The following is a 57671-nucleotide window of genomic DNA, read 5'->3' as shown; positions in this document are numbered from 1 at the left end:
TACCGGTATTCGTACACAAGGGTTTGAAGGCCAAGTGTTTTACGATGCCTACCCTTATTGGTTAAGTGCCGGCTACAGTTATATTGATGCACGTTACGACAATTCTGCAAGCAGTCAAGATTCAGCACAAGTAGCAGATGCATTTGACAACTCTCGTCCAGATATTATCGCAGGCACCGGTGTTGGTGCCCCAAGCTTTACACCATTTGCACGCTCTAATCGCCAAGTTCAAGGAATTCCTGAGCAATCGTTCAGTTTTAACGGAAATTATTCAATTAATTCGAAATGGCAAACGGGTTTTTCAGGTCTATATACAAAGAGTTACCCATTGGACTTTTTAGCGACGGTAAAAATTCGTGATCAGTACACATTAAACGTAAATACTAGCTATGCTTTTACGCCTAGTACTAAATTACGTTTAGATGTAAATAACGTCACAAATCAAAAAAACTGGCGCCCCGTATTTGAAGGCGGTTACTTTGGTGCAACTTTAGCTTTTCCTGAGTTGCCAATAAACGCCAAGTTAACCCTTACGCATAGTTTTTAAGAGAGAGAACATGATTAAAAAAATATTTCTATTATTGATTGCAGCGGCCGCCGTCGGCCTGTTCTTTCATTTTGACTTACACCAATTACTTACGCTTGATGGCTTAAAAGGATCGATGGATCAGTTTAGCGATTACAAAGAGCAGTCACCGTTACTCGTTATTGGTGGGTTCTTTTTACTGTACGTAGTAGTAACTGCTCTCTCGTTACCGGGCGCCGCTATTTTAACACTTGCCGCAGGTGCATTGTTTGGCTTGGTAGAGGGTTTATTAGTTGCATCTTTTGCCTCAACTATTGGCGCAACACTTGCTTTTTTAGTATCGCGTTACTTACTACGCGACACTATTAAACAACGTTTTCCTGAGCGCTTAGCCGCAATTGATGCTGGCGTTGAAAAAGAAGGTGGATTTTACTTATTTACTCTTCGTTTAGTGCCGGTGTTTCCGTTCTTTTTAATAAACCTACTAATGGGTGTTACTTCAATAAAGTCATGGACTTATTACTGGGTAAGCCAAGCAGGTATGCTAGCCGGTACGTTTGTATTTGTTAATGCAGGTACGCAACTGGCGCAAATAGAGAGCTTATCTGGAATTTTATCATTCAACTTAATCTTATCATTCGCTTTATTGGGTATTTTTCCATTCATTGCTAAAGGAATTTTAAACGTGTTTAAAAAACGTCGCGTATACAAAAACTACACTAAACCTAAAAAATTCGACCGTAACATGATTGTTATTGGCGCAGGCGCAGGTGGTTTAGTAACAGGTTATATTGCTGCCGCTGTTAAAGCAAAAGTAACCCTTATTGAAGCGGGCGAAATGGGCGGCGACTGTTTAAACTACGGTTGCGTTCCAAGTAAAGCCGTTATTAAAAGCGCTAAAATTGCAGAGCAAATTCGCCACGGTGAAAACTATGGCTTAGAAAACACAACTCCACAGTTTTCGTTCAAAAAAGTAATGGCACGTGTACATAAAGTAATTGCAGATGTAGCACCACACGACAGTGTTGAGCGTTACACCAATCTAGGCGTAGATGTAGTAAAAGGTTACGGTAAATTAATCGACCCATGGACTGTAGAAATTAAACTTAACGATGGCGGCACGCAAACATTAACTGCACGCACCATTGTTATTGCAACTGGCGCACGCCCATTTGTACCGCCACTACCTGGTATTGAAGAAACAGGCTATGTAACAAGCGATACATTGTGGAATAAATTTGCAGAGCTAGATGAAGCCCCTAAAAAACTTGTAGTACTTGGTGGTGGCCCAATTGGTAGCGAATTAGCACAAAGCTTTGCACGTTTAGGTTCAAGTGTTACGCAAATTGAAATGGCGGAGCGCATCATGATCAAAGAAGATCTTGAAGTGTCTACTTTTGCTCACGAAGCGTTAACCGAAAGCGGCGTTAATATTTTAACATCGCATCAGGCATTACGTTGTGAAGCTCGCGATGGTAAAAAATTCATTATTGTTAAACATAATGACCAAGAAATCGAGATTGAATACGACGAGCTATTATGTGCTGTTGGCCGAAGTGCACGCCTTAAAGGTTATGGCCTTGAAGAGCTTGGCATTGAAACAAACCGCACAGTAGTAACTAACGAATATCTAGAAACACTGTATCCAAATATTTTTGCAGCGGGTGATATTGTAGGTCCATACCAATTTACACATGTGGCAGCCCATCAGGGTTGGTACGCTGCGGTAAATGGCTTATTTGGTCACCTTAAAAAGTTTAAAGTAGATTACCGTGTTATTCCGTGGACTACGTTTATTGACCCAGAAGTAGCACGTGTTGGTTTAAACGAACAAGACGCAAAAGACAAAGGCATAGATTACGAAATTACTCGCTTTGAATTTGAAGAGCTAGACCGTGCAATTACCGACAGCGCTACAAAAGGCTTTATTAAAGTGATTACACCAAAAGGCAAAGACAAAATATTGGGCGTTACTGTTGTATCTGAACACGCTGGCGATTTAATTGCTGAGTTTGTACTGGCAATGAAACACGGTTTAGGCCTTAACAAAATACTCGGTACTATCCACAGCTACCCTACTTGGGCTGAAGGTAATAAATACGCAGCAGGTGAGTGGAAACGCGCTCATGCACCTGAAAAAGTGCTTAACTTGCTTGAAAAATACCACACTTGGCGTCGAGGTTAATTATGTTTAAAACACCTTTAAAAGTATTACTACTTGGTTCGGCTTTAGTTGTAACATCGTTTGCAGGGTCATTTTCGGCCCAAGCCCAGAGCATGCACGATAGCTGGAATGCATTGTTAAATAAGCATGTTGTCGCTATTAACCATAATCACAGTACTGAGGTTGATTACGCTGCCATAAAACGTGAGCATGCACAGCTAAAAACGTATTTAGATTCGTTAACGGCTGTAACGCAAAGCGAATTCGACGCATGGGAAAAACCTAAGCAGCTCGCTTTTTTAATCAATGCATATAACGCATGGACTGTTGAACTTATATTGACTAAGTATCCAGATCTTAAATCAATCAAAGAGTTAGGGAGTTTTTTTAGCTCACCGTGGAGTAAAGAGTTTATTCCTTTACTTGGCAAAACTCGCAGCCTTGATGATATAGAGCATGGTTTAATACGTGGCAGCGGGAAATACAACGACCCACGCATTCACTTTGCAGTAAATTGCGCGAGTATTGGTTGCCCTGCACTTCGAGAAGAAGCGTATACAGCCACTGATTTAGAGGGCCAATTGCAAGAGCAAACGGTGCGTTTTTTATCAGATATGACACGTAATATGGCCCAAGAAAATACGCTAAGCCTCTCTTCAATATTTAAGTGGTACGGCGATGACTTTGAAAAAGGCTTTCGAGGTGCAAACACGCTACAGCAGTTTTTCTTGCAATACAGCGATGCACTTAAACTGATACCAGCTCAGCAAAAAGCACTTAAAAATGATGACATGGAAGTTAAATTTTTAGACTACAACTGGGATTTAAATGTTCGCCATTAAGTTTTGGCAAACACAGGCGCGATACAGCTTTTGCTGTGTCGCGTTTTACGTTTGTACAATCGCAAATTCAGCTGCTTTTTCGAGCACTGTGTTTGCTAATACCGTTATTACTGCAAATAATAAAAGTGATTTGGTAATACACACACAGCAGCAATCTCGATGGCAACAAGTTCAAGCACTTGGTAGTAATCAAGATGTATACTTTTATGCATGGGGCGGCGACGCACAAATAAATGCGTATATTCAATGGGCTGCGCAGCAAGTTAAAACTAAGTACAACATTAACTTAGTGCATGTAAAACTAAGCGACACCAGCGAAGCGGTAAGCCGTGTACTCGCCGAAAAATCAGCAAACAACAACAGCCAAGGCAGCGTAGATTTAATGTGGATCAACGGGGCTAACTTTGCCACCATGAGTGAGCATTCTCTTCTTTTAAAAAAATGGGCGAGTAAACTCCCCTACTTTGCATTAACCGATGCTGCTAATAACCCTGCTGTAACCTTTGATTTTGGTTTACCTACCAATGGGATGGAAGCGCCATGGGGGCAAGCGTCACTTACGTTTTATTACGACAGCATTGCAATAAATGGTAAGGCAAACAATAAATTGCCGACGACATTAAACGAATTATTAAACTGGAGCGCGCAAAACCTTGGTCGCTTTAGCTACCCAAAGCCGCCTGACTTTTTAGGTATGAGCTTTTTAAAATACGCCTTAGTTGTACTGCATCAGCAAAGCAGCGAAAATATTAAAGCGCAGCTAAACCAACCAGCTACAACTAAAAACACAGCGCAAGTGTTAAACCCACTGTGGGACTTTTTAGATAAACTACACCCAACGCTTTGGCGTGGTGGCACTCATTTTATGCAAAGTGGTGCTCAAATGCGCCGCCTTGTGGACGATACAGAATTAAGTCTCGCATTTACTTTTTCAGCACCTGAAGTACCAGCAGCTGTAAAACGCTATGATTTACCAAACAGCATTCGCAGTTACGCAATGAGTGATGGCAGTTTAAGTAATACCCATTTCGTGGCAATTCCTTACAATGCAAGCCACCAGCAAAGTGCGCAATTAGTGGCTAATTTTTTACTCAGCCCTGAGGCGCAAGCCCAAAAACAAAAAGCGCATATATGGGGCGATAAAAGCGTACTTATTCAATCAACGTTAACGCCCAATCAGCAGGCCTTATTTAAAACGGCTAAACCGCATCCAAGTGCACTGCCTTTAAACAGTATTAAACGCACATTGAGCGAACCTCATCCAAGCTGGGTAAACGCCATTATGCAAGGTTGGCAAACCCGTTATGGAGTAAGCCAATGAGCGTTATTTCAAAAAGTGTACCAGTAAATACCAAAGCAACAACGCAGTGCAGCACCGATATGTTTACGCGCATTGTAAAATTTAGCCCGCGATTCTTACTCGCTTTACTTATACTACCCGTACTTGGTGGCTTAATTAGCGTATTGCTGCCTGCCTTTGGTTATGCGCCCGTACTTGAGCAAACAACGTTTAGCTTGCAAGGTTTTAATGCCCTTTGGCAAACATCTGGCCTTACCCAAATGGTTACCTTAAGCGTTGCAACGGGCTTAATAAGTACTCTGCTTGCATTTATCATTACCTTAATGATTTTAGCTGCGTTTTTTAATAGCCCGTGGCTTAACCGAATTCAGCGTTTATTGAGCCCTATATTAGTGATACCTCATGCCGCCGCGGCTATTGCAGTAGGGTTTTTAATTGCCCCTTCAGGTATGATTTCACGCTTAGCGTCGCCTTGGTTAAGCGGTTGGGAACTTGCGCCAAACGGCATGTTTCCTTATGATTCGTTCGGTATTAGTATTATTTTAGGCTTAACACTAAAAGAGCTTCCCTTTTTATTATTAATGGCACTGGGCGTACTTGCTCAACCTGAGCTTGGCAAAAAATTACGCCAGCAACATAAGGTTGCGCTTAACTTGGGTTATTGCCCAATGACCGCCTTTTTTAAAGTAATACTGCCAAGTCTTTATCCGCTGCTGCGCTTACCCCTTTTAGCAGTGCTTGCCTATGCAAGCGCAAGTGTAGAAATGCCACTCATTTTAGGCCCAAATACACCACCCACGTTAGCCGTTGCAATAATGCATTGGTTTAACGATGTTGATTTAAACCTGCGCATTAAAGCCTCAGCGGGCGCTTTATTACAACTGGCTGTTACAGGTGGGTTATTAGCCCTTTGGCTTGGCGCAGAAAAGGCCGTAAAAGTGCTATTTAGCGACTCCCTCACTAATGGAGTGCGCGAATACGGCGGATTTTATTGGCAAAAAATAACGGTCGTACTCACCATATTAGTAATTAGCTTTATAATGTTGTCACTTATTGGTTTAGTTATGTGGTCGGTTGCAGGCTTTTGGCGCTTTCCAGATGCAATGCCTGAGCAATTTACACTACTGCATTTTAAAAGTGCGCTAATGCAAATGAGCAGCCCGCTTTTTAATACCCTAGCAATCGGTTTAGTAACCACATTATTTGCCATTATTCTTACTCTATTGTGTTTAGAATCAGAGCAGTTGAGTGACAAACCTATTTCTCGTTTTACCAGTTTAATTATTTACTTACCGTTATTAGTACCCAGTATTGCCTTTTTGTTTGGGCTAGTATGGATACAACAATTGGTAAATAACCAAGCCGCATTTTTTAATGTGGTACTTACGCATTTACTGTTTGTGTTGCCTTATGTGTTTTTGTCACTTGCGAGCAGTTATAGGCGCTTAGATCCTCGTTTTGCTCATGTTGCAGCAAGCCTAGGCGCAGCGCCATGCAAGGTGTTTTTTAAAGTAAAACTACCTCAGTTGTTTGCCCCTATTTTAATTGCAGCCGCACTGGGCTTAGCAATTAGTTTTGGACAATACCTCCCCACGCTTTTAGCTGGCGGCGGGCGCATAGCCACAATAACAACCGAAGCTGTTACGCTTGCCAATGGCGCAAGCAGACGCACCAGTGCCGTGTACGCTATTATGCAAATGGCGTTGCCACTTATTGGATTTATACTGGCATGGGGTTTACCTAAATATTTTTTCAAAAGTGCACGTGTTTAAAGTACGCAAGTTTAAAAGTGCACATATTTAAAGCACCCATGTTTAACACTATCAGGGTTAAGGTTTTTTAATGCAGTCATCGTTACAGATTAAAAATTGTCAGCTTTATCGCCAAAATGAGCTGCTACTTAGCTTAAACGAGCAAGTTAATGGCGGTGAAATTCTGACTATTATGGGCCCATCGGGCAGTGGTAAATCAAGCTTATTAAATTGGCTTACGGGTACTTTACCAAGTAGCTTTAAGGCCAATGGAGAGGTGTGGCTTAATGGTCAAAATATCGATAATACCCCTCCACACTTGCGCCATATTGGAGTGCTTTATCAAGACGCTTTATTATTTTCTCATTTAACTGTTGCTGGTAACATTGCCTTTGCAATGCCCAAAGGTAATAAAAAACAACGCCTTGAAAAAATAGCACACGCACTTGAGCAAGTCGGTCTTAAAGACATGGGTAATCGTCACCCCGATAACTTATCGGGCGGGCAACAAGCCCGTGTTGCACTATTACGTATGCTGCTGAGCGAACCTAAAGCCATTTTACTCGACGAACCCTTTAGCAAACTCGACACCCAACTGCGTGTTGATACACGCGAACTCGTGTTTAGCCAAATACGCGATCATAAGCTACCTGCAATTATGGTAACTCATGACCATAGCGACGCCGACGCTGCAAATGGCAAACTCATAACTTTAAATAGCACACTTTAATTCGTGGCTTTAATACGCATAAGGCAATAAACATGCTAGACAAATTTATCACCCCTGTAATTAAGCCACTTTTAACACCTGTGGTTATGCTTATGCATAAACGCGGCATAACCGCCGATCAGCTAACCGTGGTAGGCTTTTTAGTTGGCTTATTAGCCGTGCCATTACTGGCGTTTGAAATGTGGTACGGGGCATTAGTTGCCATTGCTTTAAATCGAATTTTAGATGGACTTGATGGCGCATTAGCACGCTATGCAAACCAAAGTTCAAGCGCGGGTGGCTTTTTAGATATCACACTCGACTTTTTATTTTACGCGGCTATTCCGCTTGGCTTTATTTTGGCAAACCCTGAGCAAAACGCAATAGCGGGATCGTTATTACTTGCCACTTTTATTGGTACGGGCTCAAGCTTTTTAGCTTTTGCGATTGCCGCCGAAAAATTTAAACTCGAAAAACCGCAATTTAAATACAAAAGCTTTTACTACTTAAACGGCTTAACCGAAGGCACTGAAACAATAGCGCTATTTATTGCATTTTGTATTTGGCCGCAGCACTTTGCAGTTATGGCGAGCATTTTTGCTATTGCGTGTGGCATAACTATTTTTACCCGTATACATGGCGGTTATCACACGCTTAAGCAACAAGAAGCCGATGCTAACAAAGCAGCTGAAAACGTGCCTAGCAGTGCAAATTCTGAGGTAATAAATGACTAATGAAGTATGGTGGCGACTCGGCTGTTTTTTTAGCATTTTAATTATAATGATGCTGCTTGAATGGCAAAAGCCTGCTCGCCAAGCACCTATTAAAAGCAGTACACGTTGGTTTGCTAATTTTGGGTTAGTGTTTGCTTCATCAGTTATTGCGCGCTTAGTAGTCCCTATTGGGTTAACCGCCGTGGCACTTTACAATCAAGAGCACGGCATTGGCTTATTTAATCAAATAGCCCTACCAAGCAGTTTAATTATTATATTGAGCATACTTTTACTCGATATATTAATTTATTGGCAGCATAGATTATTTCATCAAGTGCCTATTTTATGGCGCTTACATCGCGTACATCATGCCGATGCACATGTTGATACAAGTACGGGCTTGCGCTTTCACCCTATCGAAATTGTACTGAGCATACTTATAAAACTCATTGCAGTAACAGCTCTTGGCGTACCTGCTATTGCGGTACTTATTTTTGAAATAGCACTTAATGGTTTAGCACTATTTAATCATGCAAATATACGCCTACCTAATGCCATTGAAAAACCACTGCGTTTAATATTAATGACGCAAATTTTGCATCGAATTCACCATAGCCAAGTGGTTAGTGAAACCAACTCAAACTATGGTTTTAGTGTAATTTGGTGGGATAAATTATTTGGTAGCTACAAAGATAAAGCAAAAAAAGCCGACGCAGATATAAATATTGGCTTAAAAGAATACCCAAGCCAAAAGCAAAATGCCTCGCTTTGGGGTTTATTGATCATGCCATTTAAAAATAAGTGAGCTCTACTTAATAATCAACACATAAACGATCGCACCCTACAATCGAATTAAAATGACTTTACTAAACGTATTATTGAATAAAAAGGCAAATAATGGCAACACACATATTTTATTAGGGCTATAAAATATTAAAATTTAACCTTCTAAAACGAGCGTAATAAAGTGTAATAATTATTATTGCTAAATATAACTACTCTTATCGAACCTGATGTATTGAGCAACGATTGCTCACTTTGGTACTTAGAACTTTAATTTATTATATTGGAGATAAGAGCTATGAGTACAATTACTTGGAATGACGGACGTTCTATTCAACTTACAGGTGGCGATACAGCGCAGTGCGAAAACCTAAAGGCAGGACAGCTTTACGCTGTATTTTTATATAATGCTTCAGGGGAAGACCAAAATATCCCAGTGTCCGTAAATATAGGTAACGGCCACCCCCCTAAGACTGTCAATGTCCCAGGAACAACAGGAAATAATGGTCTAGCGGCTTTAGCCCTTATTTCAGGAAACGATACACAAACCGCTAATGTGTCGATTGTGAGCCATCAAAGTGGCGCAAAAATTGATGCATGGATCGGTAGTGTTGGTATGCCAACCAATACATCAGGCATCGAAAACATGCAATTACCATTCAATGGTGAGCTGCAACAATTTAATAAACGCGCTAGATACTACGCAGTACCGGAGTCACGTTGGTATCAGTTGACGCTCAATAGTCCACAAACTCAATTTATCTCTGTTCAGTTTTCAGAGAACCATGCAAAAGTATTTATAAATAACCCTGTGGGCGACCCAAGTAATATAATCGTACCTACAGGTACTGTAGCTGAAGGTTCAAGCTATGAAGTTGTTAAACCACAAGGGCAACCACAAACGATCACTTACCAAGGCCAAGGTAATGGTCAGCAAAAAGTATGGATGAATGCTGATAGTCAGCAAAATTCGTCTGACTCAACCATAGTTGCTCAGTACATTTAAGTTAGCTTTAATGTAACAGGAGTCGATGAATAATATGAAATTTAAAACATCTTCTCCTGAACCATTACAAAGTAATCAAAAACTTAAAGCGCGAAGAAAGTTTATTAAACTTTCCTTAAGCTTATTTACATCTACCCTCATTCCCTCTTTTTATAGCAAGGCAATAAGTAACCCAGAAAATTCAAATAGCTGGAGTATAGGAGAGAGAGTAGAGCTCTGTGAAGGACAAACTATAACCTGTACTTCTTTATTTCCTAAACGTATTTACTGTGTACTTATATACAATACGTCCAAAAATGACAGAAACGTTTTCCTAGATGTAAATTGGAGTAATCAGCAAGCGCCAAAAAAAATGACAATTCCAGGCTCAGAAAACAAACAAGGCGATGCATCACTAATTTTAGTTTCAGGTAACGATACATCGACAATTTCGCTGTCGATTACCAGTGGTAACGGTGGACAAATAGAGTGTTTTTTACTCAGCACGGCAATAGAATCTCCTAGCCCGAATCTACCTATTCGACATATTGTTACAGGCGGAAAACGATATATAGTTGAAAAATACCAACACTATCTTGGCCTTATTAATAGAGGTTGGTATCACCTAACATTAGAAAATAAAATTTCCCAGTCAGTTGTTTTACAAATTCAGCACCATCAGGTCATAATTTACATACTAAACCCTACTCAAACTCCACTATTTAATATCACCAGTGTAGGAAGTATTACTAAAAACAAAGACTACCTTATTCAACGCGCCGATTTTGAGGGCCAACCACAACGTATTGAAGTGCTTATTCAAGGGAATGAGGAAACAATAATGTGGGTTGGCGCTTCTAGCAAACAAGCTCTGAACAATACAACTTTAGCTCTGCAAGCGCTGTCTATAACAAGAGTATTGTCTAGGGAAGAGCCCAGTACAGTAAAAAGAAAAGCTTTGCAGTGTTATAGCGATAAAAACAAGGTTTATAGTGGGCCTTGGGTTAACCAACAATGATATTCATTAATCTCAGTTCAAGTTAATTAGATTTTTTGCATAGGCCTTACCGTAAACTAATTGTAAATAAATTAGACAAATAAGTTGACCAATTCGTCACTCCACAATATCATTTGTAAGCGCTTACAAAACACAATCTAAAATGTAAGCGCTTACAGCATGAAAAACAAAGCTCAAAAAACAATTAATCTGACAATAATCTGTTGAAACCGGGGTTCAGTTATGAACATTGAAACAACGCACATTACACGTTTACTTGCCGCTATCTCTTTAGTTACGTTAGCTGGCTGTGGTGGTGACTCTGCCACTAAATCAAATTTTGAAAATGTAGATGCCTCTGAGCCAGTATCAGATTGGCAAATGGTTTGGAGCGACGAGTTTGAAGGCTCAGCCATTGATACAAACAAATGGAACTATGAATTAAACTGCAATGGCGGTGGTAACAACGAGAAACAGTGTTACACCGACAGCGAGCAAAATGCATTTATTGCAGACGGTGTGTTAAACATTGTTGCCCTACCCGCTGAAGAAGGTGCAGAAAAACCTTACACTTCAGCGCGCTTAAATACGCGTTACAACGCTGACTTTACGTATGGTCGCTTTGAAGTGCGCGCCAAACTTCCATCAGGACAAGGTAGCTGGCCAGCATTTTGGATGCTGCCAACTGATGAAGTTTACGGCACTTGGCCTCGTTCTGGTGAAATAGATGTTTTAGAATCAGTAAACCTTAAAACACCAGATGAAGACGGCGGAATAGAATCTAGTATTCACGGCACACTTCATTACGGACGCGCGTGGCCAGATAACAGCTCTACGGGCAAAGAATTTAAATTCCCTGAAGATACTAATCCGGCAGATGATTTCCATACGTATGCTGTTGAATGGCAAGAAGGTGAAATTCGTTGGTACGTAGACGGTTACCTTTATGCAACTCAGCGTCAATCAGAAGTTCGTACTAATGCAAGTGGTGAGGCTGTAGGTCTAAAACACCGTGGCTGGTTTGCTGAATATTTTGAGCAAGGTTCTGGCGAGCTTGAAACTCACTGGGATAGCGCACCATTTGATAAAGACTTTCACTTATTGCTAAACCTAGCAGTAGGCGGCGACTGGCCTGAAAACGTTAATGATCTAGGTATAGATGCTAGCGCATTTGAAAACGGCCAAACCTTTGCTATTGATTACGTACGTGTTTATCAATGTGCATCAAACCCTGAAACAGGTAAAGGCTGTGAAACTATTCGCCCAGGTTACAATAGCTTAGACGATGCTTTGCTTGAAGGCGATGCACCGATTCCTAGCCCACCTTCGACAGGCATTGCAACACCACTGACTATTTTTGGTGAGTCATTTAATCCAAATTGGCCTGCATGGGATTGTTGTGGTGGTTCTACTCCCGCTATTGTTGCAGATGAAACCCAAGGTGATGTAGTTGAATTTGTAGTAGGTGCAGAACCCACTGTAATGGGCTTTATTAGCCGTGAGATTTTCATTACTAACGAAGCAGGAAAAGCCAGCCCGTTTGATGCATCTCCAATGTTGGATGAAGGTTACGTTCGTTTTAAAATGAAAGTAACAAATGCACCAGGCACTCCTGATGCAGCTTGGCTTGTAAAACTTGAAAGTAATGAAGGTTCTAGCGCAGTAGAAATGCCGATTACAGACAGTGTTGAAGGCGTAAGCCCTGTTGTTGGCCAATGGCAAACTTATACATTTTTACTAAAAGATTTAGAAGCTGCAGATTTAGATATCAGTGCAATTGATGTGATCATGGTGTTTCCAGCATGGGGCGCAGGTGAAGGCGCAGTTTATTTAATTGACGATGTTGAGATTACTCAAGATAACTTAGGCGTATCACCTGAACTTACTATTTTTACTGATGAGCAAAATCTAGCATGGCCAATGTGGGATTGTTGTGGTGGCTCAACCCCTGTTGAAGCTATGGATGATGAAGAACATGGTCTAACTGCAGAGTTTAGCATTGGTGCAGAGCCTACTGTGATGGGCTTTAATAGCCGCACATCGTCAGGTGGCGCAGGCGAATCGTTTGACGCTAGTAGCATTTTAGATGAAGGCGTTATTCAATTTGATTTAAAAGTAACCTCTACTCCTAGCGATCCAGCTACACCGTGGTTATTTAAAGTTGAGTCGAATGGCGGCGATTCTGCAGTAGAGCTTGAATTAACGGCAAGTGTTGAAGGCGTAGCACCAGTTACTGGCGAGTGGCAAACATATACATTTAAACTTTCTGATCTTGCAGCTGCTGGCTTAGATGTAAGTACTATAGATGTATTAATGATTTTCCCAGCGTGGGGTGCAGGTGAAGGCTCTGTTTACCGTGTAGATAACGTTAAAATTTATAATCCAAATGCAGCGCCAGCTGCAACGGGTGAGCTTACTTTATTTAAAGATGCAGCGGCCGAGCAGTGGAGTATTTGGGATTGTTGTGGTGGCTCTACACCAACAACAGAAACCGATGATGACGCGCATGGCGCAGTAGCGCAATTTAGCATTGGTTCTACTGCTACAGTAATGGGCTTTATTGCTGATGAAGACGTATCGTTTGATGCCTCTGCAATACTTGAAAATGGTGTAGTTCGATTTGATATGAAAGTTGTATCAGCCCCTTCAGATATTGACGCACAATGGCTATTTAAAATTGAATCAATTGGTACATCGAGTGCCGTAGAGCTTGCTTTATCAAGCAGTGTTGAAGGCCAGGCACCTGTAACGGGCGAATGGCAAACATACACCTTCCCTCTTCAGCAATTGTTTGATGCAGGCTTAGACATTAGCGCATTAAACGTAATTATGGTTTTTCCTAGCTGGGACATGGGCGATGGCGCGCTTTACCGTATAGACAACGTGATTATTGCAAATCCATAAAACACACACCAATAGGCGCTTAGCGCCTATTGCTACACAACAACATTTTATAAAGCAGAGCTATTATGAACACATTTAATTTTAAAAAGAGCCAACTTGCGGCTTCTGTGTCTCTCATCATTGCTGCAAGCACATTAAACACAGCTATTGCGGCAGAAGCAGAAACAAGCGTTTCATCTGATGTAGAAGTTATTGAAGTAAAAGGTATTCGTGGTTCACTTATTCGTTCTATGGATATGAAACGCGACTCTTCTGGCATTGTAGATGCCATTTCATCTGAAGAAATGGGTAAATTCCCAGATACCAATTTAGCAGAATCATTACAACGTATTACCGGTGTATCGGTAAGTCGTGCAAACGGTGAAGGTAGTCAAATTACAGTACGTGGTTTTGGTCCTGAGTTTAACTTAATTACCTTAAATGGTCGCCAAATGCCGGGCACAGGTTATACACGTTCGTATAACCTTGAAAACATCGCCTCTGAAGGCGTAAGTGCGCTTGAAGTATTTAAAACAGCACGTGCAGACGTGCCAAGCGGTGGTTTAGGTGCAACGGTAAATATTTCTACTGCACGCCCTTTTCAAAAGCCGGGTCAAAACTTTTCAGCAACCGTTAAAGCAAACCACGACTCGTCAAACGAAGCTGGTGATAACGTAACACCAGAGTTTTCTACGGTTTATAGCAATACTTTTGTAGATGACACTTTTGGTTTTGGTTTTTCATTTTCGCACCAAGAGCGTGACTTTCAAAAACAAAGTGCCAATATTCAAGGCTGGCAGGCAAACGTAGACTTACCTGAATTAGATAGCAGCAACGTCGTTGATAACCGCACAGACCCTGCTGGTAACTACTACTTCCCTAAAGACATGAACTACTCTATTGAAGATGTAGAACGTGAACGTACAAATGGGCAAGTTACTTTTCAATACGCACCGGTAGATGGCTTTGTAGCAACACTTGATTACACCGCAAGTAAAGCTGTAACAGGTTCTCAGAGTATTGGTTGGGGTATTTGGAACGACTTTGGTAGCAATATTAATGGCTACGAACTAGATGAAAATGGTACAGCTGTTTATGCTGATATTAGCGGTAACGATGCGTCATTCACAGCCAATAAAGGTACTACAGAAGTAAAAGCACGCTCACTTGGTTTAAATCTTGATTGGGAAATTAACGACACATGGCACGTAGAGCTTGATTACCACGACTCTAAAAATGAGACTGACAACGGCGCCGATGACGGGCTAGGCAGTACCGGCCAAGTGATTTTGGGCTCAGATCAGCTTGCTAATAAAATTTACGATTACCGCACAGGCGATATTCCAAGTGCTCAAGTTAACTGGTTAAACGGCACAAGCGAACTAACACCAGGCGAAATTGACTCAAACTTTAGTCAGTTTACTCACTCACCGGGTGAGTCAAACATTGAACAGTTACAACTACATACTACGTGGTATAACGAAAGCTACGACATTGGTTTAGTTAAAGTTAAATTTGGCGCATCACGTACTGAGCAAAACACCGGTGGTTACACCGCGTGGAGTGGTTTAGTAGGTGGCCCTGGTTTTAACCCGTCGTATACAGAAATATTCCCAGATAGCATGTTTACCCGTCACGATACATCGGGTCTTTTAGATCAATTTGCTGGCGGCGGTAGCGACTTACAACCTAATTACTACTACACGTATGACTTTGATGAAGCTGTTGCACGCCAAATTGCTTATTTAACAGCAGATGTAACAGGCTCAGATGCATACGCAGCTAATGCCTATCTGGATGGTATTGACAGCGAAAGCTACGTAGAAGAAATCACTAATAGCTTTTATGTTCAATCAAGCTGGGAATTTGACGTAAGTAACTACTACGTAAAAGTCAATGCAGGCCTACGTTATGAGCAAACAGACGTAACCAGTACTGTACGTCAACGCGTTGAAGATCAAGTTAATTGGATCAGCGCTTCTGAGTGGATCATGCAATACGCTGCTGGCGGCGATGATAACTTCTTAGAGCAACAAGGTGATTACGATGTTTTACTGCCTTCAATCGACGTAAGTGTTGATTTAACTGAAGACGTAGTAGCCCGCGTATCTTGGGGTAAAACAATGTCGCGTGCACCACTAGGTAATTTAGCCGGTGGCCGCAGCTTAACAGGCAGCCCAAAACCAGGTTCTCGCACAGGTAGTCAAGGTAATACAAACTTATTGCCGTTTGAATCAACAAACCTTGATTTATCACTTGAGTATTACTACGCAGAAGGCAGCTACGCGTCTGTTGGTTACTTTAAAAAAGATGTTGATAACTTTATTCAAACCACCATTACGCAAACCACTATTGATGGCTTGTACGATGTTTTAAACGGCCCTCGTTACTTACAAGCCGTAAGCGATATTGAATCACGTGGAGAGCAAGCAACAACCGACGCTATTTTTGCACAAATGATTGCCAGCGGTTACGGCAATGCAAATGGCGTTATTGAGCCAAACAGCGACGATCCGCTAATTACATGGAATATTAGCCAACCACAAAACACCGACAGTAAATCGGTAGATGGTTTTGAAGTAGCTGTTCAGCACTTAATTGGCGAAACTGGTTTTGGTGTAGGTGTTAACGCAACATTTGTAGATGGCGACGTTGAATTTGATAGCGAAAGCCTTGATCAACAAGCACCACTTACAGGCTTAAGTGACTCAGCTAACTTTCAAGGTTTTTACGAAAAAGACGGCCTATCAGTGAAAATTACTTACGCATGGCGCGACTCATACCTAATTGGTGTAGGCCAAGCGCAAGGTTCAGCTGATGCGCCTCCGCAATATGCTAAAGCGTATGGCCAATGGGATATGAGCGTTAACTACGATGTAAACGAAAACGTAACGGTATTTTTTGATGGCATAAACTTAAACAATGCAACCGAAGAAGGCTACGGACGTTACGAAGAGCAGTTCTTATTTGCTAATCAATACGGTCCTCGTTACTCAATTGGTGCACGTTACACGTTCTAACTAAATTTCCTTTAGTAAAAAATGCAAAAAAACCGCTCACTGAGCGGTTTTTTATTGTCTAAAGTTATAATTTTTTAATAAGTGATACCAATCTGTTTATATATGGGGACTATTTAACGTTAAGAAAATTACGCTATAACTAGGCAAAAATTTTTGTACCTAGTTGTTCTAAATAAAAATTTAGACGACGTTATAGTGAAGTTTAATTCACTAAATTACTCAAAGATTCATGCCGCTTGGTATGATTACATATACATACCGCCCGATACCTCAAGTCGTTGGCCTGTCATCCAACGGTTTTCTTCCGCTAATAAGTTAGCAATCATAGGTCCTATATCGTCTGTTACACCAACTCTGCCCATTGCCGTTTGTGATGTAATAAACGCATTTACTTCATCGTTATCACGAACGACACCATTACCAAAGTCGGTTTCAATTGCACCAGGGGCTACAACATTTACCGTAATATTTTTAGGTGCAAGTTCTTGAGCTAAATACCTTGTCATTACTTCTATTGCACCTTTGGTCATTGCATAAGTAATATGACCGGGTAATGAAAAACGCGTTAAACCACTTGATAAATTAATAATACGACCACCGTTTTTTATAAAGGGTAACAATGTTTGGGTAACAAAAAATACTCCCCTTAAGTTAATATTTATTAACGTATCAAAAGTTGATTCACTTGTGTCTGCAAAACTGCTAGTAAGCCCCACCCCTGCATTATTAATTAAGTAATCAAACTCACTTTGTTGCCAATGAGTCTGCAGGACATTTTGTAGTTGTTGTGCAAAATCCTCAAAGCCGAGCATATCACTTACATCTAATTGCAATGCAACCGCTTTAGAGCCTAGCTCCTGTACTTGCTTTACAACCTCTTTTGCTTCTTTTTCATGACGACGGTAAGTAAAAATGCAATCGATATTTTGCTTTGCAAGGCAAAGCACCGTGCTTTTACCAAGCCCACGATTACCACCGGTGATCACTGCAATTCGTTTGTTCATTGTTATATCCTGTTGAAAATAAAAGCGGGGAGTTAAATAACTTCCAAGCCAGTATATTTTTTCAAGCAACAAAGATAAACAGGCTGAAAAGAGTTACACTGTTCAAAATAAACGAACAATAAACAGTGTTATGAAAGACCTAAACGCAATACGTATTTTTATTAAAGTAGCGCAACTCAGTAGTTTTTCTAAAGCAGCAACAAGCTTAAATCTTCCTAAGTCAAGTGTATCGCAAGCAGTAACCATGCTTGAAAGTACATTAAATACGCGTTTATTACACCGTACTACACGCACTGTAAATATGACTTCAGACGGTGAGCTATTTTATCAACGTGCACTAGGAATTATCAGCGACGCTGACGATTTAAAAAATTTATTTGTAAGTGAGGATAAAGGTTTAACAGGCCGAATACGTGTAGATATGCCACAAGCTGTTAGTCGAGATACCATCATTCCAAACTTAAGTTCGTTTTTAAAAATGCACCCAAATCTTGAAATAGAACTTGGCAGCTCCGATAGACGAGTAGATGTCATTAAAGAAGGATTTGATTGCGTAGTAAGAGTGGGCGAACTTACCGACTCATCGTTAATTGCACGACGTTTGGGCAGCTTTAAAGTTTTAAATTGCGTAAGCCGTTATTATGTAAAAAATCATGGTTTACCTAAAACTCTTAACGATTTAAAAAATCATTACATTGTTCGCTACAGTCAAACACTTGGTATCCCTGATCCGGGTTTCGAATATTTAGATAGCAATAATCAATTGCAATCAATAACGATGAAAAGCCAGCTTACTGTTAACTCCTCAGAGGCATATTTAAGCGCAGTACTGAGTGGTTTCGGGCTTATTCAATCACCTATTCACGGTATAAGTAAATACCTTGAATCTGGCGAACTTATACAAGTTTTGCCTCAATACGCGATGCCCGACCTACCAATCAATATTTTGTACCCAAATAGGCACCACCTACCCAAGCGCGTAAGTGCATTTATGCTTTGGCTTGAAGAACAATTGAGCGTCTTTACAAAGTAATAATCTGTGCGTTATTCATTTTGCGCTAAAGCATCGTTACTTAGCCACGATAGTTGGCAGCAAGAAGTAAAGGAAAACCCCATAATAGCATCATCAGAACATTAGCATTTAAGTGGATACGAATACTGTTTAGGTGTTTAAAAACACATACGCCCTACGATAAATCAACTTACTTAACTGTATTGAAAAGCAAGGGTTCACCACTATTAAAATTTGCGGTGGAAAGTGAGTTTTAGTGCTTGCTGTCCACCTCAAGGCATGTCCTTATATGAACCTTAAACTAAGCTTTTTCCCAGTACATTGTCCTTAAACATGCTAACAACTATTTTGACTGTCCTTTTACGTGAAAATAATCGAGGTATTAAAGAGACTACGTAATTAATCTTACCCGATACTGTATACATTCTATTTTTTTCGTAAGCCGCGAGCGCAGATTTAACTACCTTGCTTGCAGGAGCCAAGTTCATATTGGATGTATCAGCATTAGCATTTTCCATAAAACGAGACTCTGTAGTACCGGGGCACAAGGCCATGACGCGAATATTCTTATCTAATAATTCTCCGGTAAGAGCCTCTGAAAAACTTAATACAAAAGCTTTAGATGCACCATAAACAGTCTGGTATGGTAAAGGTTGAAAAGAACCAATAGATGCTACATTAATAATTCCGCCGCTATTTTTATTTACCATTGCAGGCAAACATAAATGAGTAAGTTCAACTAATGCATTAACATTTAACATCAACATTTTATGATAAGTTTCAAAACTCTCACCAGAAAACTCACAAAATTTTCCAAAACCAGCATTATTAATCAAATAATCAACTGACAAGCCTAAATCATTTATTTGTTCAAATAATTTTTTAGGGCCATTTAGTTCACTTAAATCGGCGGGAATAGTTTTAATCCAAATGTTCCTATGTTCACGCTCTAACTCTTGCGCTAAACTTATTAGATCGCTATGCGTTCTGGCTGTTAGGATTAAATTAGCTCCTTTGCTAGCGAGTTGTTTAGCAAACTCTTTCCCGATGCCTGAAGATGCGCCCGTAATTAATATATTTGTGTTTTCTAAATTCAGCTTTTTCACTATAAATCATCCTATGAGTTAATTATCAGTTAACTGTAAGCCTTTCCCTTGAGGGGAAGGTCAAGTGAATTCTTTAACTAAATCTATTTTAAATTGCTTCAAATTCTCATTTTTCAGCAAAATCTCGTCAATCTCTCGTTTTAAAAGTGATATTTTTTTATCTATAAGTAGGTGAATCAAATCAATAGGAAGTTTCTTTTCCTCCGTTTTTTTAGACACTATATCCTTGATTTCACCGAGGCTAAACCCAAGGGTTTTAGCACGACAAATCATACTTATAACCATAACATCATGATTACTATAAATACGGTAGCTACCTTTTCTATTTGGAAGCGTTATCAAACCAATTGACTCATAGTACCGAATAGCTTTTCGAGTTGCTCCAGTCAATTCAGAAACACGACCTATTAACATAGTAATCCTTATGAGTGATGGAATAGATAATCGTCTAATGCTTACATTAAACGGCTAAAGAACGTTGGCTGAAATGTGTGAAGCACGAACAATAGCCAGCTGTTATTAGCCCGTTTGAGAGTAAACTTGGTGAGCAGGCTTCAATGAGTTTTTCCATTGACCTAATCCTCTAAACACGGCCACCCCACTAAAAAGGGTTATAACGCCCACATAAACAGCGGAGCAGGTTGGACGCTTTTTTGCGCCGTGTTTTGCAAAAAACCGGCCTGCTTGCGGAATCAGGTTTGATGCGTTTGGTATATTTTTTTGTAAACGTAAAAACGAAATATTAAGGCTTGAAATAGTGCTGCGAGACCAAACAACAATGAACCTTTACAAAACAAGGACGGTAGAACAAACGCCATTGGTATAGCAGCATAATATAAATAGGAACGATTTGTGTATTTGCTTATTAAAAAATGAAGTGGAAACCCAATTACTAACCAACCTACGATAGAAATAAACAGATAAACACCCACATATAGTAAAAATGTAACAACCAACCCTAAAAGGTCGTTTACTGATGATAGTGCTAAACCAGTAAATAAAGCCCAGATAGCAATACCTATTCCCACAAATAAGAGGCTTTTGAGTATTGCGTCATCCCACCTTCCAAGACTCAATTTTTTATCCTTAAAATATACCGAGCCTGTAGATGGGCAGGATTATCTGTGCGCTATTCATTTTGGGCAAAAGCATATTATCGGCAGCAAGAAGCCAAAGGAAAACCCCATAATACCATCATCAGATCATTGGCATTTAAGTGGATACGAATCCTATTTAGGTGCTGGAAGACACATACGCCCTACGATGAATCAACTTACTTAACGGCATTGAAAAGTAAGGGATCACCGCTGTTAAAATTTGCGGTGGAAAGTGAGCTTTAGCGCTTGCTGTCCACCTCAGGGCGTGTTGTTATGTAGCTACTTTCGGGGTGTAGAACCCCCACACCATATTACTTAATTCTGAGGCAGCAAAAACTGCTTTTTTGCTACCTACCTCGATACACCATATTTTATATTTATGCATCTGGCTTGGGTGAGCAGGATGTGGAGCTTTGAAAGGCTTTAAATCAAGGTACTTCCAATCGTGAGCCCAAATATTAATACCATTAAGCATTAACTTTTGCCCCTCGATTGATATTTTATAAACTTCCCAGTCTTCCACTAAACGTCCTTTTATGCGTGCTACATAACGCCTAAAGCAGCGGAAAACAAAAGCGCAGTGAAACGTAGCTTTTGGTTTTCCGACTGCCTTTACTTGTTAGCTGCATACGCATCAAGCCTAGTTATGGTAAAAGCGATACCCTCACCTGTGATTGTAGTTTCAAATGGTGCAGCCAATTCACATAAACCAACATCTATTAATGTTTCATTTTCTATGCTGGTTACAACCCCAAATGCTCGATATGACCAACCTCGTTGATGCTCTAATCTTTTTGTGCCATCTATATTGCTGTTTAGCATAGAGTTTTGCTCTTCATCTTCGTACGCGAGCCCTACAGATAGTTCAATATCAACAGTATCCCCAGATTTAAGTTCGCTACCACCAAATTCGTCCATAGCTATAATTTCTTGGCCATCTATTATTAATGTGGCTTCGAGATAATCACCTTCAGTTTTCTTGAATATTGCTTCCATAGTTTCCTAGACAGCTAACAATTTTGTCTACGACATTTGTCGCTTTATAAACCGACAAATGTCCATATATTACAATGCGTTTATCTTAGCCAGCAAATAACCATCTGTAAACAATTAGTTAACTATAAGTAGATTTCTATTAATGCTGTAATACACCAAAATGGTGCAGATCAGTAATATCAGACAAAACATAAATTGTTGTCGATACATACAGCAGCAATTTATAAAAAGTACATATTATTAAATCACTTTTTTAACGCAGTTAATGAATTATTTAAAGCCCTGAAGTTTCAACATTTTAATTCAATTAGTATCCTATTTATGTATTACAACAAGCAGTAAGTGGTGCAATGGACCCCTTAAAATGAAAAAGCGCTACAAATATGCAGCGCCCTCATTATTTAATGGTTGTTGTGTACAAGTTTGAACTGTTTTATTAAAAGAAGCCGAGCGGATCTTCGCTGTAGCTCACTAATAAATTTTTCGTTTGTTGGTAGTGATCAAGTGCCAGTTTGTGCGTTTCGCGCCCTATTCCTGATTTTTTATAACCACCAAACGCAGCATGTGCTGGGTACATGTGATAGCAGTTGGTCCACACTCGCCCTGCTTCTATTTTACGACCCATACGATAAGCACGGTTCATGTTTCTGCTCCATACACCGGCGCCTAAACCAAACTCAGAGCTGTTGGCAAGCTCGAGTGCTTCGGCTTCATCTTTAAAGGTCGACATAGAAATAACAGGGCCAAAAATTTCTTCTTGGAACACACGCATGTCATTTGTGCCTTTAAGTAGCGTAGGTTGTATGTAGTAACCACCGTTTAAATCGCCACTTAGTTGCTCTACATTACCGCCAGTGAGTACTTCGGCGCCTTCTTTTTTACCTATTTCAATGTAGCTCAGTATTTTATCAAATTGCGCTTTTGAAGCTTGTGCGCCAACCATGGTTTCGCTATCAAGTGGGTTTCCGCGTTTAATTTTTAAGGTACGTTCGAGTATTCGTTCAATAAACTGCTCGTAAATATCTTCTTGAATAAAAAGCCTTGATGGGCACGTACACACCTCGCCTTGGTTAAAGTAAGCAAGTACGGCGCCTTCTATTGCTTTGGATAAAAACGCGTCGTCTTTTTCCATTACATCATTAAAAAATATATTAGGCGATTTACCGCCAAGCTCGACCGTAGAGGGAATAATATTTTCAGCAGCGCATTTCAAAATATGTGAGCCCACAGGCGTTGAACCTGTAAATGCAATTTTAGCGATACGCTTGCTTGTGGCCAGTGCTTCGCCTGCTTCTTTACCAAAGCCGTTTACTATATTTAATACGCCTGCAGGGAGTAAATCGCCAATAATTTCCATTAATACTAAAATAGAAGCTGGGGTTTGCTCAGCCGGTTTTAAAATTACGCAGTTACCTGCAGCAAGTGCTGGCGCGAGTTTCCAGGCAGCCATTAAAATAGGGAAGTTCCACGGAATAATTTGCCCAACAACACCGAGTGGTTCGTGAAAATGATATGCAACGGTGGTTTCGTCTATTTCGCCTATTGTGCCGTCTTGCGATCGCAGGCACCCTGCAAAGTAGCGAAAGTGATCAGCCGCTAGCGGAATGTCAGCAGCGAGTGTTTCACGAATTGCTTTACCGTTATCCCATGTTTCGGCTACGGCAAGTAACTCTAGGTTTTGCTCAATTCGATCGGCTATTTTTAGCAGTATGTTACTTCGGTCGGTCACCGACGTTGTGCCCCACTGCGCTCGCACTGCATGTGCTTTGTCGAGTGCCAGCTCTATGTCGTCTTTATCTGAGCGCGGTATTTGGCAAAACACTTTACCGTTTACTGGGCTTATATTATCAAAGTATTGGCCATTCACTGGCTTTACCCACTCTCCGCCAATGTAATTACCGTATTGTTGTTTAAAGTTTAAAAGTGCGCCGTCGCTGCCTGGATTTGCATATATCATGTGTGTGCTCTCTTTATTGTTGTTAGCTAAAGGTCGAACATTTATATAAATCAAAATGCTTTATATTTAATCGACATTAAACTAACAAGCGCCTAAAAACTTGATTAGCTGTCCACAAAAATTGTCTGTGAGTCCACATTAATAAAAACCTAAAGGATTGATATGCACACATCTCAGTTAAACAAAAAACGCCAACAGCTTGATGTATTAATTGAAAATAAAGTCACGTTTGCGGCCGATAACAGTGAGCTGAGTATTTACGACACGTATCAAAGTGCGCAAAAGGTGGCACTGCACTCAAACGAGTTACTGTTTTGTGCAATGCTTAGCGGCAAAAAGGTAATGCACGTAGAAAGCAGCAAATACCATAAAGCATTTTTACCACACGAGTCGTTTGTATTAGCGCCAGAGCAAGGCGTATTAATTGATTTTCCACAAGCATCAATGAGCACTCCAACTACCTGTTTAGCCATTGAAATTAGCACCGACAAAATAACGAGCGTGGCTAATGCACTAAACATGCAGCAAAACTTTGCACACGATAGCTTGTTTGAATATGTACCGCAGTTAGTGCACACCCAACACAATATTCAAACGCAGCAATTATTAGAGCGTATGGTGCATTTATTTAGCGAACAAGGTGCCCAACGCCATTACTTGATTGACTTGTCGTTAAATGAATTGATCACCCGTTTATTACAACAACAAAGCCGTGAGTTATTACTGGCTAACTGCGATAAACCACACCTTAAAACAAACGTTAGTGATGCTCTGCTTTATATTGAAGAACATTTAAATGAAACGCTCGACATAAATACCTTATGCAAAATAGCCTGCATGAGCCGCAGTAAGTTTTATCAGCAATTTAAACTCACATTTGGTACTAGCCCAGCCCTTTGGCAACAACAGCTAAGACTAAAAAAAGCGCGCACTCAATTGCTACAAGGTCATGCAATTAGTAAAGTTTGTTTTGATGTTGGATTTAATAGTGCGAGTCATTTTAGCCGTTTATTTAAACAAACCTTTGGCATTGCCCCTAAAGAGTGCCGACATTAGCCCTAAAATCTCATTTTTTACTTTGCTAACTCGCTGAATATGTTAATTTATTAATACCCTGTTTAATGGCTAAGAGTAATTAATGAGCAAACCAATCCGCTGGACCCTAAAAAGTATCGCTAAAGAATTAGGCGTGTCTAATGCGACGGTTTCTAACGCGTTTAATCGCCCAGATCAACTCTCTGCCAAACGCCGTGAAGCCATACTTAATGCATGTAAAGAGCTTGGTTATTATGGCCCTAATAAGGCCGCGCAATCGTTGCGTAATGGCACATTTAATATTGTTGCTTTAGTGCTACCCGATAGTGTGGAATACATGGTATCTGACCCCGTTGCGAGCAGCTTTATGCGCGGTGTTACCTCGGTGCTTGAAAAAAACGGCATTAATGTTTTATTGTTTTCAGGTAATAGCGATAACCTTAACAACGTAGTCGACTTTGTAGATGGCTTTATTTGTTATGGCCGCCCTCGTAATAACGCGTTAGTTGAGCAGTTAAAAACAGTGTCTAAACATGTAGTGACTATTGATTTTGATATTGCTCGCAATGCCTCTGTAAATATTAATAACGAGCAAGCAAGTTACGAAATTGCTAAACACGTACTACATAATCAAAACGATAAAGTGGCTATATTAGGGCTTAGATTACTTGATGAAAACGTATTATGCCGCGTGTATGAGCATCACGAATTTGAAACCGGACAATCTATTTCGCATCAACGTTTACGTGGTTATCAACGCGCTTTAAACGAGGCAAATATTACGGTAGCTGACGATCGTATTTGGAACATTCCTGAAAGTAGCGAGCGTTTTGCAAGCATTGCTGCTAAGGAGGTTTTAAGCGCCTCCCCTCGCCCTAACGTTATTATTTGTATGAGTGATTTAATTGCCCTTGCCACAATGCGAGAAGCAATAAAACAAGGCATAAAAATAGGTGAAGAACTGCGTATTGTGGGCTTTGATGGTATTGATGAAGCAGCCCGGTTTGTACCTCGCCTAACCACCATTCATCAAAACAGCCAAGAAAAAGGCGTTATAGCCGCTGAATTATTTATTTCTAAAGAAGAAAAAACTAAGGAAGTCAGTTACGAATTAGAGATTGGTGCGAGTAGTTAGCTTACAAACCTTGTAATAGTTTTATGTGTTAAAAAGCCAAGCTACTTAAGCTTGGCTTTTGCTTTACATGACGTTTGTAAATTACTTTTATAATATTAAGCTAAAAATGAATTTAAGTTAATCGTTGTTTCTTCATCACCATTTACTTGTGTAATAAGTGCATGGCGTAATTTAAAATCAACAGTGAGTGAAATAGTTTGCTCATCTAGTTGCCACGATAAACAACACATACTGCCTTCACCTTGCGCACTAAACTCACCTGCAAATGCGGGGTGTGTATTGCGAATTTTAATTAATTCAATTAAACCTTTTACTACAGGCTTATTTAAGGCTTTGTCGATTATATTTGCATCTAAATATGGGCGGTTAATATCACGGCCAACATTTGTATTTGTCAGTAATTCCATGTCGTTTTCGCAAGCAAATAGGCCGCCGTAATACACTTGTGGTACACCTGGAGCAAAAAATTGAATTGCACGCGACAGTAAGTAATCAAAGTCTTTAGCGCCTAATGCGTTGTAGTACGTACAGTTAACTTGATATAAGTCGACATTACTCGCCGCAGCGCCCGTAGCTTGGCGGCTTTGGTTGTTGCTGTTGGCGTGCATTGTTTCGACTAGGTTATCAATCTGCTGTGCATTTAATAGCCCTGGTTTGTCGCCCATTGGACCTGCGTCAATAATGCCAATACCGTCGTGTGTATCAAGTACAGTTAAGCAGTTACGTGGCGAAATTTGTAACCATTTTAGCAGTGCATCTACATCGTTGTTAAATAAGCTGTGTAAAATAAGCGGTGGTAACGCAAAGTCGTAAACCATATTTACGCGTTTTGCCACTTCTACCTGAGTTTGATAATGGCTATGTATTTCTGCAATGGTTTCCATGCCTAAATCGTTTGCCTGCTTAGATAAGTTATCTAGGTAGCCAAACGTTTCATCAAGCATAAAGCAGTTAGTGCCAGCTTGCTTAATGGCGTAACCCGCCGCATCTAAACGAATAATATTTACATTGTTAGCCGAAAATTTAGTAAGTACGTTATTTAAATACGCAACACCGGCTGCTACTTTTACATTTATATCGATTTGATTGTCGGTAAATGTGGTCCAAAAATCATACGTTTTACCGTCGCCACACTTCATTGGGGTAAAGCAACTACCAGGACGCGGGCGGTAAATTGCTTTTTGCTCAGCTTCGCTCATACCATCGGGAAAAACATCTTCTTTGGTTAAAAACAAATCCCAAAATTCTGACTGCTTACCTTTCGCTAATACATCTTGAAACTGAAAAGACTGCGCCGATACATGGTTAACAATTAGGTCTGCCATTAAGTCGAGATCTTTGCCTAATACTTGTATGTCTTCCCAAGTGCCTATTCTAGAATCAACTTCACTATGATCAATAGGGTCAAAGCCAGCATCGCTGCCATCAATAGGGTTGTAAAATGGCAATAAGTGCACACCACCAAATACGCCTTTTAAAGGGCCGTTTAAAAGTGTGGTTAGCGCGCCTATATTTTGGCCAGTGATTCGATCAGCGTATGTGATCAATTGAACTTTATTCTTCATCATTGTGTGAATACCATGTTGAAACTTAATCGATTAAGATATATCTTTAACTAGCGAGTAAGAATTTACAAGTAATTTTTAAAAATTTTACATACAAAAATCGTGGCTCACATGATACTACAATAAGTAACTGATTGACTTACTGGGTGTTAACAGAGCATTTAACGAGGAAAAATACATGACAAAATCACACACACACGTAAGCAACGATCCGTTGCAACAAATACGTTGGCTTACATACATGATGTTTTTTATGTTTGCCATGACCTCTGACGCAGTAGGTATGATCATCCCTGAACTCATTACTGAGTTTGGGCTGAGTATGACCCAAGCCAGTGCATTTCATTACGCGCCTATGGCACTCATTGCCTTTAGTGGATTGTTTTTAGGCTTTTTAGCCGATAGCCTTGGGCGTAAAAAAACTATTATGCTAGGTTTATTAATATTTTCAGCGAGTTGTTTTTTATTCGCCTTTAGCACCAGCTTTGCATTCTTTTTAGTACTCCTTTGCTGTATAGGATTAGCGATTGGTTTATTTAAAACTGGTGCACTTGCCTTACTTGGTGATATTTCACATAGTAACGAGGACCACACTAAAACAATGAATAAGGTTGAGGGTTTCTTTGGCATTGGTGCCATTGTAGGACCTGCGCTGGTTGGAATATTACTCGTGCAAAACGTAAGTTGGACATACCTGTATATTATTGCAGGCGTTATGTGTTTAGTCCTTGCTTTTTTAGCTTGGCGTGCCGACTACCCTAGCGTTGTTAAAACAACTGAAAAGCCAGCCTCTTTGGCAACCACCATGAAAATGATTAAAAATCCGTATGCCCTTGGTTTTTCGCTAGCTATCGCACTTTATGTAGCTACTGAAGTTGCTATATACGTATGGATGCCTACGCTTTTAAAAGACTACACTGGTTCTTGGCCACTCCTTGCAACCTATGCACTAACCATATTTTTTGTACTACGTGCAGCAGGCCGCTTTATCGCGGTATGGTTATTAAACCGTTATAGCTGGCAAGGTGTTATGGCTTATTTAAGCTTTGGCATTGCATTGTGCTATGTAGGTACGTTATTTGGAGGCGTTGATTGGGCTGTCGTGTTATTACCGCTTTCGGGTTTATTTATGTCAATGGTTTACCCAACTTTAAATTCCAAAGGTATATCGTGTTTTGCAGTGCAGCAACACGGTGCTGTAGCAGGCGTTATACTCTTTTTTACTGCTTTATCAGCTGCCTTAGCCCCATTGTTTATGGGTATGATCAGCGACTACTTTGGCCATGTACGCTATGGATTTTACTTAGCAACAGGCTTTGCAGTTATTCTGTTTTTAGCTATGTTATTTAATTATAGCCGTGACCCATCAGCAAGTGCTTTAACAGAAAGTAACCCAATTACAGAGTAAATTTGTATTTTAATACAATAAAAAACACTATAAAAAACAACAGATGGGTAAATAAATAACAAATTAATAATAAAATAATTTGCTTATTGTAAAATATTTGTTATTTTTACTTAATCGATTAAGTAAAAATAACAAACCCATCGGGCTCAACACAACGAGGCGTTCACATGACAACACACAATACACCTTTATATTTAATCAGTGCTTTAGCACTTGCCGTAAGCCAAGGCGTTCACGCACAAGAAACAGATCAAGCAAAACCAGAAGCGTCACAAAACAAAGGTCTTGAAACAATTGTTGTAACCGGCGTACCACGTCGAACAACAATCATGGCTTCTAGTGTATCAGTAAGTAGCGTATCACTTGAACAAGTTCAAGTGTCTACCCCTCGCTCAACAGCAGAAGCGTTTAGAATTATTCCGGGTATTCGTGCAGAATCTACCGGTGGTGAAGGTAATGCAAATATTGCTGTTCGTGGTTTACCTGTAGCATCAGGCGGTGCTAAATTTCTACAATTACAAGAAGATGGGTTACCTGTAATGCAATACGGTGACATCGCTTTTGGTAATTCTGATATTTTTATGCGATTAGATAATACGGTGCAAACAATTGAATCGATTCGTGGTGGCTCAGCATCTACTGCAGCAAGTAATGCACCTGGTGGCATTATTAACTTTATCTCTAAAAATGGCGAAAACGAATCTGGCAGTGTGTCTACAACACTAGGCTTAGATTACGACAGCGTTCGTACAGACTTTGAATACGGCACTTACTTAACCGATAGCGTGCGTTTTCATGTTGGTGGTTTTGTTCGACAAGGCGAAGGCCCGCGCGAAACAGGTTACACGTCTAATAAAGGTGGCCAAATTAAAGCTAACCTTACAAAAGATTTTGAAAATGGCTACGTTCGCCTTTATTACAAACACTTAGACGATAAGAGTGTTGGCTACCTTCCTATGCCAATGTACTCAAATGGTGACTCTATTGCTGGCTTTGATGCGCAGTCAGACACCCCTCACTCAGCGTTATTTACTAAAACAGTACGCTTAAATGGTGAAAACCAAATTAGCAGCGGCGATATCCGTGATGGTATGAATCCAAAGGTTGACTCTGTTGGTTTTGAAGCTGTATTTGATCTAGATAACGATTGGCGTATTGAAAACCGTTTCCGTAAGTCATCAATTAGCGGTAACTTTAATTCACCTTTCACAGAACAAGTCGGTAGTGCAACATCAATAGCTGAAAGCATTGGTGGCGCAGGTGCAACCTTGAGTAACGCGAACACCGGTGAAGCGTTTAACGATGGTTTAGCAATGAAGATGGTGACATTTGATGTCACAATGAATGACTTCGGCTCTATAGTTAATGACTTTAAATTAACTAAATCGTTCGACGATGATACCAGCCTTACATTTGGTTACTATGCATCTACGCAAAACATTGCTATGTCGTGGTTATGGAACTCTTACGTAATGGAGCTCAAGGGTGACAATGCTGCATTATTAAATGTAACAGGTGCCGATGGCACTGAGTTATCTGAAAACGGTTTATACGCTTACAGTGCATTTGGTAACTGTTGTCAACGTGATTACGATACAGAATACGATACTCGCGCCCCTTACGTAGCATTTTCGACTAAGCTAGGTGATGTCAGTATTGATGCAAGTGCTCGCTACGATAGCGGTGAAGCTCGCGGAACATACGCAGGTGCAGTGACTTCAACAGTAGATATGAACCGCGACGGTGTGATCTCTGTGCCGGAACAAAATGTTGCTGGAATTGATACTGCAAACGCAAGTCCAGTAAACTATGACTGGAACTATTCGTCTTATTCAATTGGTGCTAATTACCAAATTGACCCAAGCCTTGCCACGTTTGCACGTATAAGTAAGGGCGGGCGAGCAAACGCCGACCGACTTTTATTTGGTAAAGTACGCGCCGACGGCTCTGTTGCAAAAGAAGACGCAGTTGATGAAGTGAACCAATTTGAGTTTGGTGTTAAAAAGCGCTTTGATTCATTATCAGTGTTTGCTACTGCGTTTTTTGCCGAAACTGAAGAGCAAAACTTTGAAGCAACATCACAAACATTTTTTGACCGTGAATACGAAGCAAAAGGGATCGAAATAGAATCTACTTACTTTATTGATGCATGGGATTTCCGTGGTAATTTAACCTGGACCGACGCAGAAATAGCCAAAGACGCACTTGCTCCTGAGGTAGTAGGTAATACACCGCGTCGTCAAGCTGATTTAATTTATTCATTAATGGCACGTTATAACTATGAGCAAGGCTCTGCTGGCCTTAGCTTTATTGGTACTACCGATGCATATGCACAAGATAATAACGACCTTAAACTTGACGGTTACACACAAGTAAATGGCTTTGTAAGTTATGACTTATCTGAAAACCTTAACATTGCCCTTAATGTAAATAACCTCTTCGATACAGTAGGTATTACAGAAGCGGAGGAAGGTTCAGTACCTGAAAACAATATTATCCGTGCTCGTGCTATTAATGGCCGTACAACATCTTTAACGCTTAAATACGCGTTTAACTAATAGAGTTCTAGTGTGTAAGCGCTGAAACGATTTTTTGTTTCAGCGCTTTATAACTAACTAAACTTATTTAACCTGAACTCTGGTTAAGATATTTACTAACGTATTGAATCATGGTGATATTTAAATTTATTTTCTCTAGCCAGATATTTTCTGTGAAAACAAGGCGAATTTACGCGTCAATAGCTAGCCTATTACAAATAAATTCAACGCAGTTAGCGCTGAAAATAGCTGCTCGAGATAGATTTATTATCCAGAGTTCAGGTTATTTAGTAATTCTCCCACTGACTTTAACCTAGCCTTGCTAGGTTTTTTAGGATTTACAATATGACCCAACTACTTAGCCTCGGCGAACTACTTATTGATATGCTGCCGCAAGACTCTCAAAACAGTGCTTATTTACCTATCGCAGGCGGCGCACCTGCTAATGTAGCCGTAGGCTATGCAAAGTTAGGTGGTAAAGCTGCTTTTTGTGGTGGTATGGGCGATGACTACTTTGCCAAGCAACTTGCTAAAGCACTTACACAATACAATGTAAGCACTGACTACTTATTTACAGTTATGGGCTCGCAAACTGCAATGGTAATAGTTAGCCTTGATGATACAGGCGAGCGCAGTTTTAATTTTTATCGCCAAAATACGGCCGATTTGCTTTTAACGAGTGATCACTTGGCGCAAATTCAATGGGAAAAACTAAGTACCCTACACTTTTGTTCAAACACGCTTACCAATAACGCAATTGCGCAAACTACATTTAGCGCTTTGCAGCTTGCTAAAAGTAACAATAAATTAGTAAGCTTTGATGTAAATTTACGCTACAGCTTATGGCAAAGCATAGATGATATTGAAGCAAATGTACGTGCTTGCTATGAGTATTGCGACATAGTTAAACTCTCTCGTGATGAGTTAAACTTTTTAGCAGAACAAACAAAGCAGCTACCCGAGGATTATTTACAATCACTTTTAGATGTTGGTGTTAGCGTAGTATTTTTAACAGATGGTCCTGAGCCTGCGACAGTTTATCATAATGAGTTCACGCTAAGTGAATCGGCACCAATTATTACAGCTGTTGATACAACAAGCGCAGGCGATGCTTTTATTGCTGGTGTTTTATATTATCTAAACCATAACAATGAAGATGTATTACTTACTGCTAAAATAAATGATGAGAAAATAGTAAAACGCGCACTCAACTTTGGCCTAAAATGTGGCTCTAAAGCGTGTTTAGCTAAAGGGGCATTTCCGGCATTACCGGTGTTGGCTGATGTAATTTAATAGACCTAATGTTTTTTAAGTTCAAATATGCAGTAACGCGTAGTTACTGCATAGCATCAAACACCATTTTACTATCCACTATTTGTTCAAAGTGCGTTATTTTTTGATTTTTAAGCTGCCAAATATGCGCGACCCTAGCTTGCATTTTTTTACCCGTTTTAATATAAGTACCAGAATACGTGCCATACACTACAACAGTATCATCTTGGGATAAGTAGTTTTGTGGCGTAAACGTATAGTTATACCACTCGCTTGCAAGCTTTTGAAAAACATGTTCAGTAATATCATTCATACCATGGTAAGTACCAGCATAGGCAAAACCATCAGCCTCTTTCCAAGTAATAGTATCACTTGCATGAGCAACTAAATTTTGCCCATTCTCTTGTGATGTTGTGCCTTCATACGTACTTTTAATTATGTCTATGTTGCTCATTTTCACACACCCTTGCACTATAAAAAGGAAGCTCAATAAAGCTGTAATATAAACAGCTTTATTATTTAGAAGTTTCATCACACTATACTAGCGCAACTGATTGCTGTAAGTAGGTAACCCACTGCTCAGTTTTTCCATAATAATGGGCTATATCAGCTTTTTGCCACTTACCTGTGTCAAATTCAAATGCTGTACTAGGAAAACCTTGCCCATGAATATCGTGTAATAAGCCGCGGCTTTGTGCTATATGTTGATCTGTTGCATCGCCTTCTAGCGCATTAAAGTGGGTTTCAAATAAGGCCTTGTTTAAACCCAGCTCCAATGCAATATCAGTCAGTACATGCAGCTGCATAATGTTTTTACCCTGAGCATAATAAGCATGTTGAATACTATTAAGCATTTTCCCACCTGATATACCAAGCTCTTGCGCTGCCAATATAGCGGTAATAGCCGGAGCCGAGTTGAGTATAATATCGTTGGTTTTTAAAAGCCCATCAGTATAGTTACTACCAAATACCTGACCGGTTTTCTTCGCTATGACACTGTCGTTTTTAAGTGCAAATTCACGCCATGCAGGAGTCACAGGTTTGACATTATCACCTGTTAGCATTCCTCCACTGTGTACTTTTACAATTAAACCATCAATATTTTCAGCAGCGGTGATCAAGGGCACGCTGCCGTAAGTCCAACCACATAAAGGGTCAACAATTATATGTAACGTTGCGTTTTTCATTAAATATTTCCTATCTAAAAATCGCTTAACGCAAGGGCACTTAGTGCCATTGCATCTCACCCATAACCACTTTTGAGCCCAACTCTAAAATGCTTCTTGCACCTAAATCAGGGTAAGCTTGAGTCATGATCTCTACAAATTCAGTTGAGTTTTTTGCATTTTTTGCAGCGCTATCCGCTTTATTTAAGTACCCTTTCATGAATGACACACCAGAAAGGTCTTGTTTACTGCCCTGTAAAAAGTGACCTGGAATAACAGTCTGTGGTTTTAAATTCTCAATGTTATCTAATGTTGACTGCCAAGTTTGACGCTCTGCGGCAGTGCTCGAATCAGCCAACCACACATGCATTTGATCAAATACTACAACCCCACCCAGCACTGTTTTTATAGAAGGGATCCAAAGGTAAGTATGCTTTGGATCATGCTGTAAATTTTTAATAATAATTTCTTTCCCATCTATAGTTAGGGTATTTGATAGTATTACTTCTGGCAAAATAAGTTCTTTAGGTGCGTTGCTCTTTAAAATAGGCCCCCAATAATTTAACTTTCCTTGCATTGAGCGTTTAATATTCTCTACTGTTGATTTAGTTGCTAATAACTTTGCTTTTGGAAAAGCAGCTTTAATTACATCTAAACCAAAGTAAAAATCAGGGTCGCTGTGACTAATATAAACAGCTGTTAATGTTTTACCGCTCGCTTTTATTTTTTCAACCAATGCTTGTGCATCATTACGCTGAAATTGGGCATCCACTAATAACACTTCGTTATTACCACTTATAATGCTTGATGAGACAGCAAAAATACTTTTGTCTTGTGGGTTATATACATCCACAACTAATTCACTTTGCGCTAATACCGGTTGCATTAATGTGCTTGCTAATAAAGCTGTTGCTGCTAATACGTGTTTAACTTTTTTCATTCTCAGTAGCCTGTTTGTTATTTCGTTAAGATGAGGCTATTGTATGTTGCAATTTAAGAATTAAAAACTAGGCAGAATGCAACTATCTGTTGCATAAATCGAACATATAGGCAAAGTGAATGGATAGAATTATTGCAGCTGATGTATTTATAAAAATTGTAGAGCAGAAAAGTCTAGCCGGTGCTGCCCGTGCTTTAGATATGTCTAGATCTATGGTTACACGGTATTTGAATCAAATGGAAAAGTGGGCAAATACCCAACTACTCCATAGGTCAACAAGAAAAATAACACTCACGGCAGAGGGTGAAAAAGTACTTAATCATAGCCGAGAGCTCATTGCCATCGCCCAAAATATTAGTGCGCCGATAGAAAGTAATAACAAATTAAACGGGCAAATTAGGTTGTCGTGCTCGCCTTTTTTAGCACATGATGTACTACCAGATATGTTGCAACAATTCTTACACGCTCATCCCGAAGTCAGTATTGATGTACAAATTAGTAATCACGTTACAAATTTGGTAGAAGAGCGAATAGATTTAGCAATTAGAATTACCAATGACTTAGATCCTAATATAATTGCTCGCCCACTTGGGAAATGCCATTCAGTATTATGTGCAAGCCCAGAATATTTAGAAAAAAACTCTAAGCCTATAACTACGGATGATTTGAGTCGCCATAACTGTTTAAACTATTCACGGTTTGAAAAAAGTATGTGGCATTTTTCACACCCTGAAAAACCCGTATCTGTAGCGATTGCTGGTAACTTCAGTGCTAATGATTCGAGCTTACTGTTAAAAGCTGCTCTTAATAATCAAGGAATAACTCTACAACCTAAGTTTGCTGCGCAGAAATATATAAATAATGGAAAGTTAATACATTTACTACCACACCTTAAACCACAAACTTTGAGCATATACGGTATTTACCGCTCCAGGAAACATCAGTCACTTGCACTTCGTTCATTTATTGATAGCTTAGTAACGTATTTTGATAAAATTGATACTTAACAATAAGCGAAAACTATTAAACGTTCGCTATAAGTTCTTTATTTAAGAGTTGAAATAGCGCTTTGTAAGCGCTATTTTTTGGAGAAGGGATTTATTATTCGTCTAACCAATCTATTGCTGCGGTAGCATTTTCAAAGTATTGAACCTCACCCGATATAAACCAGTTACCTATTTTTGCCATTCGAGCTTGCCACTCTTTATTACCGTAAATAGCTACTTTTTTAAATTCTTTAGAGTGCTTAACACCTAATTTTAAGTCATCCCACGCTGCGCGTAATTCCCAACCTTCAAGTTCGCTACCATCTATTAAGGCGTTCACGACTGGGTGCTTAACTTCGCCAAGAGCTGAGTTTATCATTGGGGTAATTATCTTGTAATCGTCGTGAGTAAGCGTACCAACGGCTTTGAGTTTTAAAAAAAACTCTCTTCCTGCACGTTCAAGACCAATAGATAAACCATGTGTTGTGTGTACCATTACTGCTCTCCTTAAATAGGCTGAGTGGTAAAAGTACACCTTCTAAAATTAATTAGTCCTGAACTAGATCAATAAATAGTCTCAAATAAACGACTCAATTACGCATTTTGTACGCGAGATATCTGGTTTTCTACATCAGTTAAATGACCCGTTTTAAGCCATACTTTTGCACCATTACTTCCCGCTTTAACGTTAACGGAGCTATTGATAGGCACTCTTAACCAACTGTTTTTTACAAAAGTATCGGCTTGCTCATCAAATGAGCCTTCAAGTACTAGCAGCTCAGCTCCACCTTTTGCGCTTATAACCATGCAGGCATTGGGCTCAAAGTGCAACAAGCTTACCTCTTCAAAATCGTCTTTGTATAAAGGGGTTACGGCTACATTTTTAAAACTAGGATGCACCGTACTTTGCACCAAGTCCGTTTGCAAACGCACGTGCGTTCGGTCATCTGGCTGAAACTGCCATAACTTTACAAATATAACGCAGCCATTTTCAGACCCCGGTTTGTGCTTTGATTGCGGTGGATTACGGATATAAGAACCTGCCGCAAAGTCACCATGCTCATCTTGAAATACCCCTTCAAGCACAACAAACTCTTCACCGCCTGTATGTACATGCGGCGAAAATTCACTGCCAGGTGCATAACGAACAATGGTCGTTGCGCGAGCAACTTCGTCGCCCACTCTATCGAGCGCTCGTCTATCAACACCCGCCATTGGCGATGCAACCCACGGGAGCGTTTCGCTATGTACGACAACTCGTTTACTAAAATCGGCAGCAATTTTCATATTTGGCTCCTAAGCGTAACTTCACTTAAATTTTAAACTAATAACCTAATTAAGCCGCAACACTTGGGCGTTTTGCTACTTTTTCTTGCCATGCAACTAAATGGGTAAGCTCATTCGGGATTGCTATTTGTGCAAATCCAGCAAATACCAGCCCAGCATACAATGTAATATCAGCAATACTAAACTGCTCACCAGCAACAAACGCCGATTGCGCTAGTACATCATTAAAATAGCTAAACCCTTGGCGCGCTTTTTCGCCTTGTTTTTCACCCCAAGCCACATTTTGATATGTTTCAAGCTCAGGACCTAAGCCATCAGTTGCATGATGAAAGTAAGTTGCCACAGCGTCAAGCACCATAGATTCTGCACGCTTTTGCATCATGTTAATTACTGCACGCTCTTTTGCGGTTTCACCCATTAAAGATGGGCCTTCAAATGCGGTATCAATATACTCAGTAATAGCGGTACTTTCTGATATAAACGTGCCGTCATCTAGCTCTAATATGGGCACACCTGCTAATGGGTTTTTAGCTAAAAAGGCTTCTGTTCTGTGCTCACCATTTAATAAATCAACAGGTACAAACTCAACATTTGCAGTGGCATTTTTTTCAGCTAAAGCGATACGAACACGAAGTGGATTTGGAAAGTTTTCTACATCATAAATTTTCATAGCAATCTCTATCTTTATTGTTTAAAAGTGAATTAATGGCAACAACCTACCTACCGATAGGTAATTTATAATATTAAACTAAATTTAAGTCAACGTTTAAATTTTTTTGATTTATAGGATTTAACTTAATTCATAATAAAATTAGGGGGTTGCTTAGAAGTAAAAACGCTTGTAAATAACTACCTACTGGTCGATAATTTTACTATACCAATTGCATTAAATAAGTGATCTATTATTGCGCTAAGAAAATAGCGCAATAACAAGGCGAAAATTATGACATCTAGTTGTTCTATATGAATAATTTTTAACGCAGTTAGTGAGTTGTTTAATGCGATAGAATGATCATGTTTTAATAAAATTGGTATTACTGCAGATAGGAAAATATTAAAAATGAGTAAAAAAGAAGCTTTATTAAAAGCAGCTGAAAACAAGGTGCGCCTTGGCGGGTACAGTAATTTTAGTTTTAGAGAGCTCGCCAGCGAAGTCGGCATTAAAAGCGCCAGTGTACACTATCACTTTCCGACTAAGGCCGATTTAGGTGCAGAGCTTGCTCATCAATATACTGATTCTTTTTTAGCTGCGTTAGGCGAGCCAAGCGAGCTTAAAGCAAGCGGTAAAAATCCTATTGACGTGTACATACAGCTTTTTAGACGTGCATTAGTAACCGATAAAAAAATGTGTTTATGCGGGTTGCTAGGAGCCGAAAGCGATAGCCTTCCAGATAAAGTACGCCTTGAAGTAAAACGCTTTTTTAATCAAAACCTAACATGGCTTAGCGCTGCGCACTTAGCTAATGGTGAACTCAACCCTACTAAAGCGGCTATTCAAACAGTGAGCTTGCTTGAGGGCGCTATGATGATAAGCAAAACGCTCGACGATAATAGTTACTTTGAACTTGCAACTCAGTAATACCTAAATTTAGTACACAAAAAAAGCGAGCTATTCATTATCAATAGCTCGCTTTTTTAATGCTTTAAATAACTTATGTGATTATTAAACCGCTGTTGGTTTAACTTTATGCTTAGAGTGCACAATTGCTAAAACAATTAAACCTATCACAGCGACTGCTGCGCCAATAGGTTTACCTAAATCACTTGATAAGTTAAGACCAATTGCGGCAGTACCAATATAAGAAACCGTTACCGCTGTTGCTATAACAGCAGGAACACTGGCAATCCAATGGAATGTGCCACGGTCAAACAAGTACTTAGTGGCAAGCCATAATACGCTTGTAGAAAGCAGCATGTTTGAAAATGCAAAGTAGCGCCAAATTAATGAGAAATCGAGCTTCGTCATAAAGTACGCAATTGTCAGTATAGGAACGGCCACTAGTAATCTGTTACGTATGCTTTGCGGAATATTAAACGCATCAACAACAGTTAAACGTAATGAGCGGAACGCTGTATCACCAGAAGTAATTGGGAATACGGCTACTGCAATAATTGCCATTATACCGCCAAATACACCTAAGTAACTGTTAGCTACATGGTTTACTACTAAGCCTGGACCACCTTGATCAAGCAATGCTTTTAAGCCAGCGTAACCCTCTGGGAACGCTGCAATACCAGCAAGTGCCCATACACAACCTACAATACCTTCACACATCATAGCGCCATAATATACTGGGCGTACGTATTTTTCATTTGTTAAACAACGGGCAATAATTGGTGCTTGAGTAGAGTGAAAACCACTAATAGCACCACACGTAATAGTAATAAATAATAACGGCCACGTTGGTAATCCATCTGGGTTTGGCTCTAAAAAGTCGTGAGCGTGGTCGGCTTCAAAATAAGCCAAAAAGTCACTTGGAACAGGTAAATGAGGAGCATTAATTAATAATGAAACAGCAATTGCCACTGTCATTACAATCATAAGAGCACCAAAAATTGGGTAAAACTTAGTGATAATTTTATCAATTGGTAGCAAGGTCGCTAAAAAGTAATACGCTAAAATAGCAAGTACCCAAAAGGTATTATTTGCCAGTATTGTACCTTCAAAAAAATCAAGGTTACTTAGCAAACCTGCAGGGCTCATAATAAATACTACACCTACAAAAAACAGTAGCATGGCAGTAAATACAAGCATAAAGCCTTTAAATACGACGTTGTAATAATGGCCTGCGATTTCTGGTAGGCTTTTACCGTCTTCTTTTATACTCATTACACCTGAGAAGAAGTCGTGTACAGCGCCACCTAAAACATTACCAAGTACAATCCATACTAGTGCAACTGGTCCGTATAAAGCACCTAAAATTGGGCCAAATATTGGGCCTACGCCAGCAATGTTTAAAAACTGAATTAAAAATGCTCTTACAGGGTGAATAGCGACGTAATCCACACCTTCGCTAAAGCGTTTTTGTGGTGTGTCAGCAGTTGAATCCAAACCGGCTTGTTTTTCAACAAATGGGCTGTAAAACTTATAGCCCAGTATTAAAATAGTGAGGCAGATAAAAAAGATGATCATAAAGCACGTTTCTCTTTTTGTATTTGTATTATAGAGCGCATTGTGTGTCGCCCCGCCTTTTCAATCCGTGAATAATCGACGAACAATAACAAAGCTTCAACCCTCAAACAATAAGACGTTTAGCTAATACAATAATCGATATAAGCCACTATTTACGCAACCTGCACACTTAACGTTCCACATTGAATATTTATTACACGCGTCTTATTTTGGGCACAAAAAAAGCGGTTAAACTTTTACGTTATAACCGCTTTCACACACAATGTTTTTTAAAGTGGGTTCATAAACTCACTAATTTGTTGATGCGTTAAAGTAGGTGTTGCGCCAGAACTTTCGGCGACCATTGCTCCAACGGCACATGCAAAGTCAACGGCATATTGCGCGTCGTCGTTGCTACAAAGCTGATAAATTAACGAACCTAAAAACGAGTCCCCTGCGCCAACAGTGTCAATTACGCTAATTAAATAACCTGAATTATAAAAATTCTCGCCTTTGATTGTTAATAAAGCACCGTGGCTGCCTTTGGTTACACATAAGTAATCGGTATTTGTTTGCTGTGCTATAAACGCTAAATTTTGTTCAAGCGAATGAAACTTACAACCCATCGCTTTTGCTATTTCGTATAGCTCTTCATCGTTTAATTTAATAAAGTCTGCTTTATTCATTAAATCTACAAGTGTTTCTAGCTTGTAATGCGGTGCACGTAGATTTACGTCAAATACTTTAAAGTTTGCTACATCAACGAGTTGATTTAATGTTGCTAAAGACGCTTCGCTTCGCCCAATTAGGCTGCCAAATACAAATACATCGCTACTTTTAACTTTACTAAGTAACTCATCAGTAAGCGCTATATTATCCCACGCAGTGTCTGCCACTATTTCATAACTTGCAGAGCCACCACTGTCGAGCGTTACCTCAACCGTGCTAGTTTTTTTGTCACTATTAATAGCAATGTATTCGCAGCTTACGCCTTTGCTAGTAATTTCGCCTAGTAGCTCAGCGCCTAACTCGTCGTTACCTACTGCACTTATCATGTCGGCTTTAATGCCTAGTGAGTTAATACGTACACACATGTTAAGTGGCGCGCCACCTAAGCGTTTACCTGAATCAAAACAGTCCCACAGCACTTCGCCAAAACAGCTAACACTTACGTTTTCGCCTGATTTATGATTAATTAAAATGCTCATAATTAGTTACTCTTTTGCTCAAGTACGTTTTTCATAATGGCTTTAACTTTACTATTAGGTGCATACAGCGCAGCAATCGACTTTTTATATTCAGCAGTAAACGTTTCGTTATGCTCAAGCTTACCAAACAAGCTCGTTAACTTTAAAAATGCAATCGGGCTAGTTTGAGTCTCTTGCGCGTAAGAATTAAGCTCTTTGTGCATCGCATCTTGAACTTCAAGTTGCTCGCCGTTTTCACTTAAACCTTTATCGCTGTATAAACACCAAGTAGCAATAACAAGCGTTGCCAGTGATACATCTCGACCTTGTACTAGGTTCTCGTTAATAGTGGCAATTAAAAACTTAGGCAGTTTAGCTGAGCTTTCACTACAGATACGCGCTAGGCTGTCTTTAATATTAGGATTAGCAAAACGCTCTATTAACGTATCTTTGTAGCTTTCAAGGTCAATACCTTCAAGTGGTTCAAGATTTGGCGTTACTTCTTTATCCATAAAAGCACGTAGGTATGTGGCAAATAATTCATCCGATACCGTTTCGTCAATAGTGCCATAGCCATGGATTGAACCTAATAAACCAAGTACAGAATGCCCTGCATTAAGTAAACGTATTTTCATGGTTTCATAAGGCGTTACATCAGTAACAAACTGAGCACCAACAACATCCCAACTTGGACGACCATCACTAAATGTGTCCTCTATTACCCATTGTGTAAACGACTCACAGGTAATTGGCCACTCGTCGCTAACACCATATGCATCAACCACGTAATCAATATCACTCTTTTTAGATACCGGTGTAATACGGTCAACCATCGCATTTGGAAACGATACGTTTTGCTCAATCCACTCACTTAGGTTTTTGTCTTGCTCTGTAGCAAAGGCTAAAAGCATTTTGCGTGTTACGTTACCGTTGTGCTGAATGTTATCGCACGACTGTACTGTAAACGCGCCTAGGCCTTGCTCTTTACGCAATTTTAACGCAGCAGTAATGTAGCCAAACGCTGTAATTGGGTCGTTTGGGTTATTAATGTCGTTAATAATATCTGGATTACTGGTGTCACACTCGCCCGTTGCAGGGTTAAAGTTGTAACCGCCTTCGGTAATAGTAAGCGACACAATTTTAGTATCGCTGTGCGCTAGCTTATTAATTACCGCTTGTTTGTCCTCTGGAGCAAACAAAAAGTCGATCATTGAGCCAATTACTTTGTTATCTATCGTACCGTCTGGGTGTCTAACAGTAAGCGTGTAAAGGTAATCTTGCTGCTTTAAAATATCACGCAGACCACGGTTACCCTCTAAAAGGCCAACACCACATATACCCCATTGCTCAGAGCCCGGAGTTTTTAAAAGCTCGTTAACATACACTGCTTGGTGAGCACGATGAAAACCGCCCACACCAATATGTACAATACCGGCTTTAACTGCGCTACGGTCGTAGGTTGGTGTATCAACATGGCTTGGTAATTGAGCCAAGCTTTGTTGGTTTAGCCCTGTAACTAGAGCGTCAGTGTGTTGATGTTGCGTCATGGTGCGACCTTACTAAACAAAGATAAAATATAAATTACGATGCTGTATTGAGTACTTTATGGCGTTTTAACGACCAGTACGCAGTAACAAAATAAATAACAGTACAAATAAAACAGGCTATTTCGAATTGCGATTTATTAGCGCTGTACATATTCATAGTTTCACTGAAAAACATCACTTGGCTGGCAAATATAAAAATAATAACCAGTGAAACCGTAGAAACCGCGTTAAGTACTTTTGTAAATACAGAGCTGTCAATTACTGGCTTTGGAATGTCTTTAGCCTCAGCTGCTTGATATTCTTTAATATCACATTGCTCTTGCTCTTCTGCTGCAATCTCTTGTGTGTAATCGTCACCAGCGCCGTATTTTTTAGCTAAAAGCGTATAAATAACAATGGTGAAAATCCATGTAGGAATAAACAAGTAGTAAAACGACATTACATCAATTGCGTTTAAGCCAAAGCCGAACACAAGCGCTAACGCCCAAGATGCTATAGCCGGTACGCTGCGGGTAATATTTTTATATTTAGCCCAGTAACGTGTTAGGCCAATTTTAGGAAATAACACATGCTCAGCAAACACAATGCCGCCTACAGGTACAACTAATAAGCCTGCATAGGTAAGTAGCGGAAGCATTTGAGAAAATACAAACGGGAAACACGCAATAATTACGGTTACAACACCTACAATAGCGGTGGTGCGTTCACGTGATTGATTAACAAATATAGATTGTGCTGCAAGGCCTGCACGGTAAAGGTTTGCGTTAGCTGTAGTCCAACCGGCAATAATTACAATAACAAAGCCAGTCCAACCTAATGCATGGTATGCAACATCGCCCGGATCAAGCGATGAAATAGTTGTTTTAAGTAATACCGCAACGCCTGCGCCCATAATACCGGCAGAGATCCACGCTAAGTAATGACCAAAAAACATACCCACACCAGAAAACAAGCCATAGCTTTTGCGTTTAGCAAATCTAAAAATAGCCATGTCGATTAAACCAAAGTGAGTAATTGAGTTAGCAGCCCATGCAAAGCCAATCACTTCTAATAGGCCAATGCCCTTTTCACCATCGGCGTTGGTGCCTGTCCATATGGAGGAGTCGCCTATGGTCATAAAGTTGCTAAAGCTACTTAAAGAGGTGGAACCTAATACGTGATTTGAAAGCTCAGGGAATAACGCGAACGAGCCTGCAATAAATATAACAAATAGCCACGGCGCACACAGCTTTGAAAAGTCAGCAACCGTAGAAAAACCATACATAGCAACAAATACAACAATAGAGCCAACAGCTAAAACAATGGCTACAAACCAAAAGCTATTTGGATACCAATCAAGTTGCGCAGGTATATCAAACAAAAACCGCACGGCGGTGGAGGATACCGTGATCATCGCGGCCGATATAACACTAAAAATAACCACGTTAGCCCAGTTATAGAGCTTAGTCATTGAGTTACCAGCAATTTTGTTTAAGTAGTTATATAAACTTAAGCGGGTTTCTACTGCAATGGGTGCAGTAATTAGCCACCAAGAACACATTGCTAACAGGTTACCTATTAATAAACCAAGTAGAATATCGATGGTTGAAGCGCCTAATGCAACAAACGTTGCACCAATAACAAATTCAGTAGCCGCAACATGTTCGCCAGCGTATAGCCCTGCAAAATGCTTCCAGCCGTGAAGCTTATTATTAGCAACAGGAAGTTGCTCTTCGTTTACATCTTTAAATGTTTGTGTGTGTGGACTCGTTGCCATGGTATTTCCTATTGTTAACAGCAAAATATTTGATACCAATCTGCATAACTATTTGAATAATTTAACGAGTTAAATTACCCCATAACGTCGTTAAAAATTTTATATTTAGAACAACTAGATATAAAAATTTTTGCCTAGTTACAGTGCAATTTTCTTATCGTTAAATAAACCCCATATTCAAGCAGATTGGTATAGTACCTAAATACTTTGCCTTTTATAATTTGGCTTATAAACGCATGATGTTTTGCCATGTTTTGTTTTATTTTTAGTAAAGCAAAACCATCTACATTTATATTTTGCGTTTGCTTGCCTGTCAGTGAGTAAGGCGAGCAAATCGCGTTTAAAACTTTGTGTATTTAAAAAGCTGCGTGTTTACTGCTTTTTAAGTTCAGGGTATGCACTAAAAAAATCTTGCCAATGCGTTAAATGGTCAACATTTGGGTAAGCACCGTGTACATGATTAACAGAGCCTTGCATATGTTGCCCACCGCTGTAATGCAGTACTTGCATATTGGCGTCAATTCCTGCGTTTACGCCGGCTTTACTGTCTTCAATTACTAAGCAATGCTCTGGCTTTACACCCATTTGTTTAGCTGCATGTAAAAATAAATCGGGGGCTGGTTTGCCACGCTTAACTTCGCTGCTGGTAAAAACCGTATCGCTAAAGTACTTACTTAAACTCACTACGCTCAACGCTTTTGCGGTGCGTGCTGGGCTGCTGCTAGTAGCTATACAAATAGGCACAGCTAAATTGTTAAGTACGTCTTTTATACCGTCAGTCGTGATTAGTCCGGTTTCAAATTCGTTTAACAGTGCCTCGCGGTAGTCACCTTCAAAGCTTTCAGGAAGAGTGACATTAAATGCATCCGCTATTTTTTGGCTTACTGTTTTAAAGTTGCAGCCTAAAAAGTGTTGCTGTACATAAGCGCGGTCAATCTCAACGCCTTTTTCAACAAGCATATTAATGAGTACGTGTGCGCTTAAAATTTCGCTATCAATAACAACGCCATCACAATCAAATATCACTAGCTCAATATTAGTATTCATCTTGTCACCTTATTCAAACTGTTTGGTTTAGCTAATTTAAGCATAACGAGTTAAGCGCGATTAATATTGTGCAACTTTTTAGTACAACCCAATTGCGGGCATAAGCCCACGCATTGAGCATATTCCCTTTATTGCGCGAATATGTCAACACACTGTAAGTATAAAACGCACCAACGTGGTGAAAATACCGCCAGATAAAACTAAAAACCTTTGTATTTAATAAATTTTATAAAAGCATATTGCGACTAAGGTCGTAGTAAAAAAATTACATTAATGTAAAAAGTGTATCTGCAAATTCATTTCATCTGTTTTACAAATCACATCAATCTAATTAATCAGTTTTACCGAAGTTAATAAAATTAATACTATCGTTAACAGATTAACAGCCAGCACCACTGCCGGCACTTTTAAATAGATGAGGTCGACAATGAATACTCAAATAAACAAAACAAAATTAACACTCACTGCACTGGCACTTGCAATAGCATTACCGGCAAGCGCAGCAACAACTCTTACTAAAGATAACGGCGCGGCTGTTGGCGACAACCAAAATTCAATGACTGCTGGCGAACGTGGCAGTGTATTACTAGAAGACGTGCAACTAATTCAAAAGCTGCAACGCTTTGCACGTGAGCGTATTCCGGAGCGTGTTGTACATGCTCGTGGTACTGGCGCACACGGTGTGTTTGTAGCATCAAAAGAGCTAGACAATTTAACAATTGCAGCACCGTTTGCACAAGCTGGTAAAGAAACAGACGTATTTGTTCGTTTTTCCTCAGTAATTCACTCAAAAGGCAGCCCAGAAACACTGCGCGACCCACGTGGCTTTGCAACTAAGTTTTACACAGACCAAGGTAACTGGGATTTAGTAGGTAACAACTTACCGGTGTTCTTTATTCGCGATGCGATTAAATTTCCAGACATGGTTCACTCTTTAAAACCATCTCCGGTTGATAACATTCAAGATCCTAATCGCTTTTTTGATTTTTTCTCGCATGAACCAGGTTCTACACAAATGCTAACGTGGGTTTACAGCGACTACGGTACACCAGCAAGTCTTCGTAAAATGGACGGTTGGGGTGTACATGCATACAAAATGATTAACAAATCGGGCGATGTTAAATACGTTAAGTTTCATTGGGTAAGCCAACAAGGTATTGATAACCTTGACGCAAAAGAAGTAGCTAAAGTGCAAAGCCAAGACTTCCAACACTTAACACGCGACCTTTACAGCGAAATTGGTAAAGGCAACTTCCCTAAGTGGGATCTATACATTAAAACGCTTGATCCGTCGCAGCTTGATGATTTTGATTACAACCCATTAGATGCAACAAAAATGTGGTTAGACATTAAAGAAACTAAAGTAGGAACAATGACCCTAAACCGCATGCCAACTAACTTCTTCCAATCTACGGAACAAGTAGCAATGGCACCGGCAAACATTATTCCAGGTATTGAGCCATCAGAAGACCGTTTATTACAAGGTCGTATGTTTTCTTACGCTGATACACAAATGTACCGCCTAGGTGCTAACCACCAGCAATTGCCAATTAACCGTGCAAAAGTTGAAGTGGTTAACTACAACCAGGACGGCGCAATGAATATTGGTAACACTACAAGCAATGTAAACTACCAGCCAAGCCAAGAAAACGTAGCTGAAAACCCAATTGCACGTAGAAGTAACACAGAGCTAAAAGGCTTTGTACAACAAGCCGCGATTAAAAAGCAGCAAAACTTCGCGCAAGCAGGTGTTATATACCGTGGTTTTAGCAAGCAAGAACGTACAAACCTAATTAATAACCTAGCAGGCGATTTAGGCAAAGTGCAAAACAGCAGTGTTAAGCACAAAATGCTTAGCCACTTTTACAAAGCTGATAGTGAGTACGGTACACGCTTAACTAAAGCTGTAAAAGGCGATATTAAAATGGTTAAACAACTAGCAGCTAACTTATAAGCAACTAGTTAAAAGCAATTAGTCCCAACTAAATAGCTATTTAAACCACAACCATGAGGAAGGAATAAACCCCTTCCTCTTTTATAAGAGACAATTGTTATGCGTAATTTATTAATTATAGTCGCTCTACTACTGAGCTTTACCAGTAGCGTTTACGCTCAAAATACATCAGATACACAAACACCCAGTACGCAAGTTGAAAACCAACATTCTGCAAAAACTCAATACCAAAGCTTATTTGCTTATTACTTTGCCGCAGCACGCACTAACGACACAGCTGTAATAGAGCAATTTGTAGATGCCGGTATTCCTATCGACAGCTACAACAATAAAGGTTACACCGCGTTAATGATTGCCACTTATCATGGCAATAAAAACACGGTTAACACGCTTTTGCACTTAGGCGCCAATGCCTGTTTAGAAGATAACCGTGGCAACACAGCGCTAATGGCCGCTATTTTTAGAGGTGAATTTAGTATCGCTAAAACGCTCGTATCACTTGATTGCGATAACGCGCATCAAAACAAAGCCGGTCAAACAGCCGAGCAGTTTGCACAAACATTTGGTCAACAAAAAGTTATAGAGTTACTAGCGCAGGTAAATAATGCAAAATAATCTGCACGCAACAAAAAGCCCTAAAATAATAGGGCTTTTGATTTACTAAATATATGTTCAAATTAAACGTACTTACTCTAAAAACAGTGTGTTTATTAAGCTTTCTTGTTCTTTTCCAGCTTCATGTTTTAATGCTCGTATAAAATCCATAGAATTGGCGGGACTGTTTGGATAACCATGATTTTTCCAAACCAACTTGAGCGCATTAATAATGGGTTCATCCCCAATAGCAGCGCGTAGCTTAGCAAAGACAATGGTTGCTCGCGAATATTGGTCAAAGCTTTGTGTAGCATCAACTAAGGCTGATCGCTCATTTATGTTCATCAGCATACTTTGCTCATAGCGTGTTGTTTCATACTCAACCAGCGCTTGCATTGTTGCTTTCCCATAACGCTGCTCTATAACAACAAGCTCAATATACTTTGCCATAGACTCCACTAAAAAAGCGCTATCTGAAAATACCCCATTACCAATATCATGGCCAAACCATTGATGCGCGGTTTCGTGAACTGCACGGCGATAGCGTTGATCAAAGCCTGTATTAGCGCTTGGCTTTGCTCTAAAACCAACACTGTCTTCAATTAGTATAAGTTGCGGCAATGCATAACCTGTAGCACCCACACTAGGCGAGCCTATTAAATTCAATTGTTTTGCTCTATAAGGGCTTATATTATTAAGCCATTTTATTGTATCGCCCATTGCGCTTAGGTTTACAGCTATAGACTCCGCTCGTGCTGGCTCGTTTTTATCTTTAGCAAACACGTTTAACATCACGCCATTTTGCTGCTTGGTAACAGGGGAATAAGGCACCGTCACCCAAGCTGGGATTGCATTTATGGGTGTACGAGTCTCAAAATGAAATATTTCGCGGTCATCTTTACTGGTACGTGATATTTCCTCTCCTTGGGTTATAACCTGATAACCACTTGTTGTACTCAATTTACTCGACATAGTAAGCCACTGGTAATGAGTACTTGCTTCCGCCGTTTTAGCAAATAGCTTCGTGGGTCTAATCACCGACTTCACTTTAAGTGCGTGTTGCTGACGAAGTATAGGATCGGTTAATTCATAATTATCTTGATAGCCAACAGTCGGCAATAAAGGCACTGATCGTATATAGCTAAATTCAGGGGTTATTATCTGATGGCCTCTTACTGGCCAAAGCTTAGCTTGATGAACATCAAACCGCGTAACTAGTTTACGAATTTCTCCTGGCTGCATTTCATTCTCAAACTTAAACACAGCTTGATTAAGCAAGGGAAAGCTTTTAGCCCTTTGCGCGCCATCAATTTCAATATCGGCCCATTTATAAAAACCAGAGCGCCCAACCAATATCTCTTTAATAGGGGCTTGATGGGTGTTTTTTAAGGTATATATTAAGGAAAAATGAGCTTGCTGCTGATGCGGATAAAAGTCTACATTAGCATCAATGTGCACAATGTTTGGCTGTGCTACATTGCGCCATTGTGAGAATGCTTTTTCGTATTGTGCTTTAAATGCCTCGCGTTTATGCGAGTTGGTTAAAGGCTTCTCCTCAACCAGTCTTAAATGTAATTGAGTAAATAGTGCCACAGTAATAAGTAAAGGTATAAGTAACCAAAAATGTTTAACCCCCATTACTCTTTGGCTCAACCCGGCACCTCGGTGATTAAAAATCCCCGTAATTATAACTAAACTTATACACGCCACTAACCAAACTGATATATAAGGCCAATAACTACTGATACTTGCACGATAACCCCAAAAGTTATCAGGTGCCTGCAAAGGCGTCCAACCAACACTCCACAATGTATGCGTGAGGCCAAGATAAGTCATTATCGGTGTAAATTTGATCAGTAAAATAACAGCAATTAGCAAACCCGCAATAAGCTGCGAACGACACAAATTAAATACACACAAAAATACACACGCAATAATGGCAAGCACAATTGCCATCAAAAATAAAATGGTTAAATGTACTTCAAATTGATATGCACTGTGTAAAAACCATTGAGCTGCACTTGCCCCTAATAAGCTCATTGTTAAAAAAACCAATATCATAGTGCCTAGGACCAATAACTGACTGTTTAAAAAGTAATATGTTTTGAGCGGTGTGGCAGCGATCAGCTCAGCTATATTATAGTATTTAGCGAAACAGCTTACTTGCCAGCTCCACAAAGCCATTAATAAAGTGCCAAACAACAATTGCATATCAAATGCATAATAACTAATCGCATCAAGGCTTGTGGTGCTCATAACACTCATTGGTTCAACATAACCAGACGACGAGGCAACACTATTAAAAACCATCACCGGCCAAACAAAAATAATCAGTAAAGTAACAGGGTGTGAAACCAAATTAACCAGCGTAATTTTGTATAAACTGGCCATCATCAAGAATGGTTTTTTTGTGACTTTCGCTGTTTTATATTCAGCGGGTTCTAACGTGTTGTAACGAATGCATTCGTTAGTATTTTTACCATTTTCACTCTTTAATAATGTATTTTTTTTATTTTTACTAAAAGTAATATAAAAAATACCAACAGTAAGCATACTCACAACAACGCGATTAATAGCAAATGAAGCTCCTAATGAATTGGTTAAACTGTTTATTACGGCTGTGTATGCAAAAGGGTCAAGCCAAACAAATAATGTATAAAAGCGATTGCTTATAATACTACTTCCAGCAAGTAATGGATTTCCGGTAATACTTGCAAGCATTATGTAGCCTATCCACAACACCGCAAAAACAACATAATTGGGTAATGAAGTAGTTGATTTATGGCAAACAAAAAAGGCAACAACAACTAAAAAGCAGCTATTTGGTAACAACACTAAAAAGCTATTAAATACAGTAAAAGAAACCATATTTGGTATATAGCCAAATTGCCTTACATGCATGTATATCATTACTAAAACACTGATTAAACTAATAATAAAAACCAAGCAAATCAGTAAACATACTCTTGCTAAACTGCGCTTAAATAGGCTAGTTTGCGTAGCATAAATAAGCTCCTGCATAGACGCGTGCTGATCTCGTAAAAATATAACGGGCGCCAATACTCCTACAAGCACAGGTAACTGCATCATTTGTAGCATTGTAATATTTAACTTAAATTGTTTTAACGAATTAACTTCAACTGCTGCAAGCCCAGAGGACAACATAACCGAAAATATTAAAGGAATAATAATGCTCAGCCAAACAAGTGGTTGGCGCACTGCATATCGCCACTCATTAAAAATTAACATGTGTGACTTCCTTCATTGAGTGCAAAAAAGTACTTGTCTTGAAGCGTAGCGGGCGAGTTTATTGCATTTTGTGCAGGCGCTGTGTCTGCATAGACACGAAATGACGATCTACCATAGCGATGGCTCTTACTTAATACATGCTGATTCGGTATGCCCGTAGGTAAACTTTCGAGCTGCCAAATCTTACCTTCTAAATGAACTAGTAACTCTTTTACGTCACCGCTTTGTATGAGTGCTCCTTGATCTATAATGGCCACGTAGTGACATAAATTTTCTACATCTTCAACAATATGGGTCGATAACAATACCAACCTATTTTGACTAATACTAACGAGTAAATTGTTTAAACTTTCTCGCTCCACAGGATCAAGCCCAGCAGTGGGCTCATCCATAATAATTAGTTTTGGGTTACCTAACAAAGCCTGAGCCACGCCAAAACGCTGCTTCATTCCTCCCGAAAAATTAACGACCTTTTTATTAGCAAACTGAGTCAAATTGGTTAGTTCAAGTAAGCTATTAATTTGGTTTTTGCGTGCATTACCATCTATGCCTTTTAATACGGCAATATGCTCAAGTAACGCCCGACAACTCATATTGGGATACACGCCAAAATATTGTGGTAAATAACCTAGCTGCGATCTAAGCGCATCTGGTTGGCTAATCACATCAAGGCCATTAAAATTAATATGCCCGGAGTCGGCATTTTGTAAACACGCGAGTGTGCGCATAAGTGTTGATTTACCCGCCCCATTTGGGCCAAGTAGACCGACCATACCGGCGGGTAGAGTGATCGTCACATCATTCAAAGCCTGCGTACCATCTGCGTATTTTTTGTTGATATTTTTCAGTGTAAGCATTAGTTTCATCCTTAATTGGTATAGCACCAGCTTAAGAAAGCAAGTCAATACAAGCGAGAAAACAATGGTTAACGTATTGAAATAAATGATGAACATAAAAAAGTAACGTTGGTCATTTAAATATGACCTTTCATCATTTAAATAAACGGCCTAGTATGCTTAAAACGGTTACTAACCCTATGAAATAAATAATTATTTTAAAAATAAATTATGATTGAAACAATTTTATGGATAATATAGCGCGCTCAGCGTAGTGAATTGTGCAAAGGTAATGTTTAAAATAAAAAGACAATTTTATCTAAGCGTATCTGCTCAGAAACTATAATAAAAACGGAGTCACATATGCAGCAAGCCAATACACCAATATGGCAACGCTTTAGCATTACCCAGCTAATAATTTTTTTACCGCTAATAGCTGCTATTATGCTCGACTCTCATATACGCTTTTTGTCATCACATATGGATTCAACGAGCCAATATCTGGCTATTAATATTCAACTTTTTTTACAGTGTATTCCCTTTTTTATTGCCCATGCGTTTGCATATCGTTTATTACTTACACCCGCAATCATAGTTTGGCTGTTAGGCTTTTTAGCCTATCCATCTCTCTTGCTAGTATTTAATAACCAGCTTCTTAACTTTTCGCAATGGCAATACCTTGATGCACAATGTTGGACACTGTGCGCATCTGCAAGTGGTATATGGCTTATTACTAAACGCACTAATAAAAATAACAATGTGTTGAGTAATAAATGGCTTAAATCCTTTTTTTCACTTGATACAGTCGTGTTTATAGTACTTTTAGGTTGGACAATAGTTACATCAAGCATACTCAATACGCACACTGATCCTATGTTAAACCAGCCTATTGAGCCTGTTATTGACGTTTATAAAGTATTCACACAGTTTGATACTTTTTTGGGTTACCTTTGGCAAATTACTGTTTGTGCCGGATTAGTATATGGTGTGTATTTATTAAATAGATATTTATTAATACGCTATGTATTAACCTATCATGGTGTACTGATGTTTTTGTTTGCAAGTTTAATAAGCCTCGTTGCACTTACACCTGTATTAACATCGTGCTTGCTACTGTTACCTATTAACGATTTACCCTCAGGCATTGCTAACTTAACACCTGGCGGTAATAATAATATTTTTAGCCCTGAAAATTATCAGTTCGTATTTTTGTTTTTGGCTATAAGCACACCGATTATTTTAGCGTTTGAACGACAGCAACAACACGTTCAAATTAGCAACATTGCCCAGCAACAAACAAAAACAGAGCTAAAGCTACTTCAACAGCAAATTAACCCTCATTTTTTATTTAATACATTAAACAACCTTTACGCGCTGACATTAAAAAAAGCAGATAATGCACCAGATCTTGTTATGCAATTAGCTAATTTACTGCGTTACAGTGTTTACGAAGGTCAAAAAGCACAGGTGAGTTTAGAAAAAGAAATCAATTACTTAAAAGGTTTTATTGCATTACAGCGTTTACGAAGTGCTGAGCGCTGTAACTTTGATGTGCAATGGCCTGAATATCAACAACACTATTTAATTTCGCCACTACTGTTAATAATGATTTTAGAAAACGCGATAAAGCATGGTGTAGAACCCACGTCACAAAAAGTAACGGTTGTGTTTAAAATCACCATGGCCGATAACATACTAACGCTATTTTCCTCTAACCCTATTCTACCTAATAACAATTCAGAGCATGGGGTGGGACTTAACAATTTACGCCGTAGGCTGACTCTTTTATATCCAAATAAGCACACATTAATTATTAATGAAAATAAAAATCTTTGGCAAACCACACTTAAATTGGAGCTGGCTGCATGCTAAACACAATAATTGTTGATGACGAGCCGCTCGCGCATGACGTTATACTGCATCATTTAAGTGCCCATAAAGATATTAATATAAGCGGACAATACCTTAACGCTAAAGATGCATTATGTGCTTTAGCCACATCATCTATTGATTTGTTATTTTTGGACATAAACATGCCCGAACTATCAGGCATTGCATTACTAAAAGTGCTCGCGAATCGACCACAAGTGATTATTATTAGTGCGTATCAAGAATATGCTTTAGCCGGTTTTGAACTTGACGTAACTGACTACCTACTAAAACCAGTCTCTGCGCAACGCCTTGAACAAGCACTCAATAAAGTACGGAAAAAAAGAAAACACATAACGCTAAATCCCAAGGCACCTCTGACTATTACGCTTAAAATCGATCGTGAAAAACATAAAATTCAATTGAGCGACATAGACATGTTTGAAGCGTATGGAAATTATGTAAAAGTATGGCAAGGTGAAAAAGCATTACTTGCAAGCTGTACTCTCAAATACATATTGCAGGAACTTGATACTTCATTTATTCAAGTCCACAAATCTTACGTTATTAACAAAAATAAAGTTGTTGCGTTAAGTAATGAAAGCGTTCAACTAGCATCAGGCGTGTCAGTTAAAATTGGCAAGTCATTTAAACAACAAGTGCGCGACATTATTTAACCTGAGATCTTATTTTATGTTTATCTAAAACATAACTTTAAGCTTTTCCCTAACAACGACTCTAGACTCTAGACTTTAGCACTTAACCTTTGTGGCTTTTCTCGCGTTACAAAGTAGCAAATTAGCGAGCCCACTGTTACCAGCACAACCCCTTGCCAAAACGAAGCACTCAGCGTAATAGATAAATACAACGCCGAAATAATAGTAGAAAACACCGGTGTAAAGTACGAAAGCGTGCCCAAAAGCATTAAGTTACCGCCAATAATAGCTTGATTCCACAGTGCATAACCGCTCCCCACGACTACACCAGCTAATAGTAATGTTATGCTTGAACTGAGTGAAAACGTTAATGGCGCTTCATTACTAAGACCATATTGCGCCCACAAACTCATTGCCGTAACAGCAAAAAATAACGTAATGGCATTTTTACCATTACTCAGCTTTTGCGTCACTACGCAATAAATAGCCCATATAAACGCTGCAGCTAATGCCATTAAGTAAGTAGCAGGATTATCAGCAAAGTTAGTAACAAGCGTATCGAGTGACATTTTTTGATCGCCCGTAATACACCAAGCAACGCCTAAAAAAGCAATGATCATGCTTGGGTAAACCCAGTAACTTACTTTTTTACGACCAATCATAATAGAGAGCAATATAGTCAGTGTGGGCCATAAATAATTAATAACCGCCATTTCCATTGCCTGATGACGACTATTTGCCATACCAATAGAAAGCGCCAAACAAATTTCGTACGCTACAAATAATAAAGTACCTACTACCAAGTAACGTTTTGAAAACCCACTAAACTTGGGCACTCCCATAACCAAAATTAAAAATATCGCACTGACAGAGTACATAGCCGCCGCACCACCTATGGGGCTAAACAACTCAGAAATATCCCGAAGTAATGCAACTAAGCAACTCCACAGTAATATGGCCGCGACTCCATAAAGCGTGTATTTATTTTTGCTTAAAAACTCCATATTAAACCTAAAGTACTACTCATGAATTTGAGCCTAAGCTAACAGTAATTATTTAATTAAACAATAAGGGTCTGTTGATCTTTCAAGGTTAAATTTCCAGCAGTCTGTTTGGTATTTAGGCAAGGCAGAGTCTATATAGTGTGGTTATTCCCCATTAATGGGCGATAACGTAGCATTAATGCCAAACAGGCGCTGCCCAAAGGGTTCTTCCTAGGGGCTACTTACTCTTTGTTGCTCGGTTTTTACTTAGCCCACTAGGTTACAAATCTCGCGCCGCGATTAAATAGCCCCTAGTTTGAACAAATTTTAATCCGCAAAGATCAACAGACCCTAAAGTTAATAGCTTAAACCTCTCGTTTGTTTTTAGCATTCACCCTTTTTAGTAATTGACCTTTTGGTCAGTAAAGCTACAATCAATCAATACGTTAAACACGCAAACTCTATAATGACCACACAAATAAAACCAAATAAAAAAGAAGTGACACGCGAGAAAAACCAAAAACTAATTTTAGATGCCGCCGAGCAATTGTTTTCGCAATTAGGTTACGACGGAGCAAGTATGAGCATGGTTGCTAAAGAAGCGCAGGTGCCAAAAGCTAATATTTTGTATTACTTTAAAAGTAAAGATGGTCTATACGAGTCTGTGATTGACCGCATAATAGCTAATTGGAACTTAGGGCTTGATAACGTCACAATTAACGACGATCCAGCTACCGTGCTTTATAACTATATTAAAAGCAAAGTAATACTGGCCGTAAATCAGCCAATGCAATCTCGCTTATTTGCCAGTGAAATACTGCGCGGTGCACCCTATTTACAAAACTACTTTAGAACCAATACCCGCCCTTGGGTTAAACAAAAGGTTGATGTACTTCAAGCATGGATGGACGCTGATAAAATGGATAAGGTTGACCCGTACCATTTGCTCTTTACTATTTGGTCTACCACGCAATATTACGCCGACTTTCAGGCTGAGGTTTTACTCGTAATGAACAAATTAGAGTACGACGAAACCGATGTGGCACAAATTACGCAATCAATTGCCCACATAATTTTAAAAGGTATTGGTCTTAAAATACCTGAGCAAAGTGAGACTTAACCCATGACACCCTTTACTACACCCGATTTATTTGACGATCATCGCGATAACGTGCAAGTAGCAGACAGCGGCCTTTACCACTTTGGTAAAAAAACCACGTTTTATGGCAAAGTAGTTACCGTTACCTGCCCAGAAGACAACTCTTTTGCCGCCGATATATTGCATGAAAATGGTGAAGGGAAAGTATTGGTTATAAACGGGTTTGCGAGCAAACGCTTTGCATTTATAGGCGACATTATGGCTGAGCGTGCCCTAAATAATGGCTGGGAAGGCGTAATAATAAATGGCTGTTGCCGAGATATAGAAATACTCGCCACGATGAACTTACCTGTAATGGCGCTAGGCTCTACACCACGTAGTACCTTAAAGCGCGGCTTTGGTGATAAAAACCAAGCTATTACCATGCTTAGCACCACTATTGAACCTAACGATTGGGTTTACGCCGATATTAATGGTTTAATCATCAGTAGAACGCCCCTTATTTAGCACTCAAAACCATATAAATAAACAGGGCAAGAGCATGAAAAAAGTCTATGCGTTCAGTACCTTTTCAAGGTAGGCTGTACTGCGCATAGCTTTTTTCTG

47 protein-coding genes and 2 pseudogenes (1 of these 49 running past the window's edge) are annotated in these 57671 nt (G+C 39.6%); 28 read left to right on the top strand and 21 right to left on the bottom strand.

Translation table 11 applies throughout. The features are described from left to right. From NRL14_RS13420 to NRL14_RS13365, 12 genes are all read left to right on the top strand, one after another. Positions 1–547: the final stretch of a TonB-dependent siderophore receptor gene (locus NRL14_RS13420; protein ID WP_306724864.1), read on the top strand. It extends 1814 nt beyond the left edge of the window; only the last 547 of its 2361 coding nucleotides appear in the window; its start codon lies beyond the left edge, outside the window; its stop codon occupies positions 545–547. A 10-nt stretch (positions 548–557) separates the two neighbouring features. Then, a complete protein-coding gene (locus NRL14_RS13415; RefSeq protein WP_306724863.1) occupies positions 558–2711 on the top strand; it encodes an FAD-dependent oxidoreductase in 2154 nt (717 codons plus the stop codon). A 2-nt stretch (positions 2712–2713) separates the two neighbouring features. Continuing rightward, a complete protein-coding gene (locus NRL14_RS13410; protein WP_306724862.1) occupies positions 2714–3532 on the top strand; it encodes a DUF547 domain-containing protein in 819 nt (272 codons plus the stop codon). Further along, positions 3519–4853 (top strand): ABC transporter substrate-binding protein, encoded by a 1335-nt coding sequence (locus tag NRL14_RS13405; protein ID WP_306724861.1) that lies wholly within the window; start codon positions 3519–3521, stop codon positions 4851–4853. The genes NRL14_RS13410 and NRL14_RS13405 overlap by 14 nt, the downstream gene beginning before the upstream one ends. After that, complete coding sequence (locus NRL14_RS13400) at positions 4850–6604, top strand: ABC transporter permease (protein WP_306724860.1); 1755 nt, start codon at positions 4850–4852, stop codon at positions 6602–6604. The genes NRL14_RS13405 and NRL14_RS13400 overlap by 4 nt, the downstream gene beginning before the upstream one ends. 70 nt (positions 6605–6674) lie before the next feature. Beyond that, positions 6675–7313, top strand: a complete 639-nt coding sequence (locus NRL14_RS13395) for an ATP-binding cassette domain-containing protein (RefSeq protein ID WP_306724859.1) — start codon at positions 6675–6677, stop codon at positions 7311–7313. A gap of 32 nt (positions 7314–7345) precedes the next feature. Beyond that, on the top strand, positions 7346–8026 hold the full coding sequence (locus NRL14_RS13390) for a CDP-alcohol phosphatidyltransferase family protein (RefSeq protein ID WP_007377201.1): 681 nt from the start codon (positions 7346–7348) through the stop codon (positions 8024–8026). Beyond that, a complete protein-coding gene (locus NRL14_RS13385) occupies positions 8019–8810 on the top strand; it encodes a sterol desaturase family protein (RefSeq protein WP_182695378.1) in 792 nt (263 codons plus the stop codon). The genes NRL14_RS13390 and NRL14_RS13385 overlap by 8 nt, the downstream gene beginning before the upstream one ends. 276 nt (positions 8811–9086) lie before the next feature. Continuing rightward, on the top strand, positions 9087–9794 hold the full coding sequence (locus NRL14_RS13380) for a hypothetical protein (protein WP_033032225.1): 708 nt from the start codon (positions 9087–9089) through the stop codon (positions 9792–9794). A 25-nt stretch (positions 9795–9819) separates the two neighbouring features. After that, positions 9820–10791 (top strand): hypothetical protein, encoded by a 972-nt coding sequence (locus tag NRL14_RS13375; protein WP_149613774.1) that lies wholly within the window; start codon positions 9820–9822, stop codon positions 10789–10791. 222 nt (positions 10792–11013) lie between these two features. After that, complete coding sequence (locus NRL14_RS13370) at positions 11014–13674, top strand: glycoside hydrolase family 16 protein (protein WP_306724858.1); 2661 nt, start codon at positions 11014–11016, stop codon at positions 13672–13674. A gap of 65 nt (positions 13675–13739) precedes the next feature. Beyond that, complete coding sequence (locus tag NRL14_RS13365; protein WP_306724857.1) at positions 13740–16673, top strand: TonB-dependent receptor; 2934 nt, start codon at positions 13740–13742, stop codon at positions 16671–16673. Positions 16674–16918: 245 nt separating this feature from the next. Here the strand turns inward: NRL14_RS13365 and NRL14_RS13360 are convergent, their stop codons facing one another. After that, the gene (locus NRL14_RS13360) at positions 16919–17677 is read right to left on the bottom strand and encodes an SDR family NAD(P)-dependent oxidoreductase (RefSeq protein WP_306724856.1); all 759 of its coding nucleotides are present in this window, start codon (positions 17675–17677) and stop codon (positions 16919–16921) included. Positions 17678–17807: 130 nt separating this feature from the next. Between NRL14_RS13360 and NRL14_RS13355 the strand changes: the two genes are divergently transcribed. Then, positions 17808–18710 carry a LysR family transcriptional regulator gene (locus NRL14_RS13355; protein WP_008134514.1) on the top strand — a complete coding sequence of 301 codons (903 nt, stop codon included), beginning with the start codon at positions 17808–17810 and terminating at the stop codon, positions 18708–18710. A 62-nt stretch (positions 18711–18772) separates the two neighbouring features. Further along, positions 18773–18946 (top strand): annotated as a pseudogene (locus NRL14_RS13350) (IS110 family transposase); the annotation flags it as partial. A 39-nt stretch (positions 18947–18985) separates the two neighbouring features. On the opposite strand, the gene NRL14_RS13345 reads toward NRL14_RS13350, so the two are convergent. Then, the gene (locus NRL14_RS13345) at positions 18986–19795 is read right to left on the bottom strand and encodes an SDR family oxidoreductase (protein WP_007377192.1); all 810 of its coding nucleotides are present in this window, start codon (positions 19793–19795) and stop codon (positions 18986–18988) included. Between the two features lie 60 nt (positions 19796–19855). Next, positions 19856–20209, bottom strand: a complete 354-nt coding sequence (locus NRL14_RS13340; protein WP_306724855.1) for a MerR family transcriptional regulator — start codon at positions 20207–20209, stop codon at positions 19856–19858. A gap of 695 nt (positions 20210–20904) precedes the next feature. Between NRL14_RS13340 and NRL14_RS13335 the strand changes: the two are divergent. Further along, positions 20905–21135, top strand: a pseudogene (locus NRL14_RS13335) (IS110 family transposase); the annotation flags it as partial. Between the two features lie 28 nt (positions 21136–21163). Here NRL14_RS13335 and NRL14_RS13330 read toward each other — a convergent pair. From NRL14_RS13330 to NRL14_RS13320, 3 genes are all read right to left on the bottom strand, one after another. Further along, the gene (locus NRL14_RS13330) at positions 21164–21415 is read right to left on the bottom strand and encodes a hypothetical protein (protein ID WP_306724854.1); all 252 of its coding nucleotides are present in this window, start codon (positions 21413–21415) and stop codon (positions 21164–21166) included. A gap of 89 nt (positions 21416–21504) precedes the next feature. Continuing rightward, entirely contained in the window at positions 21505–21888 is a 384-nt protein-coding gene (locus tag NRL14_RS13325) for a hypothetical protein (protein ID WP_306724853.1), read from the bottom strand. A gap of 436 nt (positions 21889–22324) precedes the next feature. Further along, positions 22325–23845 carry an aldehyde dehydrogenase family protein gene (locus NRL14_RS13320; protein WP_306724852.1) on the bottom strand — a complete coding sequence of 507 codons (1521 nt, stop codon included), beginning with the start codon at positions 23843–23845 and terminating at the stop codon, positions 22325–22327. A 162-nt stretch (positions 23846–24007) separates the two neighbouring features. On the opposite strand from NRL14_RS13320, the gene NRL14_RS13315 reads away from it, so the two are divergent. Next, positions 24008–24901, top strand: coding sequence for an AraC family transcriptional regulator (locus NRL14_RS13315; RefSeq protein WP_008139270.1), 894 nt, complete (start codon positions 24008–24010; stop codon positions 24899–24901). Between the two features lie 82 nt (positions 24902–24983). Then, positions 24984–26015: a LacI family DNA-binding transcriptional regulator gene (locus tag NRL14_RS13310; RefSeq protein WP_306724851.1), complete on the top strand. Its 1032-nt coding sequence runs from the start codon at positions 24984–24986 to the stop codon at positions 26013–26015. Positions 26016–26110: 95 nt separating this feature from the next. On the opposite strand, the gene gtfA is transcribed toward NRL14_RS13310, so the two are convergent. Beyond that, positions 26111–27583, bottom strand: coding sequence for a sucrose phosphorylase (gene gtfA, locus NRL14_RS13305; RefSeq protein ID WP_033028503.1), 1473 nt, complete (start codon positions 27581–27583; stop codon positions 26111–26113). A 175-nt stretch (positions 27584–27758) separates the two neighbouring features. Here gtfA and NRL14_RS13300 point away from each other — a divergent pair, with 175 nt between their 5' ends. The 3 genes from NRL14_RS13300 to NRL14_RS13290 all read left to right on the top strand — a co-directional run bounded on the left by NRL14_RS13300 (position 27759) and on the right by NRL14_RS13290 (position 32818). Beyond that, the gene (locus NRL14_RS13300; protein ID WP_007378862.1) at positions 27759–28988 is read left to right on the top strand and encodes a sugar MFS transporter; all 1230 of its coding nucleotides are present in this window, start codon (positions 27759–27761) and stop codon (positions 28986–28988) included. 167 nt (positions 28989–29155) lie between these two features. Then, positions 29156–31546, top strand: coding sequence for a TonB-dependent siderophore receptor (locus NRL14_RS13295; RefSeq protein WP_008139277.1), 2391 nt, complete (start codon positions 29156–29158; stop codon positions 31544–31546). A 324-nt stretch (positions 31547–31870) separates the two neighbouring features. Further along, the gene (locus tag NRL14_RS13290; protein WP_007378860.1) at positions 31871–32818 is read left to right on the top strand and encodes a carbohydrate kinase; all 948 of its coding nucleotides are present in this window, start codon (positions 31871–31873) and stop codon (positions 32816–32818) included. A gap of 43 nt (positions 32819–32861) precedes the next feature. Here the strand turns inward: NRL14_RS13290 and NRL14_RS13285 are convergent, their stop codons facing one another. The 3 genes from NRL14_RS13285 to NRL14_RS13275 all read right to left on the bottom strand — a co-directional run bounded on the left by NRL14_RS13285 (position 32862) and on the right by NRL14_RS13275 (position 34903). After that, positions 32862–33251, bottom strand: coding sequence for a nuclear transport factor 2 family protein (locus NRL14_RS13285; protein WP_007378859.1), 390 nt, complete (start codon positions 33249–33251; stop codon positions 32862–32864). A gap of 82 nt (positions 33252–33333) precedes the next feature. Next, entirely contained in the window at positions 33334–33984 is a 651-nt protein-coding gene (locus NRL14_RS13280) for a DsbA family protein (RefSeq protein ID WP_007378858.1), read from the bottom strand. A gap of 40 nt (positions 33985–34024) precedes the next feature. Continuing rightward, a complete protein-coding gene (locus NRL14_RS13275; RefSeq protein WP_007378857.1) occupies positions 34025–34903 on the bottom strand; it encodes an MBL fold metallo-hydrolase in 879 nt (292 codons plus the stop codon). Between the two features lie 119 nt (positions 34904–35022). On the opposite strand from NRL14_RS13275, the gene NRL14_RS13270 reads away from it, so the two are divergent. Further along, the gene (locus NRL14_RS13270) at positions 35023–35910 is read left to right on the top strand and encodes a LysR family transcriptional regulator (RefSeq protein WP_008139280.1); all 888 of its coding nucleotides are present in this window, start codon (positions 35023–35025) and stop codon (positions 35908–35910) included. Between the two features lie 94 nt (positions 35911–36004). Here NRL14_RS13270 and NRL14_RS13265 read toward each other — a convergent pair whose 3' ends face one another. From NRL14_RS13265 to NRL14_RS13255, 3 genes are all read right to left on the bottom strand, one after another. After that, positions 36005–36385, bottom strand: coding sequence for an STAS/SEC14 domain-containing protein (locus tag NRL14_RS13265; protein ID WP_002960091.1), 381 nt, complete (start codon positions 36383–36385; stop codon positions 36005–36007). Between the two features lie 98 nt (positions 36386–36483). Beyond that, complete coding sequence (locus NRL14_RS13260) at positions 36484–37176, bottom strand: cupin domain-containing protein (protein ID WP_306724850.1); 693 nt, start codon at positions 37174–37176, stop codon at positions 36484–36486. 49 nt (positions 37177–37225) lie between these two features. Next, positions 37226–37846: a glutathione S-transferase family protein gene (locus NRL14_RS13255; protein WP_197117218.1), complete on the bottom strand. Its 621-nt coding sequence runs from the start codon at positions 37844–37846 to the stop codon at positions 37226–37228. A 390-nt stretch (positions 37847–38236) separates the two neighbouring features. Between NRL14_RS13255 and NRL14_RS13250 the strand changes: the two genes are divergently transcribed. Next, positions 38237–38755, top strand: a complete 519-nt coding sequence (locus tag NRL14_RS13250) for a TetR/AcrR family transcriptional regulator (protein WP_306724849.1) — start codon at positions 38237–38239, stop codon at positions 38753–38755. An 84-nt stretch (positions 38756–38839) separates the two neighbouring features. Here NRL14_RS13250 and NRL14_RS13245 read toward each other — a convergent pair whose 3' ends face one another. The 5 genes from NRL14_RS13245 to NRL14_RS13225 all read right to left on the bottom strand — a co-directional run bounded on the left by NRL14_RS13245 (position 38840) and on the right by NRL14_RS13225 (position 45825). Then, positions 38840–40309: a carbon starvation protein A gene (locus NRL14_RS13245; protein WP_008136410.1), complete on the bottom strand. Its 1470-nt coding sequence runs from the start codon at positions 40307–40309 to the stop codon at positions 38840–38842. Between the two features lie 269 nt (positions 40310–40578). Beyond that, on the bottom strand, positions 40579–41496 hold the full coding sequence (locus NRL14_RS13240) for a carbohydrate kinase (RefSeq protein ID WP_007584308.1): 918 nt from the start codon (positions 41494–41496) through the stop codon (positions 40579–40581). 2 nt (positions 41497–41498) lie between these two features. Then, positions 41499–43022 carry a mannitol dehydrogenase family protein gene (locus NRL14_RS13235; protein WP_306724848.1) on the bottom strand — a complete coding sequence of 508 codons (1524 nt, stop codon included), beginning with the start codon at positions 43020–43022 and terminating at the stop codon, positions 41499–41501. A 34-nt stretch (positions 43023–43056) separates the two neighbouring features. Further along, complete coding sequence (locus NRL14_RS13230; protein WP_306724847.1) at positions 43057–44778, bottom strand: cytosine permease; 1722 nt, start codon at positions 44776–44778, stop codon at positions 43057–43059. A gap of 372 nt (positions 44779–45150) precedes the next feature. Next, positions 45151–45825: an HAD family phosphatase gene (locus NRL14_RS13225; RefSeq protein WP_306724846.1), complete on the bottom strand. Its 675-nt coding sequence runs from the start codon at positions 45823–45825 to the stop codon at positions 45151–45153. Between the two features lie 427 nt (positions 45826–46252). Between NRL14_RS13225 and NRL14_RS13220 the strand changes: the two genes are divergently transcribed. Next, the gene (locus NRL14_RS13220) at positions 46253–47779 is read left to right on the top strand and encodes a catalase (RefSeq protein ID WP_306724845.1); all 1527 of its coding nucleotides are present in this window, start codon (positions 46253–46255) and stop codon (positions 47777–47779) included. A gap of 99 nt (positions 47780–47878) precedes the next feature. After that, complete coding sequence (locus NRL14_RS13215; RefSeq protein ID WP_007378540.1) at positions 47879–48394, top strand: ankyrin repeat domain-containing protein; 516 nt, start codon at positions 47879–47881, stop codon at positions 48392–48394. A 72-nt stretch (positions 48395–48466) separates the two neighbouring features. Here NRL14_RS13215 and NRL14_RS13210 read toward each other — a convergent pair whose 3' ends face one another. After that, positions 48467–51622: a M1 family aminopeptidase gene (locus tag NRL14_RS13210; protein ID WP_306724844.1), complete on the bottom strand. Its 3156-nt coding sequence runs from the start codon at positions 51620–51622 to the stop codon at positions 48467–48469. Beyond that, positions 51616–52479 carry an ABC transporter ATP-binding protein gene (locus tag NRL14_RS13205; protein WP_306724843.1) on the bottom strand — a complete coding sequence of 288 codons (864 nt, stop codon included), beginning with the start codon at positions 52477–52479 and terminating at the stop codon, positions 51616–51618. Before NRL14_RS13205 ends, NRL14_RS13210 begins: the two co-directional genes overlap by 7 nt. Before the next feature lie 342 nt (positions 52480–52821). On the opposite strand from NRL14_RS13205, the gene NRL14_RS13200 reads away from it, so the two are divergent. After that, positions 52822–54330 carry a sensor histidine kinase gene (locus tag NRL14_RS13200; protein ID WP_306724842.1) on the top strand — a complete coding sequence of 503 codons (1509 nt, stop codon included), beginning with the start codon at positions 52822–52824 and terminating at the stop codon, positions 54328–54330. Next, positions 54324–55004 (top strand): LytTR family DNA-binding domain-containing protein, encoded by a 681-nt coding sequence (locus tag NRL14_RS13195; RefSeq protein WP_306724841.1) that lies wholly within the window; start codon positions 54324–54326, stop codon positions 55002–55004. Before NRL14_RS13200 ends, NRL14_RS13195 begins: the two co-directional genes overlap by 7 nt. A 68-nt stretch (positions 55005–55072) precedes the next feature. Here the strand turns inward: NRL14_RS13195 and yddG are convergent, their stop codons facing one another. Beyond that, positions 55073–55987 (bottom strand): aromatic amino acid DMT transporter YddG, encoded by a 915-nt coding sequence (gene yddG, locus NRL14_RS13190; protein WP_306724840.1) that lies wholly within the window; start codon positions 55985–55987, stop codon positions 55073–55075. A gap of 445 nt (positions 55988–56432) precedes the next feature. On the opposite strand from yddG, the gene NRL14_RS13185 reads away from it, so the two are divergent. Continuing rightward, positions 56433–57086: a TetR/AcrR family transcriptional regulator gene (locus tag NRL14_RS13185; protein WP_004334664.1), complete on the top strand. Its 654-nt coding sequence runs from the start codon at positions 56433–56435 to the stop codon at positions 57084–57086. 3 nt (positions 57087–57089) lie between these two features. Further along, positions 57090–57572: a putative 4-hydroxy-4-methyl-2-oxoglutarate aldolase gene (locus NRL14_RS13180; protein ID WP_306724839.1), complete on the top strand. Its 483-nt coding sequence runs from the start codon at positions 57090–57092 to the stop codon at positions 57570–57572. Positions 57573–57671 lie beyond the last annotated feature (99 nt).

It is taken from the genome of Pseudoalteromonas sp. 20-92 (genome assembly GCF_030847595.1).
Taxonomy (GTDB): Bacteria; Pseudomonadota; Gammaproteobacteria; order Enterobacterales; family Alteromonadaceae; genus Pseudoalteromonas; species Pseudoalteromonas fuliginea.
The sequence above is the reverse complement of the archived record's forward strand: the minus strand, read 5'-3'. Positions and strand labels throughout refer to the sequence as shown.

Bases quoted from the DNA above. Each gene is read 5' to 3' on its own strand.
- NRL14_RS13415 (WP_306724863.1), top strand. From the start codon at position 558: ATGATTAAAAAAATATTTCTATTATTGATTGCAGCGGCCGCCGTCGGC.
- NRL14_RS13410 (WP_306724862.1), top strand. From the start codon at position 2,714: ATGTTTAAAACACCTTTAAAAGTATTACTACTTGGTTCGGCTTTAGTT.
- NRL14_RS13405 (WP_306724861.1), top strand. From the start codon at position 3,519: ATGTTCGCCATTAAGTTTTGGCAAACACAGGCGCGATACAGCTTTTGC.
- NRL14_RS13400 (WP_306724860.1), top strand. From the start codon at position 4,850: ATGAGCGTTATTTCAAAAAGTGTACCAGTAAATACCAAAGCAACAACG.
- NRL14_RS13395 (WP_306724859.1), top strand. From the start codon at position 6,675: ATGCAGTCATCGTTACAGATTAAAAATTGTCAGCTTTATCGCCAAAAT.
- NRL14_RS13390 (WP_007377201.1), top strand. From the start codon at position 7,346: ATGCTAGACAAATTTATCACCCCTGTAATTAAGCCACTTTTAACACCT.
- NRL14_RS13385 (WP_182695378.1), top strand. From the start codon at position 8,019: ATGACTAATGAAGTATGGTGGCGACTCGGCTGTTTTTTTAGCATTTTA.
- NRL14_RS13380 (WP_033032225.1), top strand. From the start codon at position 9,087: ATGAGTACAATTACTTGGAATGACGGACGTTCTATTCAACTTACAGGT.
- NRL14_RS13375 (WP_149613774.1), top strand. From the start codon at position 9,820: ATGAATAATATGAAATTTAAAACATCTTCTCCTGAACCATTACAAAGT.
- NRL14_RS13370 (WP_306724858.1), top strand. From the start codon at position 11,014: ATGAACATTGAAACAACGCACATTACACGTTTACTTGCCGCTATCTCT.
- NRL14_RS13365 (WP_306724857.1), top strand. From the start codon at position 13,740: ATGAACACATTTAATTTTAAAAAGAGCCAACTTGCGGCTTCTGTGTCT.
- NRL14_RS13360 (WP_306724856.1), bottom strand. From the start codon at position 17,677: ATGAACAAACGAATTGCAGTGATCACCGGTGGTAATCGTGGGCTTGGT.
- NRL14_RS13355 (WP_008134514.1), top strand. From the start codon at position 17,808: ATGAAAGACCTAAACGCAATACGTATTTTTATTAAAGTAGCGCAACTC.
- NRL14_RS13340 (WP_306724855.1), bottom strand. From the start codon at position 20,209: ATGTTAATAGGTCGTGTTTCTGAATTGACTGGAGCAACTCGAAAAGCT.
- NRL14_RS13325 (WP_306724853.1), bottom strand. From the start codon at position 21,888: ATGGAAGCAATATTCAAGAAAACTGAAGGTGATTATCTCGAAGCCACA.
- NRL14_RS13320 (WP_306724852.1), bottom strand. From the start codon at position 23,845: ATGATATATGCAAATCCAGGCAGCGACGGCGCACTTTTAAACTTTAAA.
- NRL14_RS13315 (WP_008139270.1), top strand. From the start codon at position 24,008: ATGCACACATCTCAGTTAAACAAAAAACGCCAACAGCTTGATGTATTA.
- NRL14_RS13310 (WP_306724851.1), top strand. From the start codon at position 24,984: ATGAGCAAACCAATCCGCTGGACCCTAAAAAGTATCGCTAAAGAATTA.
- gtfA (WP_033028503.1), bottom strand. From the start codon at position 27,583: ATGATGAAGAATAAAGTTCAATTGATCACATACGCTGATCGAATCACT.
- NRL14_RS13300 (WP_007378862.1), top strand. From the start codon at position 27,759: ATGACAAAATCACACACACACGTAAGCAACGATCCGTTGCAACAAATA.
- NRL14_RS13295 (WP_008139277.1), top strand. From the start codon at position 29,156: ATGACAACACACAATACACCTTTATATTTAATCAGTGCTTTAGCACTT.
- NRL14_RS13290 (WP_007378860.1), top strand. From the start codon at position 31,871: ATGACCCAACTACTTAGCCTCGGCGAACTACTTATTGATATGCTGCCG.
- NRL14_RS13285 (WP_007378859.1), bottom strand. From the start codon at position 33,251: ATGAGCAACATAGACATAATTAAAAGTACGTATGAAGGCACAACATCA.
- NRL14_RS13280 (WP_007378858.1), bottom strand. From the start codon at position 33,984: ATGAAAAACGCAACGTTACATATAATTGTTGACCCTTTATGTGGTTGG.
- NRL14_RS13275 (WP_007378857.1), bottom strand. From the start codon at position 34,903: ATGAAAAAAGTTAAACACGTATTAGCAGCAACAGCTTTATTAGCAAGC.
- NRL14_RS13270 (WP_008139280.1), top strand. From the start codon at position 35,023: ATGGATAGAATTATTGCAGCTGATGTATTTATAAAAATTGTAGAGCAG.
- NRL14_RS13265 (WP_002960091.1), bottom strand. From the start codon at position 36,385: ATGGTACACACAACACATGGTTTATCTATTGGTCTTGAACGTGCAGGA.
- NRL14_RS13260 (WP_306724850.1), bottom strand. From the start codon at position 37,176: ATGAAAATTGCTGCCGATTTTAGTAAACGAGTTGTCGTACATAGCGAA.
- NRL14_RS13255 (WP_197117218.1), bottom strand. From the start codon at position 37,846: ATGAAAATTTATGATGTAGAAAACTTTCCAAATCCACTTCGTGTTCGT.
- NRL14_RS13250 (WP_306724849.1), top strand. From the start codon at position 38,237: ATGAGTAAAAAAGAAGCTTTATTAAAAGCAGCTGAAAACAAGGTGCGC.
- NRL14_RS13245 (WP_008136410.1), bottom strand. From the start codon at position 40,309: ATGATCATCTTTTTTATCTGCCTCACTATTTTAATACTGGGCTATAAG.
- NRL14_RS13240 (WP_007584308.1), bottom strand. From the start codon at position 41,496: ATGAGCATTTTAATTAATCATAAATCAGGCGAAAACGTAAGTGTTAGC.
- NRL14_RS13235 (WP_306724848.1), bottom strand. From the start codon at position 43,022: ATGACGCAACATCAACACACTGACGCTCTAGTTACAGGGCTAAACCAA.
- NRL14_RS13230 (WP_306724847.1), bottom strand. From the start codon at position 44,778: ATGGCAACGAGTCCACACACACAAACATTTAAAGATGTAAACGAAGAG.
- NRL14_RS13225 (WP_306724846.1), bottom strand. From the start codon at position 45,825: ATGAATACTAATATTGAGCTAGTGATATTTGATTGTGATGGCGTTGTT.
- NRL14_RS13220 (WP_306724845.1), top strand. From the start codon at position 46,253: ATGAATACTCAAATAAACAAAACAAAATTAACACTCACTGCACTGGCA.
- NRL14_RS13215 (WP_007378540.1), top strand. From the start codon at position 47,879: ATGCGTAATTTATTAATTATAGTCGCTCTACTACTGAGCTTTACCAGT.
- NRL14_RS13210 (WP_306724844.1), bottom strand. From the start codon at position 51,622: ATGTTAATTTTTAATGAGTGGCGATATGCAGTGCGCCAACCACTTGTT.
- NRL14_RS13205 (WP_306724843.1), bottom strand. From the start codon at position 52,479: ATGCTTACACTGAAAAATATCAACAAAAAATACGCAGATGGTACGCAG.
- NRL14_RS13200 (WP_306724842.1), top strand. From the start codon at position 52,822: ATGCAGCAAGCCAATACACCAATATGGCAACGCTTTAGCATTACCCAG.
- NRL14_RS13195 (WP_306724841.1), top strand. From the start codon at position 54,324: ATGCTAAACACAATAATTGTTGATGACGAGCCGCTCGCGCATGACGTT.
- yddG (WP_306724840.1), bottom strand. From the start codon at position 55,987: ATGGAGTTTTTAAGCAAAAATAAATACACGCTTTATGGAGTCGCGGCC.
- NRL14_RS13185 (WP_004334664.1), top strand. From the start codon at position 56,433: ATGACCACACAAATAAAACCAAATAAAAAAGAAGTGACACGCGAGAAA.
- NRL14_RS13180 (WP_306724839.1), top strand. From the start codon at position 57,090: ATGACACCCTTTACTACACCCGATTTATTTGACGATCATCGCGATAAC.